Here is a 57,187-nt window from a genome sequence, read left to right as displayed (position 1 = left end):
CCCAGGCCAGCCAGCTTGAGCTCGCCCCCAGGCATGACCTCGGCCACCACCGCCATCACCTTGGCGGTGCCGATGTCCAAACCGACTACCAAATCTTTGTACTCTTTTGCCATATGTGGTCCTGCAATGCCTTGTGCGCTACTTTTTGGGCGCATCCGCTACCAGCGTGCTCACGCCGCGCAGCTTGATGGCATACCCGTTTTCATGGCGCAGGTCTGCCGACTCCACGGCCTGCAGCGGCCGTGCGTAGCGGGAAGTCACCTGCGTCAAGGTTTTCAAAAATCGTTGCACGCGTGTATCCACCTCGGCCACCGTGCCGCGGCCCAGCTCCAGGCTGGCACCGGTGTCCAGGCGCGCGCGCCAACTGCCGCGGCCGGTCAGCTCCAGCTGCTCCAGCGGCATCTCCATCGTGGCGAACTGCGGCTCCAGCGTGCGGTACATGGCCAACACCTCGGCGCTCTGCCCCTCTGGCCCGTGCAGACGCGGCAGGCCCTCCTGCTCGACCTCCCCGACGTTGGCCTCAAACACCTCGCCCTGCTGGTTAATCAAGCGCGATTCAGCCTCCGCCCCCCAGTACGCCACAGCCTGGTGCTCCTGCAGATTCACATGCAGGCGGTTGGGGAACTCGCGGCGCACCACGGCACGGCGCACCCAGGGCACCGACTCAAAAGCCGAGCGCACCCGCGCGAGATCCACCGTGAAGAACGTGCCGCTCAAACTGGGTGCCACATTGGCACGCAGGGTCAGCGGGTTGTTGTGGTTCATGTCACCCGACACACTGATGCCCTGCAGGTCAAACGCCGGCAGGCGCGACACCCAACGCCCTGCGGCCAACAGCGCCAGGCCGGCAAACGCCAGGAACAGCACCGCAGCGGTGGTGTTCATGAGTTTGACGTCCAGCGGTGTAGCCGCAGCAGCGTTCATTTCGATACGCTCCCGTCAGTACTGGTGCTTTGCAGCAGGCGCACACACAGGTCTTCATAACTGATACCGGCGGCCTTGGCCGACATGGGAACCAACGAGTGGCCGGTCATGCCGGGCGAGGTGTTGATCTCCAGCAGGTAGGGCGTGCGTGTCTTGGCGTCGATCATCACGTCAGCCCGCGCCCAGCCGCGGCAGCCCAGCACCTGGTAGGCCTTGCTGACCAAGGCGCGAATCGCCGCCTCCTCGCCGTCGGGCAGACCGGCGGGCACGAGGTACTGCGTCACATCGGTGAAGTACTTGTTCTGGTAGTCGTAGTTGCCCTCGGGCGCCACGATGCGGATCACCGGGAAGGCCTCGGGCTGCTCGTTGGGGCCCAGCACCGGGCAGGTCACCTCATCACCGGCAATGAACTGCTCACACAGCACCATGGGGTCATGCTGCGAGGCCAGTGCGTAGGCGGCGTCGCACTGGTCCGCCGACATCACCTTGGTGAAGCCAATGCTGGAGCCTTCGCGCGCCGGCTTGACGATCATGGGGGCGCCCAGGGCGGCAAAGGCGGCGTGGGTTTGCGCCGCACTGCTGACCTGCTGCCAGGCCGGCGTAGACAGGCCCTCAAAACGCCAGATGCGCTTGGTCATGACCTTGTCCATGGAGATGGCGGACGCCATGACGCCCGAGCCGGTGTAGGGAATGCCCAACAATTCGAGCGCCCCCTGCACCGTGCCGTCCTCCCCAAAACGGCCATGCAACGCGATGAAACAGCGCGCAAAACCTTCGCGCTTCAGATCATCCAGCGGACGCTCAGACGGATCGAACGCATGCGCGTCCACGCCCTTGGACCGCAGGGCCTTGAGCACACCGCTGCCAGACATGAGGGACACCTCACGCTCCGCCGAGGCCCCACCCATCAGCACTGCCACTTTGCCCAAATTTGAATGATTTTGGCCCATAGCCCTTATTCCTTCTGCGCGAGCAGCTCCTGTTTTTGTAGCATGTCAGCAATTTTTCCGGGCACGGCGCCAATCGACCCGGCGCCCATACACACCAGTACATCGCCGTCGCGGGCGTTGTCGATCGCGGCCTGCGGCATCGCGGCAATCTCGTCCACAAAGATCGGCTCCACCTTGCCGCCAATGCGCAGCGCACGCGCCAGCGAACGGCCATCGGCCGCAACGATGGGGGCCTCGCCTGCGGCGTACACCTCGGCCAGCAGCACAGCGTCAGCGCCAGCGCCAATCACCTTCACAAAGTCTTCAAAACAGTCCCGCGTGCGGGTGTAGCGGTGCGGCTGGAAGGCCAGTACCAGGCGGCGCCCCGGGAAGGCCCCGCGTGCAGCAGCCAGCGTGGCCGCCATTTCGACCGGGTGGTGGCCGTAGTCGTCGATGACGGTGACCGCACCGCCTTGCGGCAAGGGCAAATCGCCATAACGCTGGAAGCGGCGGCCCACACCCTTGAACTCGGCCAGCGCTTTGACCACGGCGGCGTCCGCAATGTTGAGCTCCACCGCCACGGCGATGGCTGACAGCGCGTTGAGCACGTTGTGCAGACCCGGCAGGTTCAGCACCACCTCCATATCGGGCAGCACCACGCCATTGCGGCGCTGCACCGTAAAGTGCATCTGGCCACCCACGGCGCGCACGTTCACGGCACGCACTTCGGCGTCTTCATTAAAGCCGTAACTGGTGATGGGGCAGGTAACCTGTGCACTGATCTCACGTACGGCGGCGTCATCGGTGCAGAGAATCGCCGTGCCATAGAAAGGCATGCGGTGCAGAAAATCGACAAAGGCTTTTTTAAGCTTGCCGAAGTCGTGCCCATAGGTTTCCATGTGGTCGGCGTCGATGTTGGTCACCACGGCCATCACGGGCAGCAGGTTCAAAAAGGACGCATCACTTTCGTCGGCCTCCACCACGATGTAGTCACCACTGCCCAGACGGGCGTTGGCGCCAGCACTGTTCAGGCGGCCGCCAATCACAAAGGTGGGGTCCAGCCCGGCCTCGGCCAGCACACTGGCCACCAGGCTGGTGGTGGTGGTTTTGCCGTGGGTGCCGGCAATGGCTATGCCCTGCTTGAGGCGCATCAGCTCCGCTAACATCAGCGCACGCGGCACGATGGGAATCTTCATCTCGCGGGCGCGGATGACTTCGGGGTTGTCCGACTGCACGGCGGTAGACGTGACCACCGCATCGGCCCCCGCCACGTTGTCGGCCGCGTGGCCTACGTACGTTGTGATGCCCAATGCCGCCAGGCGCTGGGTGGTGGCGTTGTCGGCCAGGTCGGAGCCCGAAATGACGTAGCCCAGGTTGCTCAGCACCTCGGCAATGCCGGACATGCCGGAGCCGCCTACGCCCACAAAGTGAATATGTTTGACAGCGTGTTTCATCGTGCGAGCTCCTCGCAGGCAGCCACTACCGCTTCGGTGGCATTCAGTTTTTGCATCTTTTTGGCCTCTAGCCCCCGTTGAATCAGCGCGGGGCGCTCTGTTTTCTGTAGCAATGTGGCCAATGCCTCGGGTGTCATCTCCGCCTGGGGCAGCAGCCAGCCGCCACCCTGGTCGACCAGGAAGCGGGCGTTGAAGGTCTGGTGGTCGTCCACCGCAGCGGGGAAAGGCACAAACACGGCGGCGGCGCCCACGGCGGCAATCTCGGTCACGGTGCTGGCACCGGCGCGGCAGATCACTAGGTCGGCATCGGCAAAGGCCTGGGCCGTGTTGTCGATGAACGGGGTGAGCGTGGCCAACACGCCGGCAGCGGCGTAGTTGGCGCGCAGCTCGTCGATCTGTTTCTCGCCGGCCTGGTGCGTCACCACGGGGCGCTGCGCTTCGGGGATCAGCGCCAGTGCCAGCGGCACCATGGTGTTGAGCGCGCGCGCCCCCAGGCTGCCGCCCACCACCAACACCTTGAGCGGACCACTGCGGCCGGCAAAACGCGCATCGGGTGCGGGCAGGTTCAAAAATTCGGTGCGCAGCGGGTTGCCTACCCACTCAGCTTTTTTCAGCACGTTCGGGAAGGCGGCGAACACGCGGTCGGCCACGCCGGCCAGCACTTTGTTGGCCATGCCGGCCACGGAGTTTTGTTCGTGCAGCACCAGGGGTTTGCCACAGAGCACACCCATCATGCCGCCGGGGAAGGTGATGTAGCCGCCCAAGCCCACCACCACATCGGGCTTCACGCGGCGCACCACCTGCAGGCTCTGCAAGAAGGCGCGCAGCAGCTTGAAGGGCAACAGCGCCAAGGTCTTGAGACCCTTGCCGCGCACGCCACCAAAGTCCACCAGCTCCAGCGGAATGCCGCGGGCCGGGACGATGCGGCTTTCCATGCTGCCGGGTGCGCCCAGCCAGTGCACGCGCCAGCCCTTGTCCAGCAAGGCCTGCGCCACGGCCAGCCCCGGGAAGATGTGGCCACCCGTGCCGCCGGCCATGATGAGAGCGCACTTCTGCGTCATACACGGCCTCCGTGCATCAGCCATGCCGCATTCGCGCCATGCAACGCTGTCGCGTTGTGTCGGTTTTGGTGAAACAGGCAGCTCATACACGGCCTCCGTGCATCAGCCATGCCGCATTCGCGCCATGCAACGCTGTCGCGTTGTGTCGGTTTTGGTGAAACAGGCAGCTCATACACGGCCTCCGTGCATGAGCTGCCTGTTTTCGTAATCCACGCGCAGTACCACCGCAATCGCCACCAGGTTCAGCAAGATGGCCGAACCGCCGTAACTCATGAGCGGCAGGGTCAGGCCTTTGGTGGGCAATGCGCCCAGGTTCACACCCATGTTGATGAAGGCCTGAAAGCCCATCCAGATGCCCACGCCCTGCGCTACCAGGCCGGCAAACACGCGGTCCAGCGCGATGGCCTGGCGGCCAATGTGCATGATGCGGCGTGTGAGCCACAGGAACAGGCCAATCACCATGGCCACACCGATCAAACCAAATTCCTCGCCAATCACGGCCAGCAAAAAGTCGGTGTGGGCTTCGGGCAACCAGTGCAGTTTCTCGACGCTGCCGCCCAGGCCCACGCCAAACACCTCACCACGCCCAATCGCGATCAAAGAGTGCGACAACTGGTAACCCTTGCCCAGCGTCAGCTTTTCGTCCCAGGGATTCAGGTAGGCAAAAATGCGCTCGCGCCGCCATTCGGAGGTGGCAATTACGACGGCAAAAATCATCACCATCAGCGTGGCCATCAGGAAAAACATGCGGGCATTCACGCCGCCCAGGAACAGAATGCCCATGGCGATCACGGCAATCACCATGAAGGCGCCCATGTCCGGCTCGGCCAGCAGCAGCAGGCCAATCACCGCCACCGCAACCGCCATCGGGGCCACTGCGCGGAAGAAACGCTCCTTCACGTCCATCTTGCGCACCATGTAGTCGGCCGCATACAGCAGCACGGCAAACTTGGCCAGCTCGGACGGCTGGAAGTTCATGACGCCCAGCGAGATCCAGCGGCGGGCACCGTTCACGCCCTTGCCAATAAACGGCATCAGCACGGCAATCAACAGCACCAGCGACAGCACAAACAGCCAGGGTGCCAGCTTCTCCCAGGTCTGCATGGGGAACTGGAAGGCGATCAACGCGGCCACAAACGCCACCATGATGGAAAACGAATGCCGCACCACAAAGTGGGTGTGGGCGTAGTTGGAAAACTTGGGGTTGTCAGGCATGGCAATCGATGCCGAATACACCATGACCAAGCCCCACAGCAACAAGGCCACGGTGACCCACACCAACGGCTGGTCGAAACCTTTCACCTGCGTGGGGGTGGTGTTGGCCGCAAACGAGCCACGCCCACCCAGGCGCACCGGCAGGGCGCCCGAGGCCCCATCGGCCTTGGGGCTGAACCAGCCCATCAGGGTTTGGCGCAAGGCGGTCATGCCAGGTGCTCCATGTCCACACCGCTGGACAGGGCCAGCTCTTTCACTGCGGCACAGAAGACCTGGGCGCGGTGTTCGTAGTTCTTGAACATGTCAAAACTGGCGCAGGCCGGCGACATCAACACCGCGTCCCCCGCATGGGCGCGGGCGTTGGCCAGGGTCACAGCGGCTTCCATCGAATCGGCATCGACCAGCGGCACCTCGGCCGACACAATCGCCTCGCGAATCAGCGGCGCATCGCGGCCGATCAGCACCACGGCACGTGCGTAGCGGGCCAGCGGTGCAGCCAGCGGTGTGAAGTCCTGGCCCTTGCCCTCGCCGCCCAAAATCACCACCAGCTTGCGGTCCGCACCCAGGCCCTGCAAGGCGGCCACGGTGGCGCCCACATTGGTGCCCTTGCTGTCGTCAAAAAATTCCACGTCGTTGAGGATGCCAATGGGCTCCACGCGGTGCGGCTCGCCGCGGTACTCGCGCAGGCCAAACAGGATGGGACCCAGTGCGCAACCGGCAGCGGCGCACAGCGCCAGCGCGGCCAGCGCATTGCTGGCGTTGTGGCGGCCGCGGATGCGCAGCGCATCGGCCGGCATCAGGCGCTGGAAGTGCAACTCTTCGGCTTCCTCCTTGCGCTTGCGGCGGGTTTCGTCGGCCTCCAGCGCACGCACCAGCCAGACCATGCCGTTGACTTCTTCCAGTCCAAAGTCGCCGGGGCGCTGGGGCATGTCGCTGCCAAAGGTGACGTGGGCGCGCTCCTGCGGGCGCTGCAGCTTGACGCGCACCGGCTCTGGCAGCATGGCCATCACGGCCGCATCGTCGCGGTTCAGCACCATCAGGCCCTGCTGGCCAAAGATGCGGGACTTGGCCTCGGCATAGGCTGGCATGCTGCCGTGCCAGTCCAGGTGGTCCTGCGTTACGTTCAGCACCACGGCCGCTGTGGGCTCGAAGCCGGTCACGCCGTCGAGCTGGAAGCTGGAGAGTTCCAGCACCCACACCTCGGGCAAGGTGCCGGCGTCCAGATGGCCAGACAGCGTGTCCAGCAGCGTGGGGCCAATGTTGCCGGCCACAGCCACGGTTTTTCCCGCATGGGCCACCAGTTGGCCAGTCAGCGAGGTGACGGTGGTTTTGCCATTGGTGCCGGTGATGGCCAACACCGCGGGGGCATAACCCTGAGCGCTGCGCAGGGCCTGCAAGGCCATGGCATACAAACTCAATTCGCCCCCAACGTAGACCCCTATTGCGCGAGCAGCTCCTAAAACAGGAGCAATCTCGTCCGGACTCAAACCCGGCGAACGGTACACGGCGTGCAGGGTCTGGCCCTCCACCAGGGCTGCGGAGAAGGCACCAGGCACAAAACGCACTTGGGGCAATTCTTGTTGCAGCGTGGCCAGCTGCGGCGGCGCGGTGCGCGTGTCGGCCACGGTGATGCTGGCCGCACCGGTGCGGGCACACCAGCGCGCCATGGCCAAGCCGGAAGCACCCAACCCCAGAATCAGAACGTGCTGGCCGGCCAGCGGCGCAAAAGGGGCCTCGGCCTCCACCGGCAGTACATCCGCGTCGGGCTGCGCCTCATCGGTTTGCACCGCGGTGGCATCGGCCAACAACGTGGGTTCGGCCTTGTCCGCCTGCACATCGGCAAAAATTTGCGCCACAAAGGCTGCGGCGTCGCGTGCGGCCGTCAACGTGGTGGGCAGGCCACGGGCCTCTTTGACAGGTTCTGCCACCAGCGGTACGGCCTGCACCGCAGGCTCCAACACCTCGGGCGCCTCAGACATCTCCGTCGCTGTGAGCGCATCCGCCAGTTCTGGCGCAGTCACCGACGCGGCATCAGACACCGACTCCTGGACCTCTTCGGGCGGCTGTGCCTCGTGCACACGCGGCTCCACCCCGCCGTCCTGGGGGGACGCTGCGGGGTGTTCGCCGGGCAGGTGTGCTTCGTGTTCGTTCATCGCAACTTCAGGGTGGACAGGCCCACCAGGCACAAGAGCATGGTGATGATCCAGAAACGGACCACCACCTGGGTTTCTTTCCACCCCGACTTCTCGAAGTGGTGGTGCAGTGGCGCCATCTTCAGCAAGCGGCGGCCTTCACCAAACTTCTTTTTGGTGTATTTGAAGTAGGTCACTTGCAGCATCACCGACACCGCCTCGGCCACAAAAATGCCACCCATGATGGCCAGCACAATTTCCTGGCGCACGATGATGGCAATGGTGCCCAGCGCACCGCCCAGAGCCAGCGCGCCCACGTCACCCATGAAGACCTGCGCGGGGTGGGTGTTGAACCACAAAAAGGCCAGACCCGCACCGGCCATGGCGGCGCAGAAAATCATCAGCTCACCCGAGCCCGGAATGTGCGGGAAAAACAGGTACTTGGAGTACACGGCGCTGCCGGTCACGTAGGCAAACACGCCCAGCGCCGAGCCCACCATCACCACCGGCATGATGGCCAAGCCATCCAGACCATCGGTCAGGTTCACGGCATTGCTGGAACCCACGATGACCAGGTAGGTCAGCACCACAAAGCCCAGCACCCCCAGCGGGTAACTCACCTCTTTGATAAAGGGCAACAAGAGACCAGCCTTGGGGGGCAGGTTCACGTCAAACCCGGAACGCACCCAGTTGAAAAACAGCTCCAACACGCGCAGATTGGAACTCTCGGAGATGCTGAACACCAGGTACAGCGCGGCCAGCAGGCCAATCACCGACTGCCAAAAATACTTCTCGCGCGAGCGCATGCCTTCGGGGTCTTTGTGCACCACCTTGCGCCAGTCGTCGGCCCAGCCAATGGCGCCAAAACCCAGCGTCACCAGCAGCACGATCCAGACAAAACGGTTGGACAGGTCCGCCCACAGGAGCGTGGAGATGGCGATCGACAAAAGAATCAGCACGCCGCCCATGGTGGGCGTGCCACTTTTGCTCAGGTGGGTTTCCATGCCGTAGCCGCGGATGGGTTGGCCAATCTTGAGTTCACGCAGGCGGCGAATCACAAACGGCCCCGCCGCCAAACCAATCAGCAAGGCCGTCAAGGCGGCCAGCACCGCACGGAAGGTGAGGTACTGGAAGACGCGGAAAAACCCGAACTCGGGCGACAGGGTTTGCAGCCATTGGGCCAGGCTCAGCAGCATGAAAACGCTCCAAAAATATCAAACAGCATGGGTGCCCCCTGCAGGGGCGGGCGCGGCTTGGGCCAAGGCCTCCACCACACGCTCCATGCGCATAAAACGCGATCCCTTGACCAGCACACTGGCCACACTCGGCAACAGGGTGCGGGCACGCACCAGCAGCGCCTCCACGTCGGCAAAGTGCTCCGCCCCCGGGCAAACCTGCACGGCGTGCACCGCCATGGCACCCAAGGCCAACACATGGGTGATGCCCTGCGCGTGCGCAAAACGGCCGGCTTCGGCATGGAATTCGGGGCCTTGCTCACCCACTTCACCCATGTCGCCCAACACCAGCAAACGCGGGCCTGGCAAGTCGGCCAGCACCTGGATGGCGGCACGCATGGAGTCGGGGTTGGCGTTGTAGGTGTCGTCCACCAGCGTGGCGTGCAGCCCGCTGTGGCTGATCAACAAGGCACGGCAGCGGCCCTTGACCGGCACAAAGGCCTGCAGGCCCTGCGCCACCGCCTGGGTGCTGACACCCGCGGCCAAGGCGCAGGCGGCCGCAGCCAGCGAGTTCTTCACGTTGTGGCGCCCAGCAATCGCCAGGCGGTAACTCAGGGCTCCCCAGGGTGTGCTGGCCTGGACTTGCCAAGCGCCATCGACCCACTCGGCGTCCGTGCACAGCACTTCTTGCGCGGCCCCGGCAGACTGCCAACCAAACTGCACAGTCTTGCGGCTCGCGGCCAGGCCTTGCCACACCGCGGTGTAGTCATCGTCCAGCGGGAAAACCGCCACACCATCAGCAGGCAATGCGGCAATCACGGTGCCGTTTTCCTGGGCCACGGCCTCCACGGTGTGCATAAATTCCAGATGCTCTCGCTGCGCGTTGTTGACCAGGGCGACCGTCGGCTGTGTCATGGCGGCCAAACCAGCGATCTCGCCCGGGTGGTTCATGCCCAGCTCCACCACTGCCAGGCGGTGCTGGCGGCGCAGGCGGAACAGGGTCAAGGGCACGCCAATATCGTTGTTGAAATTGCCACGCGTGGCCAGCGCCGCACCACCGGGGGCCTGCGCCTCCAGAATGGCCGCCACCATTTGTGTGACCGTGGTTTTGCCATTGCTGCCAGTGACCGCCACCAGAGGCAAGGTGAACTGGGCGCGCCATGCGGTGGCCAACTGGGCCAGGGCCCGTTTGGTGTCGGCCACTTCGATGCGCGGCAGGCCTGCGGGGTAGGCCGAAGATTCCAGCCCGGCATGGCACAACACGGCCGCAGCGCCTTGGGCCTGGGCATCGTGCAAAAAGGCATTGGCATCAAAACGCTCGCCCTGCAGGGCCACAAACAGATCACCTGCCTCAATCGTGCGGGTATCGGTGTGCACCCGTTGCACCGACAGGTCCGCCGGGCCCACCAGGTGCGCACCGTCCAGCCAAGCGGCCACCTGGGCCAAAGTCATCATGGCGCTCACGCAGCACCCCCGGGTGTGGTTTGGCGGGCCTGCAAGGCCGCCAGGGCATGCGCACGGTCCGAGAAAGGATGCTTCACACCCGCCAGCTCCTGGGTTTCTTCATGGCCTTTGCCGGCCAGCAAAATCACATCGTTTTCCTCGGCCTGGCCCACGGTGCTGCGGATGGCCAATGCGCGGTCCACTTCCACGTCCACCCCTTTGTTGTCCACCAAGCCCAACAGGATTTGCGCCACGATGGCCTCGGGGCGTTCGCTGCGCGGGTTGTCGCTGGTCACCACCACGCGGTCGGCATGCTGGGCGGCGATTGCCCCCATCAGCGGGCGTTTGGAGGCATCACGGTCACCGCCACAGCCAAACACGGCCCAGAGCTGGCCGGCACGCGCTTGCGCCATGGGGCGCAGGGCTTGCAGGGCCTGGGCCAGCGCATCAGGCGTGTGGGCATAGTCAATGGCCACCAAGGGCTCGCCCTGCCCGCCCACACACTCCATGCGACCCGGTACGGGCAACAGGGTGCTGCAGGCGGCCACAGCGGCGGCCAGCGGCACACCCAGGCAACGCATGGCGGCAATCACCCCCAGCAGGTTGGAGACGTTGTAGTGGCCAATGACCTGGGACTGCAGGGTGCAGGACACATCGCCCTCCACCACTTCAAAGGCCATGCCACTGGCAGTGTGGCGCAGCTGCTGCGCGCGCAGGCGTGCCGGCTGCTGGCTCGATACCGTCCACAGGTCCAGCGTGCCCGCCAGTTCGTCGGCCAGGGCCGCACCGTATCCGTCGTCGATGTTCACCACCGCATGGGCCAGGCCCGGCCAGGCAAACAGCTTGCGCTTGGCGACCCAGTAGGCCTCCATGCTGCCGTGGTAGTCCAGGTGGTCCTGGGTAAAGTTGGTAAACACCGCCACCCGGAGTTGTGTGCCGGCCAGGCGTTGCTCTTCAATCCCGATAGACGACGCCTCCATGGCGCAGGCGCGTAAGCCCTGGTCTACAAACTGGCGCAATGTCTGTTGCACGCGCACCGGGTCGGGCGTGGTCAGCCCGGTGGACACCACATGGGGCGGCAGCCCTACGCCCAGCGTGCCAATCACCCCACACGGCAGCGCTTGCCCTGCAGGCAAAACACCCAGTGCCTGGGCCAACCACCAAGCGGTGCTGGTTTTGCCATTGGTGCCGGTCACCGCCACCACGGGCAGGGTCTGCGAGGGCTGGCTATAAAACTGGGCGGCAATCAGGCCCGCATCGGCCTTGAGGCCGGCGTAACTGGCCACATGGTGGGCATCCAGCGTAAAGGCAGACGCACCGTCTTGCTCCACTAGGCAGGCCACCGCGCCACGCGTCAAGGCCTGGGGCACAAAACTGCGGCCATCCACCGCGGCACCCGGCCAGGCAATAAAAGCATCGCCCGCCACAAGCTGCCGGCTGTCGGTGCGCAGAGCACCCGCCCCGCGCTCGCGCAGCCATTGCACCGCCTCTTGGGATGACGTGAGGTGGCGCATCAGAAACTCTCCTCCACCGCGTCCGTCACGATCTGTGGGCGCACCGCCATGTCGGGCTGCACGCCCAACATGCGCAGGGTTTGCTGCACGGTTTCGCTGAACACGGGTGCCGCCACATCACCACCAAAGTATTTGCCATTGCTGGGCTCGTCAATCATCACGGCCACCACAATGCGCGGGTTGTCGATAGGTGCCACGCCGACAAAAAAGCCGCGGTACTTTTTGTCCGCATACCCCTTGCCCTCCTGCTTGTGGGCGGTGCCGGTCTTGCCACCCACGGAGTAGCCCATGGTCTGGGCTTTGGGCGCGGTGCCACCAGGGCCTGCGGCCATGTGCAACATGTTGAGCACGGACTTGGCATGGCGCGCCTCAAACACCCGCACACCGGCCACCTGCTCCGAAGTTTTGAGCAGGGTCACGGGCACCAGCTCGCCATCCCGCGCAAACACGCTGTAGGCGCGCGCCAGCTGAAACAGGCTGGCAGAGAGGCCATAGCCATAACTCATGGTGGCCTGCTCAATCGGGCGCCAGGTCTTGTAGGCACGCAAACGACCACTCACCACACCAGGGAAAGGCACCTGGGGCTTTTGCCCCAACCCAACCTGGCTGAACATGTCCCACATCTCGTGGGGCTCCATTTGCATGGCCAACTTGACGGTGCCCACGTTGCTGGACTTCTGGATCACCTCACTCACAGACAACACGCCGTGGGGGTGCGAATCGGTGATGGTGGAACCCGTGATCGTGATGCGGCCCGGTGCGGTCTGGATCGGTGTCTCGGGCCGAACCATACCTTGCTCCAGCGCCAAGGCCACCACAAACGGCTTCATGGTGGAGCCGGGCTCAAAGGTGTCGGTGAGCGCCCGGTTGCGCAACTGTGCCCCGGTCAGGTTGGCGCGTTTCGCAGGCGAGTAGCTGGGGTAGTTGGCCAGCGCCAGTACTTCCCCTGTCAACACATCGAGTACCACCACGCTGCCCGCCTTGGCCTTGTTCTCCACCACGGCATCACGCAGCTTCTGGTAGGCAAAAAACTGCACTTTGCTGTCGATGCTAAGTTGCAGGTCCTTGCCTTCGAGTGGCGGAATCTGGTCTCCTACGTCCTCCACCACCCGGCCCAAGCGGTCCTTGATCACGCGGCGTGAACCGCTACGGCCGGCCAGCTCTTTGTTGAAGGTGAGCTCCACACCCTCCTGACCCTTGTCTTCCACATTGGTAAAGCCCACCACATGGACAGCGGACTCCCCCTCAGGGTACTCGCGCTTGTACTCCTTGCGCTGGTAGATGCCCTTGATGTTGAGCTCGGCAATTTGTTTGGCCACGGCAGCGTCTACCTGGCGCTTGATCCAGACAAAGGTCTTGTCCTCATTCGCCAGCTTGCGCGAAATGTCGGCCGCCGGCATCTCCAACAACTTGGCCAAACGCTGCAATTGCGCCTTGTCCATTTCCACGTCTTCGGGAATCGCCCAGATGCTGGGCGCGGGTACGCTGGAGGCTAGGATCAGCCCATTGCGGTCCAGAATGCGGCCGCGGTTGGCCGGCAAATCCAGTGTGCGCGCAAACCGTACCTCGCCCTGGCGCTGGAAAAAATCGTTCGCCACCACCTGGATATAGGCCGCACGCGCGGCCAGCCCCATAAAGCCCAGCGCAATCACGCCCACCACAAACTTGCTGCGCCACACCGGGGTGCGGCTGGCCAGCAGAGGACTGGAGGTGTACAACACGCTACGGCTCACGGCGTGGCCCCTGGCGCGGTGTAAGTCACGTAGGTGGTGATACCCGGTGTGGCCTGGCGCATTTGCAGCTGATCTTTGGCCAGGCGCTCCACGCGCGCAGGCGTTGCCTGGCCGCGTTTTTCCACCTGCAGGCGCTCAAACTCCGTCTCCAGCCGGCGCGCTTCGGCGCGCGCGCGCTCCAGCTCCACGAAGACACGGCGCGATTCGTACTGCATGCCCACCAAATACAAGGCGCTGGCCACCACAGCAAGGAGCAACACGAGATTCAACCGAATCACGCCGCCATCCTTTGCGCCACGCGCAAGATGGCACTGCGGGAGCGCGGGTTGCCCGCCACTTCAGCAGCACTGGGCTTGATGCGGTCCAACGCTTTGAGCTTCATGACCTTCGGTGCCGCAAACGGCGCGCGGCGGTCGTACTCGTCTTTGGAGTGTTTGGCAATGAACTGCTTGACGATGCGATCTTCCAGCGAATGGAAGCTGATCACCGCCAGACGTCCACCCACTTCAAGCACATCCAGGCTGGCGTCTAGCGCTTGTTGCAACTCCTCAAGCTCGGCGTTGATGAAAATCCGAAGAGCCTGAAATGTGCGCGTTGCAGGGTTCTGGCCCTGCTCGCGGGTTTTGACCGTGTCAGCCACGAGTTGGGCCAACTCGGAGGTGGTTGAAATTGGCCCCCGTTCCTGTCGGCGAGCAGCAATCGCCTTTGCAATTGGCCCAGCAAACCGTTCTTCACCATATTCACGTATCACCTCCGCGATTTGATTGATCTCGGCCGTTGCCAGCCACTGGGCCACACTCTCACCGCGCGTGGTGTCCATGCGCATATCCAGAGGACCTTCAAAGCGAAAGCTGAAGCCCCGCTGTGGGTTGTCAATTTGGGGAGAGCTCACGCCCAGGTCCATCAGCACGCCAGCCAGACTGGCCGCAGGCAGTTCGCCCAAGTGGGAGAAGCCTTCGTGGCGGATGGAGAAACGGGGGTCGGTGATGCTCGCGGATTGCGCCACGGCGTCAGGGTCGCGGTCAAAGGCGACCAGGCGACCGGCGGGGCTCAGCTGCTCCAGAATGCGGCGCGAATGGCCACCGCGGCCGAAGGTGGCGTCCACATAAGTGCCGTCAGCAGCACCCGCGTAGGGCTGACCGTCGTTGCTGAACAATGCGTCTACTGCTTCGTTCAACAAGACGGTGGTGTGGGTCCAAGGAGCTTCCACCGTCACACCTTAGAAAGAAAAGTCTTTGAAGACATCGGGCATTTCGCCCTGCATGGCCTTGGCCTCTTGGGCGTCGTAGGTGGCCTTGTCCCACAGCTCAAAATGGTTGCCCATGCCCAGCAACATGGTGTCTTTGGCAATGCCAGCAGCTTCGCGCAGCTCAGGCGACACCAGCACACGCCCGGTGGCATCCATCTCCACATCCATGGCATTGCCCAAGAAGATGCGCTTCCACCACTGGGCCGACATCGGCAGGGCTGCAATACGTTCGCGGAATTTTTCCCACTCGGGGCGGGGAAACACCATCAGGCACCCGTGGGGGTGTTTGGTGATCGTGAGTTGGCCAGCCGCTGTCGCGCTCAAGACGTCACGATGCCGGGTCGGTACTGATAACCGACCCTTTGCATCCAGACTGAGAGACGAGGCCCCTTGGAACACCGTGAAATACCTACTTTTGTTGCGACAGCGTGGAAATAGCAATTGCGCGGCACTTTTCACCACTAAATTGCACTTTTTTGCACTGTATCAGCAAAAGCCGCGCTGGCAAGAGGGCTTGCGCGAAAATTTTCCAATGAAATCAAGGACTTAGAAGCGTTTTTGCAGGCGAACGGCAGGCAAAAATCGTTCTAAATTAAGCACTTAGCGCGCCTTATGAAAGTGATGCATGAAACACCCACCTCCCCTACCGTTTGTCCGAACGGCTTACAGGATGTAACGGGAAAGATCCTCGTTCTGGCTGAGTTCACCCAGGCGCGCATCCACATACGCCGCATCAATCGACACGGTTTGCCCGGCCAAAGACGTAGCACCAAAGCTGACTTCGTCCAGCAGACGCTCCATGACGGTGGACAAGCGGCGCGCGCCGATGTTCTCCGTGCGTTCGTTCACCTCAAAAGCAATCTGCGCCAGGCGCGTAATGCCCTCGGGGGTAAAGGCCAGCGTCACCTGCTCGGTGGCCAGCAGCGCCTGGTATTGCTTGACCAACGAGGCATGGGTCTGCGTGAGGATGGCTTCAAAGTCCTGCACGGACAGCGACTGCAGCTCCACCCGAATCGGAAAGCGCCCCTGCAGCTCCGGAATCAGGTCACTGGGTTTGCTCAGATGGAAAGCGCCGGACGCCACAAACAGAATGTGGTCGGTCTTGACCATGCCGTATTTGGTAGACACCGTGGTGCCTTCTACCAGCGGTAACAAATCTCGCTGCACACCTTGGCGCGACACCTCGGCCCCGCTGCCCTCACTGCGCGACGTGACCTTGTCGATTTCATCGATGAAAACAATGCCGTTCTGTTCCAGCAGGTGCAAGGCCTGGCTTTTGATATCTTCTTCGTTGACGAGTTTGGCGGCCTCTTCGTCCACCAGCAGCTTGTGGGCTTCGCTGATCTTGAGCTTGCGCGTCTGGCGTTTGTTCTGGCCCAGTTGGCCAAACATGCCACGCAGCTGCTCGGTCATTTCCTCCATGCCGGCAGGCCCCATGACTTCGAGCTGGGGTGTGGACGCTGCCACGTCGATGTCTATCTCGCGATCGGCCAACAGGCCTTCGCGCAGTTTTTTGCGGAAGGTCTGGCGTGCCGTGTTTTCAGGCGTATCCGTGGCTGCCGCAAAACCAAATTCACTACGGGGCGGTGGCACCAGAATGTCCAGAATCCGCTCTTCCGCCGCATCTTCGGCGCGGGCGCGCACCTTGGTTTTTTCGGCCTCACGGGTTTGTTTGACGGCAATGTCGGCCAGGTCGCGGATGATGGCATCCACATCCTTGCCCACGTAACCAACCTCGGTGAATTTGGTGGCCTCGACCTTGATGAAGGGGGCGTCGGCCAGACGCGCCAGGCGGCGGGCGATCTCCGTCTTGCCCACCCCGGTGGGGCCAATCATCAGAATGTTTTTGGGCGTGATTTCACTGCGCAGCGCAGCGTCCACCATTTGCCGACGCCAGCGGTTGCGCAGGGCAATGGCCACGGCGCGCTTGGCCTGTGCCTGCCCAACGATATGTTTGTCCAGCTCGGCAACGATGTCCTGGGGTGTCATGGCGTGCATATCGGTCACAGGGTCTCAATGGTGTGGTGCATATTGGTGTAGATGCACAGTTCGCCCGCAATCTCCAGCGAACGTTTCACGATGTCTGCCGCGGGCAGTTCGGTGTGGTTGAGCAGCGCTACGGCCGCCGCCTGTGCGTAGGCACCGCCAGAACCAATGGTCACGATGCCGTTTTCCGGCTCCAGCACATCCCCGTTGCCCGTGATGATGAGGGAGGCGTCTTTGTCGGCCACCGCCAGCATGGCTTCCAGCCGGCGCAACACGCGATCAGTGCGCCAGTCTTTCGTCAGTTCGATGGCGGCACGCACCAGATGCCCCTGGTGTTTGTCGAGTTTGGCCTCGAAGCGCTCAAACAGGGTGAAGGCGTCGGCCGTGGCACCGGCAAAACCCGCCAGCACCTTGCCGTGGTGCAGCTTGCGCACCTTGCGGGCCGAGCCCTTGACCACGATGTTGCCCAAAGTGACCTGGCCATCGCCGCCGATGGCGACCTGGTCGCCCTGCGGCGTCTTGCGCCGGACACTGATGATGGTGGTGCCGTGAAATTGTTCCATGGTGTGAAGGTGTGGTGGGTCGCACCAAAATCAAGCCCATGCGCACAAGGTGCGCACAATCAATCACATGGCGCGGGGGACGACCCTGGCATGCTCATTGATGCCAATAACGTTGAAAAATGCAGCCACCAAGCGGTGAACGTCCTGGAACTGCACCAAGCTCCCCTCGGATTGGCGCAGGGCCACCCAGTTGAGGATGCTGCCCGCGGCGGAAAAATCCACTCGAATCAGACTGCGACAGGACACCACAATGCGCCCGCCTTCGTCGCGCGCGGCATCCAGCCCAGCCAAGGCCTGCGTGGCATCACCCAGAACATCACCACGCAGCTCCAGGCCAGAAACTGACACGCTGTCCATCAGCCCCATGGGCACGGTGGCCGCGGACTCAAAACTGGATGGCGACATGCCGGCGCCTGGTGTGGCAATTTCTGCCGGCTCGTAATGGCAACGGGCAGACTCCCACGCCGGGGGCGAGACCTCGTAGGTCACGCAATAGTCCAGCGCGGCCAACTCAAACTCGTCCAACATCTGCATGGTGCGCAGCGCATTCAGGCGCACCGCCCACCAGGCCGGATCCACCGCACGATCGCCGGAGGGCGTTGTGGCACGCAAGGCCAGCACCAAGCTATCGGCACCACCAAACTGCAAGGCCACGGCCTCGTCACACAGACTACTGAACAGGCCACCCAGCAAAGGCATGGCCTCCGCATCCAGAGCCGCCACAGCCGACCAGTCGATCACCCAGGGCATGGGCTGGGTGGACATGGCTTCGCGTAAATCTTCCATTGCCAGTGCGGTCAGCCGGGGCGGGCAGTGCCAGATCGCGTGGGTAACCCCGAGCACGCTGCGACCTGAACCCGAGGCAGAAAAAGGGGCTGCCGCGGTGGTGTCCATGCCTTGCGATGGCTCGGCGAGGGTGGCCCAGACGGGCACAGCATGGCCCCACACATGGGCCAGCTCCACCACCGCCCAATCAAAGCGCGCACGGTTGTTGGTGGCGCGGTACAAGTCCATCAGCGCCGCAGCCCAGGAGGTGGAAGCCTCCGGGGTGGCCGTGATGCTTTGCAAGGCGTTCAGCAACCCCGTTTCAGCCCCGGCATCGTCTCCATTGGCAAAACGGATGGCGGCCTCCTCCAACTCGGGGTCGGTGGCCATATCGTCCACCTCCATGGCAAACAACTTGGAGGTCGAAAAAGTCAGGTCAGCACCACCATCCCCACCGCGGGTCGATGCGCTTGGCGCGGCACGTCCGGGCAAGGGCACATGGCTGGACATGGGCGGAGGCATGCCCATACCCATCTGCGTGGGGGCGTATTCAGAAGGGGCTGGCACAGCACCCGACACACTGGAGTGCAGCTCAGACGACTCCGTCGCCTCAAACCGCGATGACAAGGTGGCTGCTACCGTGGGCGCCGAAGCATGGATGGACACGGGCTCGGCGGGGGCCGCAGCATTACCTGCCACCGGGAAACCACCCTGGGCCGCGGCGGCATCCTGCTTGCCTTTCCACCACTGCTTGGACATCTGCGCTTCGATTTCGTCGATTTTCTTCAGCGTCACCGCACGGCCATCGGGGTCCGTGGGAATACTGGTCTGAAAAAACGAAGGGCGGGCCAACGCTGCGGTGGCGGAGGGGTCGCGGTTGCGCAGCTTGCGCAACTGGTCAAATTCACGCTTGCGGACAAAATCGTTTTGCCGCTTGCGCTCAATCATGGCCTTCAGAGCCTGTTTGTCATACCCGCTGTCCTGTTCGGGCTCTGCGCGGTCCAACTCCGACCAATCCTTGGTCGGGTTGCGCACAAACATCGCCACCTTGGACAATAAACCGGGTCGATCGTCTTTGGTCGCCATAAATCAGGGGGCTTGCTCCGTAGGCTCAGGACTGGCGATTAATCGCCAAACATCTTCTGCTTGAGCTCGCGGCGCTGCTGCGCTTCGAGCGACAAGGTGGCCGTAGGACGGGCCAGCAGACGCCCGACGCCGATAGGCTCGCCGGTTTCATCGCAGTAGCCATAGTCACCTGCGTCGATGCGGGAGATCGACTGCTCAATTTTCTTGAGCAGCTTGCGTTCGCGGTCCCGGGTGCGCAGTTCCAGCGCGTGTTCTTCTTCAATCGTGGCGCGGTCTGCCGGGTCCGGCACCACCGAGGTGTCTTCCCGCAGGTGCTCGGTCGTTTCACCCGCACTGTTGAGGATGTCGCGCTTGAGGATGGAGAGCTTGAGGCGGAAGGCCGCCAGCTGCACATCGTTCATGTACTCGGAGTCGGGCATGGCCAGCAACTCGGCATCGGTCAACTCGGCCACCGGTTTGGACTTCCAGTTGTTGACAAGCTTGGCGTCTTTTTTGACGGCGGCGGGAATCACGGGGGCAATCACGGGGGAAGTCATGGTAAGGGTATAGCTGGCTTTGGCGGCTGTGGAGGCCACAGATTGCGCCATGGAAGGCACGGTAAGTTGGGCCAACCGGGAGGATGGGCGTCCTGACTTGGCAGGCACCGCAGCCGCAGGAGCGGGTACAGGAGCCACTGCGGGAGCTTTGGCCACCACAGCAGCCACGGCCGCTTTGGCGGATGTGGTTTTGGCAGGGGTTGACACTTTGGCAGTGGGTTTGGCCGCCGGTTTCGCGGCAGCGGGTTTGATTTTAACTGCAGGCGCCTTGGCGGCTACTTTGGCCACCGGCTTGGCTGCCGCTTTGACCACGGGTTTCACCGCCGCCTTGGCGATCACCTTGGGGGCCGCTTTCGCAGCGGGCTTGGTAGGCGCCTTGGCCGCCGGTTTGGCACTCACTTTGGCCTTGGGGGCCGCCGCTTTGACCACGGGTTTGCCCACAGTTTTGGGCGCCGCCTTTTTGGCGGCAGTTGGGGCTTGCACCTTCACTACCGGTTTGGCAGCCGCTTTGGCTGCAGGTTTGGCCTTGACGTCTTTGGATTTCACGTCTTTGGCTTTGGTGTCTTTCCCGGATGTCGCTTTCACTTCTTGTCTCCTGGCAGTACTCGCCTGCGCACGGTCCCTGGTGGCTGCTTCCGTTTTAGCCGCCTTGGAGGGCGGTGAAACGGGGGTTTCTTCGGCGCGCGAGTGTACAGGTTTCCCCATCGGGAAACCCATCAGTTGCAAAAGCGAGACAATCATTTGGCTCCCAGCCGGTATTTGGTGTGGTCTTGTGCGGGCGTCTTAGACCAGAGACTGCTCCATGCCCTGCAGGAAGATGTCCTTGGGCAAATCAATGCCGATAAAGACCATTTTGCTGCACTTCTGCTCACCTTCGGCCCAGGCTGGCCCCAGATCACTGCCCATGAGCTGGTGCACGCCCTGGAAGATGACCTTGCGCTCGGTGCCCTGCATATAAAGAACACCCTTGTAACGCAGCATGCGCGGGCCGTAGATGTTGACGATGGCGCCCAGAAAGTCTTCCAGCTTGGCCGGATCAAAGGCGCGGTCGGACTTGAACACAAAACTTTTCACATCGTCATCGTGACGGTGATGGTGGCCATGGCCGCCGTGGTCGCCATGCGCGTGGTCGTGCTGGTGCGAGGGGTGGTCGCAATGTTCACCGTGGGCATGGTCGTGATCGTGGTGGTCGTCTTCCTTGAGGAAGTCGGGGTCGATGTCCAGCTTGGCATTCAGGTTGAAGCCGCGCAGGTCAAACACCTCTTTCAGCGACACGTCGCCAAAATGCACCGCCTTTTGCGGCGCGCGCGGGTTCATGTGTTTGATGCGGTGCGTCAGCGCATCCAGTTCGTCCTTGGACACCAGATCCGACTTGCTGATGAAGATCTGGTCGGCAAACCCGATCTGGCGGCGCGCTTCCTGGCGGTCATTGAGCTGTTGCTCGGCGTGTTTGGCATCCACCAGCGTCAGGATGGAGTCCAGCAGGTAGGTCTCGGCGATCTCGTCGTCCATGAAGAAGGTCTGCGCCACGGGGCCGGGGTCGGCCACGCCGGTGGTCTCAATCACCACGCGCTCAAAGTCCAGTTCACCCTTGCGTTTCTTCTCGGCCAGGTCTTTCAAGGTGGTGCGCAAGTCTTCACGGATGGTGCAGCAGACGCAGCCGTTGCTCATCTGGATGATTTGTTCATTGGTGTCGCTCACCAGAATGTCGCTGTCGATGTTTTCCTCACCGAACTCGTTCTCAATAACGGCGATCTTCTGGCCATGGGCCTCGGCCAACACGCGCTTCAACAGCGTGGTTTTGCCGGAACCCAGAAAGCCGGTCAGGATGGTGGCGGGAATCAAGCTCATCGTGGTATCCAAAAATGGTGCACTGCAAAAAGAGGACAACTGCGAAGTGTAGTCAGCAATTCAAGGTTTTGCTGAAGTGGCCTTAACGCCGCATCACCACCAAGCCCTTGAGGTACTCGCCCTCGGGGAAGGCAATCGTCATGGGATGGTCGGGCGCGCCGCCCATGCGCTCGGTGATATAGCCGTCCACACCGGCATCCGAACCGGCGCCAGCAATGATTTTGTGGAACAGGTCGGCACTGATGCCGCCCGAACAGCTGTAGGTGAACAACACGCCGCCGGGCTCCAGCAGCTTGAAGGCCAGGCGGTTGATGTCCTTGTAAGCCCGCGCTGCGCGTTCGGCATGGGCCACCGTCGGCGCGAACTTGGGCGGGTCCAGGATGATGGCGTCAAAGGTGCGGCCCTCGGCGCCAAAGGCGCGCAGGCTGGCGTTCACATCGGCGTCCATGAAGGTGGCGCGGCTGGCGTCAAAGCCGTTCAGCGCCACATTCGCTGCGGCTTTTTCAATCGCCGGGCCGCTGGAGTCGATGGAGGTGACATGACCTGCACCGCCCGACAGGGCTGCCACGGAGAAACCACCGGTATAGCAATAACAGTTGAGCACGCGCTGGAAGCCCAGGCGACGCGTGGCCTCGGCAAAACGTTTGCGGCTGTCGCGTTGGTCCAGGTAAAAGCCGGTCTTGTGGCCTTCGGCGATGGACAGGGCCAGCTTCCACTCGTGCTCTTGCAGCACCAGGTCGGTAGGGCCGCCGCCACGCAGCCATCCCGTCACTTCGGGCAGGCCCTCCAGGGCACGGCTGCTGGCGTCCGAGCGCTCATACAGCTTGGTGAGGCCGGTGGCCGCCAACAGCGCATCGGCAATCACGTCTTTCCACTTATCTACGCCGGCCGAGGTGAACTGCGCCACCAGGGTGTCGCCATAGCGGTCCACGATCAGGCCGGGTAGGCCATCGGATTCGCCATGGACCAGGCGCACACCGTCACTTTTTATATCAAATCGGCCTCTAGCCTTTATGGATACTGCGCAAGCCGCTATAAAAAAGCTAGCGTCGATGCGCTGCGTTTCGTCAAAACTCCAGACCCGGGCGCGGATTTTGGATTGTGGACTGAAGGCCGCCCAGCCCAGAAACTGCCCCTCGGCCGACTCCACCCGCACGGTCTCGCCGCTGTCGCCCCCGCCCTTGGCGATGGCGGACTCAAAAATCCAGGGGTGGCGGCGCAACAGGGAGCGCTCTTTTCCGGCGCGCAGACGAATGGTTTTCATAGGCCAGTATTGTCGCTTGCGAGCGCGCCGCCTGTGGAATGGGCCTGCGGGCGGCCTCATACTGCCAAACGCACAGAAATCGGCCGCCCGCAGGCCCACTCCACAGGCTCGGAGCCTCGGCAGGCGTAGGGGAGTTAGGACCCTTTTTTCAACTTCGCCCGCGGGTGCGCCGCGTCATAGGCCTTGGCCAGGTGCTGAAAGTCCAGCCGCGTGTAGACCTGCGTGGTCGTGATGTTGGCGTGGCCCAGCAGCTCCTGCACGGCGCGCAGGTCGCCACTGCTTTGCAGCACATGGCTGGCAAACGAGTGGCGCAGCATGTGCGGGTGCACCGGGGTGTTGAGGCCGGCCAGCTGGCTGCGGCGCTTGAGGCGCTGCCAAATGCTTTGCGCCGTCAGGCGCGTGCCATTACGCCCGGTGAACAGGGCCGCGCTGGCATTGGCCAGCATGGCAGGCACCGGCGCGGCGCTGGCCGTGCCACTGGGGCCGCGCAGGTCCAGCCAGCGTTGCAGCGCGGCTAGTGCCGAGGCGCCGACCGGCACGGTGCGGCGCTTGCTGCCCTTGCCCAGCACATGGGCCTCGGCGGCCTGCAGGTCCACCCAGCCTTTCGCGTCTTTACCAGCCACCACGTCCAGCCCCACAAGCTCGCCCACGCGCAGGCCGCTGCCGTACAGCAGCTCCACCATGGCCGCGTCGCGCGCTTCCAGCCAGGCGTTGTCGTCACTTTCAAAGTCGGCAAATTGCACCGCGTCGTCCACACCCAGGGCCTTGGGCAAGGGCTTGGGGGCTTTGGGGGAACGCACGTCCTGCACCGGGTTGCTGGCCACCAGGCCTTGCCGACCCAGCCAAGTGTAGAAGCCGCGCCAGCCGGAGAGGATGAGTGCAATGCCGCGGCCGCTGCGACCACCGCTGTGCATCTGCGCCACCCAGCGGCGGATGTGGTGGTTCTTCACCTCGCGCAGTGCCACTTGGGCCTGGGTGGCGTTGGCCGCCAGCTTGCCCAGGTCCAGCGCGTACAGCTCGACCGTGCGCGTGGCCAGGCGTTTTTCGACGCGGACGTACTCCAGGTATTTTTCAACCAGGGCGGTGTCGTCCGCAGTCACGGCAATCGGGCGTTAACGCAGGCGTGAGAGCGCAGCGCTGGCCAATTCACCAATGCGCGCCAGAAACTCGGTGCCCATGCCGCTGTTGAAGCGCTGCGCGTCGCTGGAGGCCAGCACCAGCATGCCAAAGGCCGGGGCGCTGCTGCCCGCCACGCCACTGCGCAGCGGAATCAGGGCCAGCGAGCTCACGTTGTGGGCATCTTCCAGCCAGCTCACGGCCTCAAAGCCGGTGTTCAGGCCACAAAAGGGTTCGGTCAGAGAGCTGGCAAACACCTTGGCGTCATCGCTCACACCTTGTACAAAACCCAGATCGGCAAACTCGTCAGCCACGCCCCACAGGCGCAGCCCCACCTGCGGCACGGCGAACTGGTCCTTGATCTCCTGCACGATTTCCAGGGGCAGGTCGGCCAGGTTGGTGGTGAGGAACAACGAGCGCGCCCAGCGCAGGATCTTGTCGGACAGCATCACGTTCTCGTTGCCGTTGCGGATCATCTCCATGATGCGCTGCTCCAGCAGCTTGATCTTCTCGCGCAGCATCTCGGCCTGGCGCTCTTGCAGGCTCACCGCGCGGTGGCTGTGCGGGCTGGTGAACTGCACGGTGGCCAGCAGCTCGGCGTGGCGCTGGAAGAAGTCGGGCGTGTTGGCCAGGTAGTTGGCGATGTCGTCTTCGGTGATGGGGTTGGCCAGGGCCTGGTTCACGGGGTGGGTCATGGTGTGGTTTTGTCAGGTCGGGTCGGGTTATTCGGGAAGGTCAATTTCGCCATGGAACACGGTGGTGGCAGGGCCGGTCATGAACACCGAGGCGTCGCCCCCCGCCCATTCAATGGTGAGCACGCCGCCGTGGGTCTGTACCGCCACACTGGCGTCCAGCAGGCCCAGGCGGATGCCGGAAACCACGGCCGCGCAGGCGCCGGTGCCGCAGGCCAGGGTCTCGCCCACGCCACGCTCATACACACGCAGACGCACATGGCTGCGGTCCACGACCTGCAGAAAACCCACGTTCACGCCCTGCGGAAAACGCGGGCTGGCCTGCACGGCCGGGCCCAGCGTGGCGACCGCGGCGGTGTCCACGTGGTCCACCAGGGTCACCGCGTGGGGGTTGCCCATGGACACGGTTGCTACCAAAAGAGGAGCTGCTTGCGCAGTATCCATAAGGTCTAGAGGCCAATTTCCCCATGAACCCATGGGCTGCAGCGTGAGCCCACTGGCGTCAAATGGAATGTCGGCGGGCGCGAACACCGGGGCGCCCATGTCCACGGTGACGCGGCCATCGGCGTTCAGGCGCGGCTCGATCACGCCTTTCATGGTCTGCACGCGGATGCGGTCTTTGGTGGTCAGGCCCTTGTCGTGCACAAAGCGGGCAAAACAGCGCGAGCCGTTGCCGCACTGCTCCACCTCGTTGCCGTCGGCGTTGTGGATCACGTATTCGAAATCGATGCCATCGGCCGGCGAGGGGCGCACGGTGAGGATTTGGTCAGCGCCCACGCCAAAGTGGCGGTCGCCCAGAAAGCGGTAGTGCGCAGGGGTGAGGCCCAGGCGGCCGCGCGTTTCGTCGAGCACGACAAAGTCGTTGCCCGCGCCCTGCATTTTGGTGAACGGAATTCGCATGGCCGAATTATCCGCGTTTGGCCGTACCATCCCCCGCATGGTTAGACCCACCCACATCCTGCCTGCGGATACTTCACCCGCAGCCGCCTCGCTGATCGACGCTTGGCAAACCGACCGCCCCACCCCGCTGCTGCGCAATGTGCTGCGCCTGACCGCCCCCAATCCGGGCGTAATGACCGGCCCCGGCACCAACAGCTACCTGGTGGGCGAACCCGCCACCGGCTACACCGTCATCGACCCCGGCCCGGCCGACGCCGACCACCTGCAACGCCTGTGGCGGGCCGCGGCGTTTGAAGACGGCAGCGGCGGCAACATCCTGCGCATCGTCTGCACCCACTCGCACCCCGACCATTCGCCGGGCGCCGCGCCCCTGCAGGCGCTGTGCCAAGGCGGGCCGCCCATTCTGGGCCTGCCCTCCGCCCCCACGGCGCGCGCCGCCAGCGACTTCACCCCCGATCGTCCGCTATTAAATCAGGAGCTACTCGCGCATATGCTGCCTGGGCTGGACGTGCAAAGTGCTTTGAAACCTGTGCACACGCTGCAGGTGATTTACACGCCCGGCCACGCGGCCAACCATGTCTGCCTGCTGCTGGAGGAAGACGGCCTGCTGTTCAGCGGCGACCACATCCTCAACGGCAGCACCACGGTGATCGACCCGCCTGATGGCAACATGGCCGACTACCTGGAGTCGCTGGATGCGCTGACCGCGGCCTGCACCGAACTGGGTGTGCAATACATCCTGCCGGCCCACGGCCATGTGATCGATGGCGCACTCGACGCCATTGCCAAACTCAAGGCCCACCGCCTGGCGCGCGAGGCCAAGATTGCCGCCGTGATGCGCGCCAACCCCCATGGCAGCCTGGACGACTGGCTACCCCTGGCCTACGACGATGTGGACGCACGCATCTGGCCCGTGGCCAAGCGTTCGCTGATGGCACACGTGGAGCGCATTTACGCCTTGGACAACCCAGGCAACCCCCAAAACCAAGAAGGCCAGCCATGAGCACCTCGGACTCCAAACCCCCACGCCCCACGTTACGCAAGCCGGAGAAACCGGTGCGCCCCGTCCCAGCTCCCGTAGCGCGGCCACCCGCGCCCGCAACACCCGCCGCAGCCAGTCGGCCTGCGGCAGCCCCGCCGCCCAGCAACAAGAAACCCCGCCTGCGCAAACCGCGCAAAGATGCGCCGGAATACCAGGCACCCGCCTTCCAGCCCGCGGCCAAAGAGGAGACCGGAGAGCGCCTGTCCAAGCGCGTCATGCAGCTCAAGGGCTGCTCGCGCAAGGAAGCCGAGCAGTACATCGAAGCGGGCTTTGTGACCGTGAACGGCGTGGTAGCGGAAGAGCCCGCGCTGCGCATAGACCGGCAGACTGTGGCGCTGGACCCGCAGGCCAGCCTGCTGGACATGGCCTCGGTCACGCTCATTCTGAACAAGCCGCCCGGCACCACCGACGGGCTGGAAGATGACGACGATGACGACACGCCACCGCGCCCCAGCGCACGGGGTGCCGGCAACCGCAAAGCCCCGCCGCCCAGCGCGCGTAGCCTGCTCTCGCCCCAGACCCACTGGGCCCACGACCCGAGTGAGACCCGGGTGCTCAAGCGCCACTTCAAAAACCTGGAAGCCGACATCGAACTGGAGACCGGCGCCAGCGGACTGGTGGTGTTCACCGAGGACTGGCGCACCACGCGCAAGCTGACCGAAGACATGGCCACCATGGAACACGAGTTTCTGGTCGAGGTGAAGGGCGAGGTGGCCCCAGAGGCGCTCAAGCCGATTGGCTACGCGCTCAAAGATGACCGGCTGGACCTGCCCCAAGTGAAGGTGAGCGTGAGCAGCAGCACGCCCGAGATGAGCCGCCTGCGCTTCGCCATCAAGGGCTCCCACCCCGGACTGGTGGCCTACCTGTGCGGCCTGGCCAACCTAGACATCCTGGCCATGCGCCGCGTGCGGCTGGGTCGGGTCAGCCTGGCCGACCTGCCCGTGGGGCAGTGGCGCTTTTTGGCGGACTACGAGAAGTTCTAGAACGCCTGAGCCTGACGGCTCAGGACGCGATGTAGTTCTGCAGCTGGGTGATGGTGAGTTCGCGGTCCTGGATGATGTTGTCCATCAGGTCGCGGATGGACACCATGCCCACCACCTTGCTGCCGTCTACCACCGGCAAGTGGCGAATCTTGTTCTGGCTCATGAGGGCCATGCAATCGTCGGTAGAGGTTTTCGGGGTCACGGTGAGCACCTGGGCGGTCATGATGTCTTTGACCTGGGTGTCTTTGGAGGAGCGCCCCGCCAGCGCGATCTTGCGGGTGTAGTCACGCTCCGAGAACACGCCCACCAGCTTGTCACCGTCCATCACCATGAGCGCACCGACGTTGCAGTCGGCCAGCATTTCCAGTGCGTTGTAGACGCTGTCCCCGGGGCTCAGGCTCCAGATGGCGCCACCTTGTTTTTCCAACAGTTCAAGAATCGGTCGCATGGCTCCATCTCCCAATGACTGTGAAGACCTAACCATACAACAAAAAAAGTGTGAAGCCCACCGATAAGCCGGATTCTGTGCATGGGGGTTTCCCCCCACGTGACCACCATTACTCTGGGCCGCTGGTCACCCAAACGGCTCGATGCTACCTACCCGCCAACTCCGGGGGCCCCGTCAACGTTGGCCTACTTGGTATTGCTGCGCGTAGAGATTGCCCGTTTCACCCGATGGGAGCTTTCGCCCACACCGACTCGTCTCTGTTGCTCTAATCCTCACCTTAGGGCCATGCACTTGCGTGCACAGCTTGTCAGTGGACAGTCGTTAACTGCTACGCTGCCCTATGCAGTCCGGACGTTCCTCCAGTGCCTGGTTTCCCAGATTGCACCAGCGGTGGTCTGGCGGGCTTCACCCCTCGATTATCGCGCCTCGCCGCCAGCCCCGCGCGCGGCGGCATATGGATATGCCCAAAGTGTCGCAAGGAATTCAAACATTGGGTCCAAAATGGCGGCCTGATTCCCCCACTCGGAGACACTTCATGGCATTCGACAACGTCCTGCAAACCATTGGCAACACGCCGGTCATTCGCATCAACAAACTGTTTGGCACAACGCACCAGGTGTACGTGAAGAGTGAGCGCAGCAACCCCGGTGGCTCCATCAAGGACCGCATCGCCCTGGCCATGGTGGAAGATGCCGAGAAAAGCGGGGCCCTGAAACCCGGCGCGACCATCATCGAGCCCACCTCGGGCAACACCGGCGTGGGCCTGGCCCTGGTGGCCGCGGTCAAGGGCTACAAGCTGATTCTGGTCATGCCCGACAGCATGTCGATCGAGCGCCGCCGCCTGATGCTCGCCTATGGCGCCAGCTTTGACCTGACCCCACGCGAAAAAGGCATGAAGGGCGCCATTGCCCGCGCCCAAGAGCTGGCCGAGCAAACCCCGGGGGCGTGGATTCCCCAGCAGTTTGAAAACCCCGCCAACATCGACGTGCATGTACGCACCACCGCGCAAGAGATCCTCAAGGACTTCCCCAAGGGCGTGGACGTGCTCATCACCGGCGTGGGCACGGGTGGCCACATCAGCGGCGTGGCCCAGGTACTCAAGGCCCAATGGCCCCAGCTCAAGGTCTATGCCGTGGAGCCCACAGCCTCTCCCGTGATCAGCGGCGGCGCCCCTGCGCCCCACCCCATCCAGGGCATTGGCGCCGGTTTCATTCCCAAGAACCTGAAGACCGAGCTGCTGGACGGTGTGATCCAGGTGGATGCCGAGCCGGCCCGCGAATACGGCCGCCGCAGCGCGCGCGAAGAAGGCCTGCTGGTGGGGATTTCCAGCGGTGCCACGCTGGCCGCCATTGCCCAAAAACTGCCTGAAATTCCCGCAGGCAGCACCGTGCTGGGCTTTAACTACGACACCGGTGAGCGCTATTTGTCGGTGGACGGCTACCTGCCCGCCTGAGGCAAAAACCCGGGCTAGGCCAGCAGAAAGTTGGCCCGGCCTGAAGCCGTCAGCGCCTGCTCGCCCGTATCGTCTTTCAGGTCCACCCCCGAAAGCTGGCGCTGGCGCGCCTGGGTCAGCAGGTAGTGCAACTTGAACGCCGCCGCCTCGTAGCCCAGCCCCGCTGGGCGTACGTTGGAAATGCAGTTGCGGCTGGCGTCGGTCAGGCCCATGCGCGGCATCCAGGTCAGGTACAGACCCATGCTGTCGGGCGAGCTCAGACCGGGGCGTTCACCAATCAACACCACAACCGCTTTGGCGCCCAGGCGCTCACCTACCTCGTCGCCTAGGGCGACACGCGCTTGTTGGGCAATGCACAACGGGGCCACGCGCCAACCGTCCGCCTGCAGGCGGCTGTGCAAGGCGGCCAAAAAAGGCACGGCATTCTGTGCAATGGCCAGGGCCGACAGGCCATCGGCCACCACTAAGGCCAGATCGTAGGGACGCTCAGCCTCGCCCGCGCTATCCCCCAAACTGCCCGCAGGCCGGTACAACCCCTCCAGCAAGGCCACCGAGGCCGCATCCAGGCGGCGGCCCAGGTCGGGGCGCTGCAGGTAGTGGTTGCGGTCCAGCGCCGCACTGTGCAGCAGCAGGCAGGGGGGCGGCGCCTCGGGCCAGGCGGCGTGCAGGGCTTCGGCCAGGGCCGGGGCGTCCAGTGCAATGTGCACGGCATCGCGGGCCTGGGCGTGCGCCAGTTGGAAGGCCAGCTGTGCCGCCGTGGGCAGGCTCACGCCGGAGCGGCCCAAGGCAATCCGCGCATCGGTGAACTGGCGCAGGCTGGCCCAGGGGTTGGGGGTGACGGGGGCGTGCGGGTCGCTCATGGGTGTCATGCCAGCTGCAGCAGGGCTTTTTGGAAGGCCGGGGGCACGTCCGCGTGCAGGGCAAAGTCCGCGCCGGCCTCGCTGAAGATTTGCATGCGCTGCAGCCAGGCCTCGAACTCGGGCGCAGGCCGCAGGCCCAACACGCGGCGCACGTAGAGCGCGTCGTGGAAGGAGGTGGTCTGGTAGTTCAGCATGATGTCGTCCGAACCCGGAATTCCCATCACAAAGTTGCAGCCTGCCGTGCCCAGCAGGGTCAGCAACACGTCCATGTCGTTCTGATCCGCCTCGGCGTGGTTGGTGTAGCAAACATCGCAGCCCATGGGCAGGCCCAGCAGCTTGGCGCAAAAGTGGTCTTCCAGCCCGGCGCGGATGATCTGCTTGCCGTCAAACAGGTACTCCGGGCCGATGAAGCCCACCACGGTGTTGACCAGCAACGGCTTGTAGTGGCGTGCCACCGCGTAGGCGCGGGCTTCGCAGGTCTGCTGGTCCATGCCATGGTGCGCGTTGGCCGACAAGGCACTGCCCTGCCCGGTTTCGAAATACATCACGTTGTCGCCCACGGTGCCACGGTTCAAGGACAGGGCGGCACTGCGCGCCTCGGCCAGGAGCGCCAGGTTCAGGCCAAAGCTGCGGTTGGTAGCCTCGGTGCCGCCGATGGACTGGAACACCAGGTCCACCGGCGCGCCACGTTCGATGGCCTGCAGGGAGTTGGTCACATGGGTGAGCACGCAGGACTGGGTGGGAATGGCGTAGTGGCGAATGATGTCGTCCATCATGTGCACCAGCTTGACCACCTGGGCCACGTTGTCGGTGGCGGGGTTGATACCAATCACCGCATCGCCGCTGCCGTAGAGCAGGCCATCCAGCAGGCTGGCGGCAATGCCCGTGGTGTCGTCGGTCGGGTGGTTGGGCTGCAGGCGCGTGGCCATGCGGCCTGCCAGGCCGATGGTGCTGCGAAAGGCGGTGACTACGCGGCACTTCTTGGCCACCAGGATCAGGTCCTGGTTGCGCATGATCTTGCTCACCGCAGCCGCCATTTCCGGCGTGATGCCGGGGGCAATGGCGGCCAGCGTGACGCTGTCCACCGCGTCCCCCAACAGCCAGTCGCGAAAGTCGCCCACCGTCAGATGGCGGATGGGGGCAAACGCGGCGGCGTCGTGGCTGTCGAGGATGAGGCGGGTGATCTCGTCCTCCTCGTAGGGCACCAGCGCCTCGTTCAAAAAGGTGCGCAGTGGCAGTGCAGCCAGCACCATTTGCGCCACCACCCGCTCCTGGGCGCTGTGGGCGGCCACCCCGGCCAGCACATCGCCCGAGCGCAGCGGCGTGGCCTTGGCCATAAGGTCTTTGAGATCGCGAAACCCGTAGGTACGAGAACCCAGGGTGTGGGAATAGGGGTGGCTGGGCACGTGGGGCATGGTGGTGGATGGCGGCGCAACACACCAAGCAATCAACGTGCCTGCGCGCACTGCGGCGCGCTCCCCTTTAAAATCCCGGCCTTGCTTGATAACCACGAGCCCCAGCATGATCCGCCTCACCGAACTCAAACTACCCCTCTCCGCCCTGCCCGTGGAGGCGCGCCGCGCCGCCGACGCCCCCACCGAGACCGAGGCCGACCGCGCGCCCGTGGCGCACCCGATGGACGCGCTGAAACGCCTGTGCGCCCAAGCGCTGGGCATGGACGTGGCGGCCATCGCCGGCCTGCACGTCTTCAAACGCAGCTTTGATGCGCGCAAGGCGGATTTGCTGGCGGTCTACATCGTGGACATCACGCTGGTTGACCCGGCCCTCGTGGCCCCGGTGTTGGCCAAGTTCCCCAACCATCCGCACATCGGCGCCACGCCCGACATGGCGTACCGCTTTGTCGCCCAGGCGCCGGCCGAGCTGCCCGAGCGCCCCGTGGTGGTCGGCTTTGGGCCCTGCGGCATGTTTGCGGCGCTGGTGCTGGCGCAGATGGGGTTCAAACCCATCGTGCTGGAGCGCGGCAAGCCGGTGCGTGAACGCACCAAGGACACCTGGGGCCTGTGGCGCAAGAAGACGCTGAACCCCGAGAGCAACGTGCAGTTTGGTGAGGGCGGGGCCGGCACGTTTTCGGACGGCAAGCTCTACAGCCAAATCAAGGATCCGCGCTTTCTGGGCCGCAAGGTGATGCACGAATTTGTGCAACACGGCGCCCCGGCCGAGATCCTGTACGAAGCGCACCCCCACATCGGCACCTTTAAGCTGGTGAAGGTGGTGGAAGGCATCCGCGAGCAGATCATCGCGCTAGGCGGCGAAATTCGCTTTGAGCAACGCGTGAGCGATGTGCTATTAAATCAGGAGCTGTCTGCGCAATCTCTACGGGGGCTAGAGGTCGAAAACCTTCAAAATGGCAGCCGCTACGAGCTGCCTGCCAGCCACGTGGTCATGGCGCTGGGCCACAGTTCGCGCGACACCTTTGCCATGCTCTACGAGCGCGGCGTGGCCATGCATGCCAAGCCCTTCTCGGTGGGCTTTCGCATCGAGCACCCGCAGGGCGTGATTGACCGCGCACGCTGGGGCCGCCACGCGGGCCACCCGCTGCTGGGCGCGGCCGACTACAAGCTGGTGCACCACGCGGCCAATGGGCGTGCGGTCTACAGCTTCTGCATGTGCCCTGGTGGCACCGTGGTGGCCGCCACCAGCGAGCCGGGCCGTGTGGTCACCAACGGCATGAGCCAGTACTCGCGCAACGAGCGCAATGCCAATGCCGGCATGGTGGTGGGCATCGACCCGCCCGACTACCCGGATGACGTGGCCGCTTTTGTGCACGCCTTTGGTGACGACAAAGGCCAGCGCTACGCGGCCGAAGCCGCCGCGATGAAGGCCCAGGACCCCAAGGCCGCACACCCCATGTCAGGCATTGCGTTTCAGCGCCAGCTGGAGAGTGGCGCTTACACGCTGGGCGGTGGCACCTACGAAGCACCGGGCCAGTTGGTGGGCGACTTCATTGCGGCCAAACCGTCGACAGAATTTGGCAGCGTGACGCCGTCGTACAAACCCGGCGTGAAGCTGGGCGACCTGGCGCCCAGCCTGCCTGGCTACGCGATTGCCGCGCTGCGGGAGGCGCTGCCCGCCTTTGGCAAGAAGATCAAGGGCTTTGACATGGCCGACGCGGTGCTGACCGGCGTGGAAACCCGCACCTCCAGCCCTATCAAGATGCCGCGCGGGGACGACCTACAAAGCACCAATGTGCGCGGCCTCTACCCGGCCGGTGAAGGCGCCAGCTACGCGGGCGGCATCCTGTCCGCCGGGGTGGACGGCATCAAGGTGGCGGAAGCCTTGGCGCTGGACTGGCTCCAGCACGCCTAAACACACCGCCCCAAAAACAAAACCCCTTTGCACGCGGGGCGCAAAGGGGTTGTGGGCGCAGCACCAGCCGCCCCCAACTATCCAGACTCAGTTGCCAGAGGCTTGCAGCGCGGCAATACGCTCTTCAATCGGCGGGTGGGTGGAAAACAGCTGGCCAATGCCACCGGCAATGCCCATGGCCGCCACGCTCTTGGGCAGCTCGCCGGGGGTCATGCCGCCCAGGCGGGCCAGCGCGTTCATCATGGGTTGCTTGCGGCCCATCAACTGTGCGGCACCCGCGTCGGCGCGGAACTCGCGCTGGCGGCTGAACCAGGCCACCACGATGGCAGCGGCAAAACCGAGCACGATGTCCAGCACGATGGTGGTGATGTAGTAGCCAATGCCGGGGCCGGAGCTGCGGTCGTCACCCTTGCGCAGGAAGCTGTCCACCGCGTAACCGATCACGCGGCTCAGGAACACGACAAAGGTGTTCATCACGCCCTGGATCAGCGTCATGGTGACCATATCGCCGTTGGCGATGTGGGCCACCTCGTGGCCAATCACGGCCTCGATTTCTTCGCGGGTCATGCCTTGCAGCAGGCCGGTGCTCACGGCCACCAGGGCCGAGTTTTTGAAGGCGCCGGTGGCGAAGGCGTTGGGTGCGCCGTCAAAAATGCCGACTTCGGGCATGCCAATGCCAGCCTTGTCGGCGAACTTGCGCACGGTGTCCACAATCCAGGCTTCGTCCATGTTCTGGGGCTGTTCGATCACACGCACACCCGAGGTCCACTTGGCCATGGGTTTGCTGATCAACAGCGAGATGATGGCGCCGCCAAAACCCATGACCAGGGCGAAGCCCAGCAAGGCGCCCAGGTTCAGGCCATTGGCGGTCAAAAAGCGGTTGACCCCCAACAGGCTGGCCACCACGCCCAACACCAGCACCACGGCCAGGTTGGTCATTACAAACAAGACAATACGTTTCATGGTTCTTCTTTCGGAAAGCGACGGTGTTCCCGTCGTTGACACGGATGGTAGGGGCGCCCGCGCTGAATTCAAGCTTTTGTGGGGCCTTGGGCCCACGAAGTTTATGGACTTTTGGCGCCCCCAACGTCGACGCGCGGGTGAAGCGTCACCAAACGCCCCTAAGATGTGCCCCTTCCCTTGCTTCCAAGCGCACCCATACCGCGCCACACCATGACCCAATTCCAACGCCGTCGCATCATCACCGGACTGACTGCCGCTGCCCTCTCTGGAGCGGTGCTGCCCAGCTGGAGCCAAACCGCCAAACCGGCCGCACCTGGCAAACCCAAGGCGGCCAACAAGCTGGCGGCCAAACTGCGCATCGTCATCCCCGCCAACCCGGGCGGCGGCTGGGACCAGACTGGCCGCGCCCTGGGCACCGCCATGATCTCTGCTGGCGTGATTGACGAAGTGGAATACGAAAACAAGGGCGGCAAAGGCGGCACGCTGGGCCTGGCCCACTACGCAGAAAAATACAACGCCGATGCCAACACGCTGCTGATGGGCGGCACCGTCATGGTGGGCGCCGTGGCCTTGCAGAAGCCGGCGGTGGACCTGACGGCTATCCACCCCGTGGCACGCCTGACCAGCGACTACCTGGTCATGGTGGTGGCAGCCAACTCGCCCATCAAAAGCGTGGCCGACCTCACGGCCAGCATGAAAGCCAACCTCAAGGGCGTGCCGGTAGCCGGTGGCTCGGCCGGTGGCGTGGACCATATTTTTGCCGGCGTGTTTGCGCGGGCAGCCGGGGCCAACCCGGAAGACCTGAACTACCAGCCCTTCGCCAGCGGGGTGGACGTGGTGTCTGCCGTGCTGTCGGGCAAAGCGGCTGTGGGAATCTCGGGTTACAGCGAATTCAGCGCCCAACTGGCAGGCGGCCAGCTGCGCGCCATTGGTGTGTCTTCGCGCAAACCCTCGTTTGGTATTCCTGCCATCCGCGAGCAGGGGGTGCAGGCCGAAATGTCCAACTGGCGGGCCGTGTTCACCGGCAAAAACGTGTCCGCAGGCCGCCAGGCCGAGATGCTGGAGGCGGTGCGCCTGGCCACCCAACACGACACCTGGAAAGCCACCCTCAAGCAAAACCACTGGGATGCCTCGTGGATGGCAGGCAAAGACCTGATTAACCTGATCGACCTGGACTTGACCACCGCCCGCGTCATGGTCCACTTGCTCAAGCTCAAGGCCTGAAAGCTTAGCCCCCACGCTCCGCCGCTCTGCGGGTCGCTGCCCCCCAAGGGGGCGCATTGGCCTTGGGGCGGCCCGGCGGCAAATTTAGCCCCCAGGCTCAGGAGCGGGTGGGCGTGGCGCCCGGAATACGCTGGGGTCGGCATAAAACTCGGGCACGGCGTTGTCGGGCCACCAGCCCGGCACGCCCAGCACCGGCAAATGTGCAAACGGCTTGCTGGCCAAGAGCGGGGCCGACAGGGTTTGGGCCAGCCAGGCATCCAGATCCGCTATGGATTCGATAGCTGCTTGCGCAATGAATACGTGTGCTGTGATCGGTTTTCTTGGGTAAACCAGCTTTTCCAGCAGCGCGTGGCCAAACAACACCAGCGAGGCCTGGGCCCAGAGCGGGCGCAAGCGGCCAAACAGTGCGTCCCAGTCCTTGGCCTGCAGGGCCAGCCACAGCGGCTCGGGGGCCACCAGCAAGGCGGCGTTTTCGTCAAACACCGTGAGTGCATCACGCGCCGGGCCGCGCACCGGCTGGATGCCAGTCTGCGCGATCTGCTCGGCCTGCAACTGGTTCAGCTTGCGCTTGGCCAGCGGAAAGTGCAGCCAGCACAGGCCATTGAAAAAGTCGTGCAGGCCGTCGCGCGTGGGTACGCGGCCAGTGTCAAAGATGTACTGCTCGTAGGCCAAGCCCTCGGGCAACTCGGCCTGCGGCACAAACTGCACCGGGGCACGCTGGGTCGCATTGAGGACCTGCGCCACTGACAGGCCGCCATTCACCTGGGCCGCCAGCCCCTCGCCCACCGCGCGCCAGGGTGCCAGCCACGGCGCAGACCAGTCAATGGCCTCTAAACCATGCGCCACTGCAATGCTTCGCCCGCGGCCAGGGGTTTGAGGGAGGTTTCGCCGAAGGCAAAACTCTCGGGAGGTGTCCAGCTTTCGCGCTTGAGCGTGAGGGTGCCGGTGTTGCGCGGCAGGTCGTAAAAGTCCGCGCCATGGAAGCTGGCAAAACCTTCGAGCTTGTCCAAGGCACCAACCGCGTCAAACGCCTGGGCGTACAGCTCCATGGCGGCGTGGGCGGTGTAGCAGCCGGCGCAACCCGAGGCGTGTTCTTTCAGATGCGCAGGGTGCGGTGCACTGTCGGTGCCCAGGAAGAATTTATTGCTGCCACCAGTCGCAGCCTGCACCAGCGCCTGGCGGTGGGTTTCGCGCTTGAGCACCGGCAGGCAGTAGTAGTGCGGGCGAATGCCGCCGGTGAAGATGGCGTTGCGGTTGTAGAGCAGGTGGTGGGCGGTGATACTGGCCGCGGTGAAGCGGTCACTGTCGGCCACGTACTGCGCGGCTTCTTGGGTGGTGATGTGCTCGAACACGATCTTCAGCTCAGGAAAGTCGCGGCGCAGTGGAATGAGCTGCGTGTCGATGAACACGGCTTCGCGGTCAAACAGGTCGATGTCGCTGCTGGTCACTTCGCCGTGCACCAGCAGCAGCAGGCCGGCCTTTTGCATGGCCTCCAAGGTCTTGTAGGTCTTGCGCAGGTCGGTCACGCCAGCATCACTATTAGTGGTAGCACCTGCAGGGTAGAGCTTGGCAGCCACCACACCGGCGTCCTTGGCCCGCGCAATCTCGTCGGCGGGCAGGTTGTCGGTCAGGTACAGCGTCATCAGTGGCTCAAAGGCCATGCCTGCGGGCACCGCGGCCTGGATGCGCGCCTTGTAGGCCAGCGCCTGCTCCGCGGTGGTCACCGGCGGCTTCAGGTTGGGCATGATGATGGCGCGGCCGAACTGGGCGGCGGTGTGCGGCACCACGGTGTGCAGGGCGGCACCGTCGCGCACATGCAGGTGCCAGTCGTCGGGGCGGGTGATGGTGAGGGTGTTGGGGGCGTGCGTCATGGGCGCTATTGTCCCAAAACCCGCCAGCACCTCCGGCGCATCAGAACGGCACAAAGTCGCTGGGGTACTTCCAGAAGTCCTTGAGCAGGTAACTCACGGGCAGGTTCAGCGCTTTGTCGTTGGGCGGAATGGGTTTCAAAAACCACTTGTCGTAAATCGGCTGAATCTCTTTGCTCACGATCAGGCGGCGCATTTCCTCGTCGATGAGTTTTTTGAACTCGGGGTCGTTTTTGGGCAGCATGATGGCCAGCGGCTCGGTGGTGAGGAACTTGCCCACCACTTTCAGGGCCTCGGGCTTGGCGCGGTTGGCGGCCAGGCCGTACAGCAGCACGTCGTCCATCACAAAGGCGTCGGCCTCACCCGTCTCCACCATCTCCACCGCCTTGGCGTGGTCAGGGGCTTCGAGAATGGTGATGTGCAGCAGGCGCTCGCGGTTGGCCTGCTCGGCCGCCTTCAGCGGCGTGGTGCCCTTGGTGGACACCAGCCTTTTGCCATACAGGTCTTCAATGCGATCGACCCGGCTCTCGGCACGCACCAGCATGCGCGCGCCGGTGATGAAGTGGGGAATGGTGAAGGCGACCTTTTGGCGCCGTTCGGCGTTGTTGGTGGTGGAGCCGCACTCCAGGTCGGCCTTGCCGGTTTCGACCATGGCAATGCGGTTGGCCGGCGTCACCTGCAAAAACTCCACCGGCATATTTTTGGCGCCGGTTTTCTTGCGCACCGCCTCGGCCAGCTTGAGGCACAGGTCTACCGCGTAACCCACGGCCTCTTTTTTGCCGTCCAGGTAGGAAAAGGGAATGGACGACTCGCGGTGCGCCACTACCAGAGCCCCACCCGCAGCGACACGCTCCAGCACACCCGCGCGGCCTGCGCCAGAGGCCAGGACGGCCAGCCCCACCACGCCCAGCAGGCGCCACACATTTTTTTGCATACAGACTCCAACGACCAAGGTTGCCCGAAGCTGGCGACTCTAGCCAGCCCCTAGTCCCGCTGCCAATGCCGATTGCTTGGCGCGGTATGCAAAAACGGAATGCAACTTCTATGCCGCGGTGCCTTGGGTCAGCAAATAGTCCCACAGCGCCTGGGCCGAGCCCTTGGGCGTGCGGGTCTGGGCGCGCTGGGCCGCGCTCAGGCCGCGGGCGGCCTCGCGGCTGGAGATGCGCTCACGGTAGGCGCGCACCTCCATGGTGATTTGCAGCCCCTTCATATGGGCAGGCAAGGCGCTCACCAGCTTCTTGGCACGCAAGTCTTTCTTGACCGCGCTATGGGGCAGGAATGCCACGCCGTGGCCCTCCAGCGCCATCGCCTTCAGGCCCTCGGCCATGTCGGTCTCGTACACCCGGTCGAAGTGGATGGCCACGTCGGCTTGTTTGAGGATCAGCTCCACCATCTGCCCCAGGTAGGCGCCGGGCGCGTAGCCCAGGTAAGGCAGCGGCTGCCCCACCTTGCCAGGCAGGGTGAACAGCGGGCTGCCATCGGCGTCGGGTTTGGAATACGGCGCCAGCACCTCTTCGCCCAGACTCACCATCTCGTAGCGGTCGGCATCCAGCTGGTAGGGCTGCGAGGGGTGGTGGTAGGCGATGAGCAGGTCGCAGCTGCCTTCCACCAGGCGCATCACGGCGTCGTGCACATTGAGGGCGATGAGCCGGCTCTTGAGCGGGCCAAACTTCTCGCGCAGCTCGGACACCCAGGCCGGGAAGAAAGTGAAGGCCAGCGTGTGCGGCACAGCAAACTCCACCACGTCCTGCGCGGCAGTGGTGTGGCCACGCAGCATGGCGCGTGTGCTTTGCAGGGCCTGCAGCACTTCCAGCGACTGGTCGTAAAGGGTTTCACCCGCCGGGGTCAGGCGCGTGGGGTAGCTGCTGCGGTCCACCAGATCGGTGCCCGCCCAAGCCTCCAGCGACTGGATGCGCCGCGAGAACGCGGGCTGGGTAACGTGGCGCAATTGCGCGGAGCGGCTGAAACTGCGGGTCTCAGCCAGAGACACAAAGTCTTCAAGCCATTTGGTTTCCATGGGGCGCGATTATGCGCGGAATGCATGGATTACGCAGGCGGCAGCGTTGGCCGCACGCCGCGGCGCACCATCATGTCCTCGGCCATAGCCCGCACGGCGGCGCCCGACAGGGCTGCCTGCGCTGCCGGGTAGGCCAGCCCTTCTTCATGCAGGATGTGTTGCCCATACAGGGCGGAGAACTGGTCCAGCTGGGCGATTTCGGTGGCATCCAGGCTGCGTGTGCCCGTGGTGTCGTCGGCAACGGCCTGCAGCACGGCGCGGGCCTGCACCCAGCCGGTTTCCATGGCGCGGTGGTCTTGCATGAGCTGGCGCACCAGGCTGCGCAGAGTGGCATCGGCCCCCAGCAACAGGGGCGGGAACACATGCAGCTCCTCGTCCTGGTGGTGCAGCGGCGCGGCCACGTCAAAGTAACGCAGCACATCGCGGGCGGCCTGGCGGGCGTTGTCGTCGCAGCCCACTTCCTGCAGGTGCTGCTGCAGGCGGGCCATCAGCGCCAGGCTGCGCTGCACACGTTCGTGGCAGGCCTGCAGCATCTCAAACGGTGCTTCAAAACCGGCTTGGGGGGCGGGGTGGGCTAGCAGTGCCATGGTGGGGAGTGTAGCCGCCAGGCCAGCCCCCCAAAGCATTCAAACACTCCTGTTTTCATAGCTGCTTGCGCAGCATCCGCAAGGGCTAGGGGCCTAAAACGCTCTTAAACTGGTGGTTTAAACCTCTGCACCGCCAGCGCACCTTGGCTGGCATGGTCTGGTTGCCAACCCGGGTCAAAACGCCCAGAGCAGCTTGGTCGACAAGGTCTGGTTGAGGAACTGCTCACGCTGCTCCGCGTCGTAGCGGCCCGTGACTTCAAAACCACGGCCGTCCTTGTAGACCACGCCCGCGCCCACCTGTGCGAGCCACGGGTTTTGCGCCATGCCGTTGGTCGTAAACGCGGCGCCCGGTGCGCCGGCAAAGGCGGCGGTGATGCTGCTGCGCTTGTTGATGGTGTCGTAACCCAACCCTGCGCTGGCCACCAGGCTCGTGCGTGTGCTGAGCTTGTGGTCAACGGCCACATCGGCCCCCAACACCAGCGCATCGGTAGAGCGGCCGTCTACCGCCAGATTCAGCAGCCCGGCACCGGTCTCGGTGTAGCTGCTGTCCTTGATCCAGGTGTAATCCGCACGGATGGACGGCACGACTGTGGTTTGTGGATTCATCGCATACGCACGGCTGCCGCGCACACCCGCATGCACCGTCTGGCTGGTGTAGCTGGCCTGTGCCACGCGGGATGCCAGCGGAATGTCGCGGCTGGCGGTATTGTTGTTTTGGCCGATGTCCATCTGCACGCTGACCGCGGTGCGTTCGTCCAGGCTGTAGGTGCCGTAGCCAATGAACTGGTAAGCGTCTACGTTCAGGGTCTGGGGGGCTGCGGCGGAGTTGCCGTCCACCTTGCTGTGCGCCGTGGCAAAGGCACCGCCTACGCGCCACTGGGGCGAAATGCTGCCGTCCACGCCCAAGGCCACACCGCCAGTCGTGGCCTTAAAGCCGGAGACACCGCCCAGATCACCCTGCTTGGCGTAGGAGCCAAACGGTTTGATCCAGAAGTTTTGGTTGCTGAAATCATCACCCGAAGACAGGCCGCTGGTGGCGGCGATGCGCGACTGCACGGTCTGGTTCATGCCAAACAACATGGACTGCGCAGCCGCCGTGGAGCCACCGGTCAGCAAGGGCAAGCTCTGCGAGGCGGCATCGGAATACTGCTGTGTGGTGCTGATGCCGGTGAACAGCGCATTGATGTTGGTATTGGCGTCCAGTACCGCGGCTGCGGCGCCAGCGGGGGTGTTGCTGAGTGCGGTGGTGGCGCTGGCGTAGGTCACCGTGGGGGCGACAACTCCATTTCCGACCGCCAGGTCCCATGCTGCGCCGTCATAGTGCAGCGTCCAGCTATAGGTAAGCCCACCGGATACGAAGGTTCCCGTTTTGTCCATCGTGTTGTTAAACGTCGAGCCACCGGACTTGATGATGACATCCTGGTAAGTGGTACTAGCAGTCACAGCAGACCCGGTGGCGATACCGTAATTGATCGTACTGAAATCCCATGCGGTGTTGTTGACCAATTCGAGCGTTCCGAAAGTGGTCGTATTGACGATGTAGATGTTGTAAGTAACGGGCGCACTGCCCTCGTATTTCAAACCGACTTGCCTGTTGTTCAGCGTGGTAATGGTGCCGACATTCCAGATGCCGGAACCCCCAGATATAGCCCCCATATTGGTGAGCGTCGTGATCGTTCCGTAGTTGTGAATGCCTCTCCTGGTTCCGCTAATCGAACCGGCATTGGTGAGTGTCGTGATCGCGCCTTCATTGGAGATGCCATAACTAGTCCCACCACTCCCCTCAATCATCGCGCCCGCCTGGTTGTTGAGGCTGGAAACACTGGCCACATTGGTCAAAGCGATCCCGCCCCTAAAACCAGCCGTCGACTTAAGGGTGCCTGCGTTTGTAATGGTGACGCCAGTTGCCGTGACGTTGACTCCATTGGAGCCAACGACAGTTGACGTAATGTTCCCGGTCGAAGTAGTCGTGACACTATCACCGTTAGTTTCGAGTGAGCAGTTATCCGTACCCACCTGCGTCGCGCTGATGGTGGTCGACGCTGTCGTGCAGACATCTGCCGCCATAACAGCAGGCGCAACACCCGACATAAGCAAAGCCGCCGCCCAGGCGACGGGGGTGGGGTTGCGACGCCAATTGGGAGATGTGTGTTTTGTCATGTGCTGCATCCAACGCTAGTTAACTGGAGCAGACACAGTACAAAACACCGACAAAGGAAACTGACGAATCCTGACGCGCCCCAAATGCTATGTTTTTAATAGCTTCCAACGCACAACAGACGGTAGCTAGAGGGCTAAATGACCACCAACCGCACGCAGAGCTGGTAGCCCTGGCTGCGAATGGCCTTGACGGGATGCTCCCCCGCCCCGGCCTGCACCAGCTTTTTGCGCAGGCGGGTGATCTGCGCTTCCAGGGTGTTTTTCTTCAGGTCTTCGGACATGGCCATCAGTTGCCAATGGTCCAGCCGCTGCTCGGGCGCGCGGGTAAAGGCGGCCAGCAGGCCCGCCTCCAGCGCCGACAGGCCCACCACTTGCTGCGCGCCCCGCAGCGTCAGCGCGGCCTGGTCCAGCAGCAAGTCTGCCGGGCCGGGTTCCGCGTGTTTGATGCGCCGGGCCAGGGCCAATACGGCGGCGCCCAGCTCTTCCACCGACGTGGGTTTGGTGAGGTAGATGTCGGCTCCGCTGTCATAACCGGCCAGTTTGTCGGCGATCTGGTTGCGTGCGGTGAGCATGATGATGCCCACGTGGGGCTGCGCCGCACGAAAGCGCCGCGCCAGGCTGATGCCGTTTTCGCCGGGCAGGTTCAGGTCCAGCACCAAGAGGTCAATGGGGCGCACGCCAATCTCGTCTACCAGGGCTTCGGCGCTGTCGGCACCGCGTACGTCGTGGCCCATGCCGCGCAGCGACTTGACGGTGATCTCGCGCAGGGCATCGTGGTCTTCCACCACGACGATGTTCAAACGGGTATCCATACTTCGAAACGAACCTCATCGTTAACGGGCGCATAACGCACCCAGCCGCCCAGCAGTTGCAGCATGCCGAACACCAGGTACAGCCCCAGGCCGGAGCCGGTCTGGCTGTAGGCACCTGCACTGCGGTAGTACTTGGCGAACACACGGGTGGCATCGGGCATGCCGGCCGCGCCCGGCGCGTTGGCCACACACACACCCACACCGGCCCGCCCCCCATGCGTCTGCGGCTGCGCGGTGACCTGCACCGTGCTGTGCGGCGCGGCGTATTTAAGCGCGTTGTCCAGCAAATTGCCCAGCGCCATGCGCAGCAGCGGGTAGTCGGTCTGCACCAGGGGCAGGGCCTGGCAAGTGATGCGCAAGCGCTGCGGCGCCTGGCTGGCCAGTTGCAGCTCGTCCAGCAAGGCATCCACCTGGCAAGGCTGGCGTTGGGGTGTGAGCTGGCCCTGCTCCAGGCGGTCGGCCTGCAGGCTGCGCTCCACAATCGCGTCGATGTCCATCACCGAGCGCTGCGCGCCCTGCCGATCGGCTGGGCTGATGTCGGGCAGGCCCAGCGTCATGCGTATGACGGACAGCGGTGTCTTGAGCTCGTGGTTGAGCATGGCCATGAAACGGTTTTGCTGCTCACGCAGGCCCTGCTCGGTGCGCAGGGTCTGCTCCACCCGCACCAGATCCAGCTTGGCAAGCGCGCCCTCGCGCTGCAACTGGCGCGAGCGCAACTGCAACAGCACAAACATCAGGCACACCGCCACCAAGCCATGCAACAGCGTGGCCTGCAGATTCCACTCAATCGCCTGCACCCAGCCCAGCAGCGCCAGCGTGGACAACAACAACGACAGCGCGTAGAGCAGGTACATGGCGCGCAACACACGTCGCCCGGGTGGGGCATCGTGGCGCGCCAGCAGCGCCACCACCACCAGCAAGGGCGCGGCGGCCAGCACACCCAGTGCGTTGATCTGCAGCCCGGCACGCACCTGGCCACTGGCCATGACCGCCAGCGCCAGCGGAAACACCAGCGCCAGCAGGTCGAGCGCACGCAGGGCCAGGCGCGGCGGATCAAACAGCGCCAGCACGGCCCGGTTGACCCGCAGGCTGATGAGCGACATGCAGCACAGCAGCCCGGAGGTGATGCCGTCCAGCGCGCCCGGAGGTGCCGTGGGCCACAGGACCGCCGCATAACCCAGCAAGGTCAGGTTGTAGGGCACGTACGCCGCCAGATACAGCATGAACCACAGCAACACCGGGTCGCGCTGCGCCCGGTAGTTGAAAAGTACGACCACCAGCAGCCCGACCAACAGACCCACGTAGGAAAACTGGAACAGGTTAAGCCGCAGTTCGCGGGCCTCTGCCTCTTGCGGCCGCAGCGCTTCCACGTTGAGCAGCGTGGCGCTGGTAGTTTGCAGGCGCAGGTAGTAGGTGGTTTGCGGCGTGGTGGAGTGCACGGTAAACCCCAACGTCACGGCCGCGCGCTCCCGCGCCGGGAACGGCACACGGTCACCCGTGGTGCGCACCTTCCAGCCGCCGCCTGGGGCGGGCTCAAACAGCGTCACCGTGTCAAGAAAGGTGGGGCGGATGCGCAGCACCAGCTCGTCACCCTGCGTGGGCGCACGCACCACCAGGCGCAGCCAGTGCACCGAGTCGGTATACCCTTTGGTGAGAATCGGCCCCACGGGCTGGAAATTCGCATCGACCATGTCGTCCACAGTGAACGTGCCCGCCGGGTCTTCCAGCACGGCGCGGGACAGCATGAAGTCTTCGCATCGTGCCGCAGGAGAAAATGCCAGACTGGCTACACACACCATGAACACGAAGAATGAACGCATGGGGCGCATCCTAATGGACCCGCCCCGCACGCACTGGCAACAAGGCTTGCGGGCGGGCCTGATGTGCGCCGTGCTGGCGCTCACGGGATGGATCACAGGCTGCGCCCCGCTGTCGGGCGAGAGCCGCTGGCAACGGGCAGATGCGCTGGCTACCCAGGCGCGCTGGCACCCGCAGCGTATCGTGACTGCGCCTTTTGTACTGCGCGCCTATGTGCCGCAACCGCGCGTACGCGCCGATACCCTGACGGTCTACATCGAAGGTGATGGTCTGGCCTGGCTCAGCCCGACCGAGATCTCTGCCGACCCGACGCCGCGCACACCCGTAGCACTACAAATGGCGTTGCGCCACCCGGATGCTGCCGTAGCCTACCTGGCGCGCCCCTGCCAGTACGTGGCCGCGGCCGACACGCAGCACTGCGACCCACGTTTTTGGACCAGCGCCCGTTTTGCCCCCGAGGTGGTACAGGCCACCGACCAGGCGCTGACCACGCTGATGCAGGACGTGGGCGCGCGCCAGTTGGTGCTGGTGGGTTACTCGGGCGGAGGTGCGGTGGCCGCGCTGGTGGCGGCACGGCGCAAGGACGTGTTGCGCCTGGTCACCGTAGCCGGCAACCTGGACCACGCCGCATGGACGCAGTGGCACAAGGTGACGCCCTTGTCCGGTTCACTGAATCCGGCAGACGAATGGGAAGGGCTGCGTGAGGTGCCACAAATCCACCTGGCGGGCGCGCGGGACACCGTGGTGCCGCCGCCGTTGGCGCAAGCCTATGTAGACCGCTACCCCGCAGGCCAACAGCCGCAACTGCGCGTGTTACCCGAGCAAGACCACAGTTGTTGCTGGGCCAATGCCTGGCCAGTGCTGGCAGCGCAGGTGTTGCCCCCGCCCGATTAACAGCGGCCCCTAGCCCAGATTTCCACGCAGCAGGGCTTCGTACCGTGTGCGGGTCGCGGGTGCCACCGACTCCAGCACCTGGGCATACGGCGTCTTGTGCCGCGCCAGTAGCCGGGCCGAGGCCACCGCCTTGGAACGGCAATACCAGTGGCAGGTGTGTTGCATCAAAAACAGTTCGGCCGACAAGGTAAACGCCTTGGCCTTCTGGCTGCGCTGGTCGCGGTTTTCCACCGCGTCGGCAATCGCCTGGGCGTGGATCACAAAGGCCTGGCGAAGGTCAAACGTGGCGGCGGGCAGGAGCGTGGTGGCAAACGGCAGGGCCACGGGCAGCTTGCTGACCCGGGTGAGTGCCGCGTCCTCGCCCGCAAACTCGGCCGCAAAGGCCTGGAACTGGTCGCGCAGCTTGACCTCCTGCGCGTCCAGAAAACTCCACACCTGCGCCTGGCGCTCGGCATCGGCCTCGCCCAACGCGCGCAGGTAACCCTCGGTCAGGCCTTCCATGAGTTTTTCGATGTCGTACCGCGACAGATGGCTGCCCAGCAACACGATGCGCTGGCGCTGGTCGCGGGTTTTGAGCACCAACACGCCAATCACCAGCGCAGCAAAAATCAGAAGGTCCATGGGGAGAAAAAATCAAACAACCAGGCGGCGAAATAGCCGGCGCAGAGTGTACGCGGCCCGCCAAAGCCCCTGATTCTGAATGCAAAAACGCTATCAAATCAGGAGCTGCTTGCGCAATACCTACGGGCGCTAGAGGCCTAAAACACCCTCAACTCACTCCGCACTTTGCTGCAGTGCCCACATCGCCGCATACCGGCCGTTGGCGGCCAGCAGCTGGGCGTGCGTGCCGCGCTCGATGATGTGGCCGGCGTCCATGACCAGGATCTCGTGGGCATCGACCACGGTGGAGAGGCGGTGGGCGATGACCAGGGTGGTCTTGTTTTGCGACACGCCGGCCAGCTCGGCCTGGATGGCGCGCTCGTTGGCGCTGTCCAGCGCGCTGGTGGCTTCGTCAAAAATCATCACCGGCGGGTTCTTCAGCAGCGTGCGGGCAATCGCCACGCGCTGCTTTTCGCCGCCACTGAGCTTGAGGCCGCGCTCGCCGACCATGGTGTCGTAGGCCTTGGGCGCTGCGGCGATGAAGGCGTGGATGTGCGCCGCCTTGGCGGCCGCCTCCACCTCGGTGCGCGTGGCGCCGGGGCGGCCGTAGGCGATGTTGTATTCCACCGTGTCGTTGAACAGCACCGTGTCTTGCGGCACGATGCCAATGGCTTGGCGCACGCTGCTTTGCGTGACCTGTTTGATGTCTTGCCCGGCGATGGTGATGCGGCCCTGCTGCACGTCGTAAAAACGGAACAGCAGGCGCGCCAGCGTGGACTTGCCCGAGCCGCTGGGGCCGACCACGGCCACCGTCTTACCGGCCGGAATCTCGAAGCTGATGCCGTGCAGGATGGTGCGCGCCGCGGTGCCCGCCGCAGCAGCGCTGCCGGCCGGGTCGTAGCTGAAGGTGACGTTGTCAAACCGCACGGCAGCATCGGCGCCGCTGGCGGCCAGCTGCAAGGGCTGGGCGCCCGGCACATCGGCAATCTCGCGTTCACGCTCCATCAGCGTGAACATTTTTTCCAGATCGGTCAGGCTCTGTTTGATCTCGCGGTAGATCACGCCCAGAAAGTTCAGCGGGATATAGAGCTGGATCATGAAGGCGTTGACCATGACCAGATCGCCCAGCGTCATGCGGCCGTCCACCACGCCCTGGGTGGCGCGCCACAGCATGGTCACCAGTGCGCTGGCGATGATGAGCTGCTGGCCGGTGTTGAGCAGGGACAGCGTGGTCTGGCTCTTGACCGCCGCGCGGCGGTACTTCTCCAGGTTTTCGTCGTAGCGCTGGGCTTCAAATTCTTCGTTGTTGAAGTACTTCACCGTTTCGTAGTTCAGCAAGGAATCGATGGCGCGGCTGTGAGCCGTGCTGTCCATGTCGTTCATCTTCTTGCGGAACTGGGTGCGCCACTCGGTCACGGTGATGGTGAAGGCGATGTAGACCACCAGCGCCACGATGGTGATCCAGGCAAACCAGACATCGAACTTGACCGCCAGCAGCGTGAGCACCAGCGTTACCTCGATCAGTGTGGGGATGATGCTGTAGAGCGAATAGCTGATGAGCGAATGCACGCCACGCGTGCCGCGCTCGATGTCACGCGTCATGCCACCGGTCTGGCGCTCCAGGTGGAAGCGCAGGCTCATGGCGTGCAGGTGGCGGAACACTTGCAGGCTGATGCTGCGCGCCGCCCCCTCGGTGGCCTTGGCAAACACCAGTTCGCGCAACTCGGTGAACAGCGAGGTGGACAGGCGCAGCGCGCCGTAGCCCAGCAGCAATGCCGCAGGCACCACCAGCAACGCGGCAGGGTCGCCGGCCTTCAGCGTCATGGCATCCACCAAATTCTTGAGCAGCAGCGGCACGCCCACGTTGGCCATCTTGGCGCCGACCATGAAGGCCAGCGCGGCCATCACGCGCCATTTGTAGATCCACAGGTAGGGGAACAGGCGGCGCAGCGTGTCCCAGTCGGACTTGGGGGGGACCGCGGCTGCGGCCCCGGTGGCAGAAGCGTGGGCCAATGGGGCGGCGGCGGGGAGACCTGAGGGGCGCATGGGGGACAATCCGGGATAAGTTTCAAGTCAGGATTGTGCCCATGTCTACCAATGCAAGCCCGTTGCTCGTTCAATTACCCACAGACCAGGAGCTGGTGCTCAAAGTTATTCCCATGCCCGGCGACTGCAATGCCAACGGCGACATCTTTGGCGGCTGGGTCATGGCCCAGGTGGACCTGGCCGGCTCGGTGCTGCCGGCGCGCTACACCCAGGGCCGCATGGCCACGGTGGCGGTGAACGAATTTGTCTTCAAGCAGCCGGTGCGCGTGGGCGACATCCTGAGTTTTTTCAGCAAGGTCAGCCGGATTGGCCGCACCTCCATCACCGTGAAGGTGGAGGTCTATGCCGAGCGTTTTCGCACCCAGGGGCAGTACATCAAAGTCACCGAAGCGTCACTCACCTATGTGGCCATTGACGACAACGGACAGCCCCGCGAGATCCCGGTTCGTACCCTGTAACGCTATATTTTTAGTAGCTGCTTGCGCAACACCCACGCTGGCCACGGGCCAATTTCACTTAAATCTCGCGTGAACCCCTCCGCACAGCCGATAGCCCCGCGCTAAGGGTCTACGAGATCAGTGAGAACCCTATCGGTAAAACAGGGGGCTCCCGCTATAACCGAACTGCACAACACGAGGAGGCAAGGTGCAGTTCCTTCAATTGCTGATCAGCGGCGTCGCACAGGGGTGCATTTACGGCCTGATCGCACTGGGCTTCGTGCTCATTTACAAAGCGACCGAAACCGTCAGCTTCGCCCAGGGTGAGCTGATGATGCTGGGCGCCTTTGGCGGCCTGGTGGGCATGACCATGCTGGGCTTTCCCTACTGGGTGGCGGTGCCCAGCGCCATCGTGGCCATGGCGGTGTTCGGCATCCTGCTGGAGCGCGTGGTCATCCGCCCCATCCTGGGGCAACCGGCTTTCTCCATCGTCATGCTGACCATCGGCATTGGGTATGTGGCGCGCGGCCTGATCACCATGATCCCCGGCATTGGCACCGACACCAACGCCCTGCCCGTGCCCTACAAGGACGAAATTCTCAAATTTGGCGGCAACGAGATGGGCATTGGGGCGCTGGTGCTGAACGTGGAGCACCTGGTCATCATCGGCGCCACCGGCATTTTGTGTGTGTTGTTGTTTGCGCTGTTTCGCTACAGCAAGGTGGGGCTAGCCATGCAGGCCGCCTCGCAAAACCAGTTGGCCGCCTACTACATGGGCATTCCGGTGCAGCGGCTCAATGGCCTGGCCTGGGGCCTGGCCGCGGCTGTGGCGGCCATTGCCGGCATCTTGCTGGCCCCCATCACCTTTGTGCACGCCAACATGGGCTTTATTGGGCTCAAAGCCTTTCCGGCCGCGGTGGTGGGCGGTTTTGGCAGCTTACCGGGCGCGATTGTGGGCGGGCTGGTGATTGGCCTGGTGGAGTCGTTTTCCGGCTTCTACCTGCCCGACGGCTTCAAGGACACCGCGGCCTATGTGGTGGTGCTGGTCATGCTGATGGTCAAACCCAACGGCCTGTTTGGCGAAAAACTGCGGAAGAAAGTATGACCCCCACGTTTGTCACTGCGTGTACTGCACTGCCCCCCAAGGGGGCCTATTCCCCTAGGGGCGGCCCGTCGGGGAATTAAATATGCGTTTCATATTCAAGACTGACTATGCGCAGGACATCAAGCTTGCCAAACATGGCGGGCATGTGTTCTGGTACAGCGTGCTGGCGGCTTTTTTGCTGGCCGCGCCCTGGTTGCTCACCGAGTACAGCCTGGCCCAGCTCAACCTGGTGCTGATCTACGCGGTGGCCGGCCTGGGGCTGATGCTGCTGGCCGGGTTTACCGGACAGTTTTCGCTAGGGCATGCGGCCTTTCTGGGCGTGGGGGCGTATACCCAGGCCTACCTCACCGGGGTCGGCCTGCCCTTCTTTTTGTCGCTGGGCGTCTCGGGCTTTTTGTCGGCGCTGATCGGCATTGTGGTGGGCTTGCCCGCGCTGCGGCTCAAGGGCATTTACCTGGGCATGGCCACGTTGTCCTTTGGTTTCATCATCGAAGAGGTGTTTGCGCGCTGGGAATCGGTCACGGGTGGCAACGCGGGCAAGTCGGTCGCGGCCATCAAGCTGCTGGGTTACGACCTGGGCAGCGGTGCCGGGTTTTACTTTGTCTGCCTGCTGGTCACTGTGGTCTGCACCCTGGGCATTCTGAACCTGCTGCGTGCCCCCACCGGCCGGGCCTTTGTGGCGATCCGTGACTCCGAAATCTCAGCGCAAAGCATGGGCATCCACCTGGCCTATTACAAGACGCTGTCCTTCTCCATCTCCGCGGCCCTGGCTGGCATGGCAGGGGCGCTGTACGCGCACAACCTGCGCTTTATCTCGCCCGACCAGTTCAACCTGATGCAGTCCATCGACCTGCTGCTGATGATCGTGATCGGCGGCCTGGGCTCCATCCACGGCGTGTTTCTGGGCGCCATCTTCCTGATCATCCTGCCGCAGGGCATCTCGGCGGTGAAAGAGTTTCTGCCCGATTTCATTGGCCAGGCGCCAGGGCTCAAGAGTGTGATTTACGGCAGCATGCTGATCGCTTTTGTGCTGTTCGAGCCCATGGGCCTGTATGGCCGCTGGCTCAAGGTTCGCACCTATTTGCAGATGTTCCCGTTCTACCGCAAGGGCATGTTCAAGCGGCAGAAGTCGTTCCAGAAATCGGACAGACTGAAATGACTGATTCCTTACTCTCCGCCAACAACCTCAGCGTGCGCTTTGGCGGCGTGCTGGCCGTGAACCAGGTTAGCTTTGAAGTCAAGCAGGGCGAGGTGTTCACCCTCATCGGCCCGAATGGCGCAGGCAAGACCACGGTGTTCAACCTGATCAGCCGCATCTACACGCCCACCACAGGCGACATCGACTACCTGGGCCCACAAGGCCTGCTCAAACTCACGGCACAGCCGCCACAAGACGTGGCCTCGCTGGGCATTGCGCGCACCTTCCAGAACATTGAGCTGTTTGAGCACGCCAGCGTGCTGCACAACCTGCTGATTGGCCGCCACACCCACCGCCGCACCGGGCTGTGGCAAGACCTGTTTTTCACCTCGGCCGTGCGCGAGGCTGAGCTCAAGGCCCGCGAAAAAGCGGAAGAAGTGATCGAGTTTCTGGACCTGCAGCACCACCGCGATGCACTGGTGGCCGGCCTGCCCTATGGCGTGCGCAAGGTGGTGGAAATGGCGCGGGCCCTGTGCACCGAACCCAAACTGCTGCTGCTGGACGAGCCGTCCAGCGGTTTGAACGTGGAAGAGACCGATGACATGGCCTTCTGGATCCAGGACATCAAGAACGAGCTGGGCATCACCGTGCTGATGGTGGAACACGACATGAGCCTGGTGTCCAAGGTGAGCGACCGCGTGTTGGCCATGAACCAGGGCGAGGTGCTGGCCATGGGCACACCGCGCGAAGTGCAGGCCGACGCCGGCGTAGTGGAGGCCTACCTGGGCTCCATCGACGATGTGTCGTCGCTGCGCCGCCAGAACACCACGGAGGCCACATGAGTACCCAGCCGCCGCCCATCAGCGACCAACCGGTGCTCAAGCTGCTGAATGTGGAGAGCGCCTACGGCCCCATCAAGGCGATCCGCGGCGTGAGCCTGCAGGTGCGCCGTGGCGAGATTGCCACCGTGCTGGGCAGCAACGGTGCGGGCAAAACCACCATCCTCAAGACCATCTCCGGCATCATCGACCCGCGCAAGGGCTCGGTGGAGTTCAAGGGTGAAGACATCACCGCCAAAGATCCGTCCTACATCGTGGAGGAAGGCCTGAGCCATGTGCCCGAGGGGCGCGAGGTATTCCCCCTGCTCAGCGTGCGCGACAACCTGCTCATGGGCGCCTACACGCGTGCGGACCGCGACGGTGTGGCCAAGGACATCGAAACGGTGTACGGCTACTTCCCCATCCTCAAAGAGCGTGCCACCCAGGACGCGGGCCTGCTCTCGGGCGGGCAGCAGCAAATGCTGGCCATCAGCCGCGCGCTGATGGCCAACCCCGACCTGATCCTGCTGGACGAGCCCAGCCTGGGCCTGAGCCCGAAACTCACCAAAGAGATCTTCGAGATTGTGGTGCGCATCAACCGCGAACGCGGCACCACCATCCTGCTGGTGGAGCAAAACGCCAACATGGCGCTCAACGCCTCGGACTACGGCTATGTGCTGGAGAACGGCCGCATCGTCATGGAAGACACCTGTGCCCACCTGCGCGAGAAGGACGACATCAAGGAGTTCTATCTGGGCATGAAAGAAGACGGCGTGCGCGGCGAGCGGCGCTGGAAAAAGAAAAAGACCTGGAGATGACGATGACCCCCACGCTCCACCGCTACGCGGGTCGCTGCCCCCCAAGGGGGCTAATTTGCCTTGGGGCGGCCCGGCGGCAAATTGCCGTTTCCGCCGAGTTGCTTCGTGGGCAAACGTTGAGGACAGCAGCATGAGCGGACTTTGGGACACCTCACATATTCAACCGCGCAGTGACATCGTCATGGCGGGCGACACCATTCCTGCCATGTTCTGGAACGCGGTGGCGCAGCGCGGCCCGAATATCTGGATGCGCCAGAAGCACCTGGGTCTGTGGCGCAGCTGGACCTGGAACCAGACCGCCGACGCCGTGCGCGAGATTGCCGGCGGCCTGATGAGTTTGGGGTTTCAGAAAGGCGACACGGCTTCGGTGCTGGCCAACACCGTGGTGGAGTGGGTCTGGGCAGACCTGGGCGTGTTGTCCGCCGGTGGCGTGTCCAACGGCATCTACCCCACCGACGCGGCCAGCCAGGTGCACTACCTGTGCGAAGACTCGTCCACCAGCGTCCTGTTTGTGGAGGACGACGAGCAACTCGACAAGGCACTGGAAGTGCGCGACCAGTGCCCCCAACTGCGCACCATCGTCGTGTTTGACATGGAAGGCCTGCGCGGGCTGGCTGACCCCGGCGTGATCAGCCTGGACGCGCTGCGTGCCTTGGGCCGCGCCTACAACGCCACCCATCCGCAGGCGGTGCAGCAGCGTGTGGACGCCTGCAAACCGCAAGACCTGGCGATTCTGGTCTACACCTCGGGCACCACGGGCAAACCCAAAGGCGCCATGCACTTGCACCAGGGCCTGGTCTACACGGTGCGCGGCTTTAACACCCTGATTGCACAAAGTGACCAGGACGAACGTATGTGTTTTCTGCCGCTGTGCCACATTGCAGAGCGCATGGGCGGTGAATACTTCGCGCTCTACACCGGGGCCAAACTCAACTTTGTGGAGAACCCCGAGACCATCCCCGAGAACGTGCGTGAGATTGCGCCCACGGTCTTCACCGCGGTGCCGCGTGTATGGGAAAAGTTTTACTCGGGTGTGATGATCGGGCTTAAGGAGGCCGGCTTCATCCAGCAGGCGGCCTACGGCTGGGCCATTGGGGTGGGCACGCGTATTGCGGACCGGGTGCTGGCGGGCCAGCCCGTGGGTGGCTGGCTGAAGCTGCAGTTTCGCGTGGCGCAAGTGCTGGCGCTCAACAATGTGCGCAAACTCATTGGCATCCACCGCGCGCGTTACCTGGTCACCGGGGCGGCTCCCATCTCGCCCGACCTGGTGCGCTGGTACCTCGCTTTGGGCGTGCCCATGCTGGAGGTCTGGGGCATGACCGAGACCTGCGGCGCCTCCACCGGTGTGCCGGCCAACAAGATCAAACCCGGCTCGATTGGCCCTGCGGCAGGCTTTAACGAAGTAAAACTGGACCCGGCCACCGGTGAAATTTTGGTGCGTGGCCACAACGTGTTTGCCGGCTACCTGAACTTGCCAGAGAAGACTGCCGAAACCCTCACGGCGGATGGCTGGCTGCACACGGGTGACGTGGGGGTGGAGGACGAAGACGGCTACTTCCGCATCACCGACCGCATGAAGGACATCATCATCACCGCGGGTGGCAAAAACATCACGCCCAGCGAGCTGGAGAACGACCTGAAGTTCTCGCCCTACATCACCGATGCGGTGGTGATTGGCGACAAACGCGCCTACCTCACGGTGATTGTGATGATCGACCAGGAAAACGTGGAGAAGTTTGCCCAGGACGCCGATGTGCCGTTCAGCAACTACACGTCGCTGACCCGCGCGCCCGAGGTGCAGGCGCTGATCCAGACCGAGCTGGACCGGGTGAACAAGAAGTTTGCGCGCGTGGAGCAGATCAAGAAGTTCTTCCTGCTGGAAAACCAGCTCACGGCAGAAGACGAGGAACTCACCCCCACCATGAAGCTCAAACGCAAGCTGGTGGAGAAAAAATACGAAGCCCAGATCGAGGCCATGTACCGTTGATTGCGTGTGTAACTAATTAATCCAGGAGACAAACCATGAAACTGAGAACCGCCCTATCCCTCGCCACCCTGGCCCTCGCGGCCACCGGAGCCAGCGCCCAACAAGGCGTCAGCAAGGACGAAATCCTGCTCGGCTCCATCCAGGACTTGTCCGGCCCCATCGCCGGTTTTGGCAAGCAGGCCCGCTTAGGGATGCTGCTGGCCGTGGACGAGATCAATGAACAAGGCGGCATCAATGGGCGCAAGGTCAAGATCCTGGTCGAAGACTCGGCCTACGACCCCAAGAAAGCGGTGCTGGCAGCCCAGAAACTGGTCAACCAAGACAAGATTTTCATGATGGTGGGCCACATTGGCACGGCGCAAAACATGGCCGCCATGCCGGTGCAGTTTGAGAAAAACGTGGCCAACTTCTTCCCCATCACGGCCGCACGCGAGATGTACGAGCCCTTCCACAAGCTCAAGTACTCGTATGCCGCCCCCTACTACGACCAGATGCGCCTGGCCGTGCCCAAACTGGTGAAGGAAAAGGCGGCCAAGAAGGTCTGCACCCTGTACCAGGACGACGACTTTGGCCTGGAAGTGCTCAAGGGCGGTGAGGATGGCCTGAAGACCATCGGCATGGAGTTTGCCGAGAAAACCTCGTACAAACGGGGCGCCACCGACTTCTCGTCCCAGGTCTCCAAGATGCAGGCCAGTGGCTGTGACTTCATCGTGCTGGGCACCATCATCCGCGAGACCATTGGCGCCGTGGCCACGGCCCGCAAGCTGGGCTACAACCCCACCTTTATCGGGACCAGTGCGGCCTACACCGACCTGATCCACAAGCTGGGTGGCCCTGCCATGAACGGTGTATACGCCACCATGACCGTGCAAAACCCCTACACCGATGAGCAGTCCCCGGCCATCCGTTTCTGGGCCAACAAGTACAAGACCAAGTTCAACGAAGACCCCACCGTCTTCTCGGTCTACGGCTACAGCATCGTCAACATTTTTGCCAGCGTGGCCAACAAGGCGGGCAAGAACCTGAGCACCGACGGCTTCATCAAGGTGATGGACACCCTGACCATCCAGCCCGACATGTTTGGCTCACCGTTGCAGACCTTCACGGCCACCAAACGTCTGGGCAGTGCGGCATCCCGCCTGTCCCAGATCACCGATGGCAAATGGAAAGTGATGTCGGAGTACGTGGGCGATATGCCTGCCAAGAAATAAGGGGCCCGCGCCTTGCAACACAAAGCCACCGCAAGGTGGCTTTTTTTTCGTCTCAGGCGCTCCAGGTGCTGCCGTTGCGGGCCTGCGCAAAACTCGCGTACTGTTGGGCCGCCTTGAGCAGGGCGTTTTGTTGCATCTGCAAAACGGTGGCCTTGCTCGACAAGGTGTTGACCGATTGGCCAATACCCCCGCCGCTACCCAGCTCTTTGGTGGCCACCTTGTCCACCAGACCACCCAGCTTGGACAAGGTACCCAACACAGCCGTTGGCGATGCCTTGAACGCAGCCTCCAGCTTGCTGTTGTCCAGCTTCAGACTGCCGTCGCTGGCCTTGGTAAATCCCATCTGGCGCAGCGCGTCTACCCGGGAGAAGTCGGCGGTCATGGCGCGCGTCATGCCGCGGCTGATGCGCTCGACCCCACTGCTGGCCGCAGCGGCCGACTGGGTGGAGGCCACCATGGTGTTGAAGGTGCTGACGAAGCTGGCCAGGGCCTTTTTCACCTCGTCGCTGCTGGCCGTGTCTTTGAGGGTGCCCAGGGCCTTGGCAGCGGTTTGGCTGGCAGCCACCGAGGCCTTGAATTTACCCAGCGTGGAGAGGCTGGCGGTGGCTGTGTCCAGCATGCTCTGAAGCTTGGTGCTGGACTTTTGCAAACCGGCCGTGATGGGGTCGGCCTTCTCCGCAGCCTGTGCGGCGGTTTGGCTGTTGGTGGTGGCGGTGCTGGTGAGCGCGCTGCTCAGTGGGCTGATGGTCATGCGGGGTCCCTGTGCAAGCCGGAATCTTGTCCACTCCTGCGCGCCCCAAACGGCCGATGTGGCAGGGGAAGGCCGTTTATTTCATCAAAATTGAATGAAATCAGCCCCTAGCCCCGGCCCGCTCAAAAGTGAAGTGCAACACACCGATTGAAACTTCAATAAGGTGTGTTCATGAAACTGAAGCAAGAATACAAACAGCTGGACTACCAAGAGCGCCAGACCATCGCTGTAT

50 protein-coding genes, 1 other RNA gene and 1 pseudogene (1 of these 52 cut by a window edge) are annotated in these 57,187 nt (G+C 63.5%); 13 read left to right on the top strand and 39 right to left on the bottom strand.

Going from position 1 to position 57,187, the window contains the following annotated elements; all coding sequences use genetic code 11:
• The 23 genes from ftsA to dapF all read right to left on the bottom strand — a co-directional run.
• Nucleotides 1–113: the start of a cell division protein FtsA gene (gene ftsA, locus AC097A_RS13990; protein WP_105262096.1), read on the bottom strand. It extends 1,117 nt beyond the left edge of the window; only the first 113 of its 1,230 coding nucleotides appear in the window; the start codon lies at nt 111–113; the stop codon falls past the left edge of the window.
• Nucleotides 114–138: 25 nt separating this feature from the next.
• Complete coding sequence (locus tag AC097A_RS13985) at nt 139–924, bottom strand: cell division protein FtsQ/DivIB (protein ID WP_105262095.1); 786 nt, start codon at nt 922–924, stop codon at nt 139–141.
• Entirely contained in the window at nt 921–1,874 is a 954-nt protein-coding gene (locus tag AC097A_RS13980) for a D-alanine--D-alanine ligase (protein WP_479621320.1), read from the bottom strand. The genes AC097A_RS13985 and AC097A_RS13980 overlap by 4 nt, the downstream gene beginning before the upstream one ends.
• 5 nt (nt 1,875–1,879) lie before the next feature.
• Nucleotides 1,880–3,307, bottom strand: a complete 1,428-nt coding sequence (gene murC / locus AC097A_RS13975; protein ID WP_479621319.1) for a UDP-N-acetylmuramate--L-alanine ligase — start codon at nt 3,305–3,307, stop codon at nt 1,880–1,882.
• Entirely contained in the window at nt 3,304–4,368 is a 1,065-nt protein-coding gene (murG, locus tag AC097A_RS13970; RefSeq protein ID WP_479621318.1) for an undecaprenyldiphospho-muramoylpentapeptide beta-N-acetylglucosaminyltransferase, read from the bottom strand. Before murG ends, murC begins: the two co-directional genes overlap by 4 nt.
• 168 nt (nt 4,369–4,536) lie before the next feature.
• Complete coding sequence (ftsW, locus tag AC097A_RS13965; RefSeq protein WP_479621317.1) at nt 4,537–5,793, bottom strand: putative lipid II flippase FtsW; 1,257 nt, start codon at nt 5,791–5,793, stop codon at nt 4,537–4,539.
• Nucleotides 5,790–7,736: a UDP-N-acetylmuramoyl-L-alanine--D-glutamate ligase gene (gene murD, locus AC097A_RS13960; protein WP_479621316.1), complete on the bottom strand. Its 1,947-nt coding sequence runs from the start codon at nt 7,734–7,736 to the stop codon at nt 5,790–5,792. The genes ftsW and murD overlap by 4 nt, the downstream gene beginning before the upstream one ends.
• Nucleotides 7,733–8,911, bottom strand: coding sequence for a phospho-N-acetylmuramoyl-pentapeptide-transferase (gene mraY, locus AC097A_RS13955; RefSeq protein ID WP_315473919.1), 1,179 nt, complete (start codon nt 8,909–8,911; stop codon nt 7,733–7,735). Before mraY ends, murD begins: the two co-directional genes overlap by 4 nt.
• Nucleotides 8,912–8,929: 18 nt before the next feature.
• Nucleotides 8,930–10,345, bottom strand: a complete 1,416-nt coding sequence (locus AC097A_RS13950; protein ID WP_479621315.1) for a UDP-N-acetylmuramoyl-tripeptide--D-alanyl-D-alanine ligase — start codon at nt 10,343–10,345, stop codon at nt 8,930–8,932.
• A gap of 5 nt (nt 10,346–10,350) precedes the next feature.
• On the bottom strand, nt 10,351–11,847 hold the full coding sequence (locus AC097A_RS13945; RefSeq protein WP_479621314.1) for a UDP-N-acetylmuramoyl-L-alanyl-D-glutamate--2,6-diaminopimelate ligase: 1,497 nt from the start codon (nt 11,845–11,847) through the stop codon (nt 10,351–10,353).
• Nucleotides 11,847–13,580 (bottom strand): peptidoglycan D,D-transpeptidase FtsI family protein, encoded by a 1,734-nt coding sequence (locus tag AC097A_RS13940; protein ID WP_479621313.1) that lies wholly within the window; start codon nt 13,578–13,580, stop codon nt 11,847–11,849. The genes AC097A_RS13945 and AC097A_RS13940 overlap by 1 nt, the downstream gene beginning before the upstream one ends.
• Entirely contained in the window at nt 13,577–13,858 is a 282-nt protein-coding gene (gene ftsL / locus AC097A_RS13935) for a cell division protein FtsL (protein ID WP_105262085.1), read from the bottom strand. Before ftsL ends, AC097A_RS13940 begins: the two co-directional genes overlap by 4 nt.
• Nucleotides 13,855–14,790 carry a 16S rRNA (cytosine(1402)-N(4))-methyltransferase RsmH gene (rsmH, locus tag AC097A_RS13930; protein WP_479621312.1) on the bottom strand — a complete coding sequence of 312 codons (936 nt, stop codon included), beginning with the start codon at nt 14,788–14,790 and terminating at the stop codon, nt 13,855–13,857. The genes ftsL and rsmH overlap by 4 nt, the downstream gene beginning before the upstream one ends.
• A 9-nt stretch (nt 14,791–14,799) precedes the next feature.
• Nucleotides 14,800–15,228: a division/cell wall cluster transcriptional repressor MraZ gene (gene mraZ / locus AC097A_RS13925; protein ID WP_094482051.1), complete on the bottom strand. Its 429-nt coding sequence runs from the start codon at nt 15,226–15,228 to the stop codon at nt 14,800–14,802.
• A 264-nt stretch (nt 15,229–15,492) separates the two neighbouring features.
• The gene (hslU, locus tag AC097A_RS13920) at nt 15,493–16,827 is read right to left on the bottom strand and encodes an ATP-dependent protease ATPase subunit HslU (RefSeq protein WP_479621598.1); all 1,335 of its coding nucleotides are present in this window, start codon (nt 16,825–16,827) and stop codon (nt 15,493–15,495) included.
• A gap of 5 nt (nt 16,828–16,832) precedes the next feature.
• Nucleotides 16,833–17,378: an ATP-dependent protease subunit HslV gene (gene hslV, locus AC097A_RS13915; RefSeq protein ID WP_105262083.1), complete on the bottom strand. Its 546-nt coding sequence runs from the start codon at nt 17,376–17,378 to the stop codon at nt 16,833–16,835.
• Between the two features lie 63 nt (nt 17,379–17,441).
• Nucleotides 17,442–19,229: an STAS domain-containing protein gene (locus AC097A_RS13910; protein WP_479621311.1), complete on the bottom strand. Its 1,788-nt coding sequence runs from the start codon at nt 19,227–19,229 to the stop codon at nt 17,442–17,444.
• Between the two features lie 38 nt (nt 19,230–19,267).
• Nucleotides 19,268–20,053, bottom strand: a complete 786-nt coding sequence (dksA, locus tag AC097A_RS13905; protein WP_479621597.1) for an RNA polymerase-binding protein DksA — start codon at nt 20,051–20,053, stop codon at nt 19,268–19,270.
• A 495-nt stretch (nt 20,054–20,548) separates the two neighbouring features.
• Nucleotides 20,549–21,616, bottom strand: a complete 1,068-nt coding sequence (locus AC097A_RS13900; protein WP_315494971.1) for a GTP-binding protein — start codon at nt 21,614–21,616, stop codon at nt 20,549–20,551.
• Nucleotides 21,617–21,698: 82 nt separating this feature from the next.
• Nucleotides 21,699–22,880, bottom strand: a complete 1,182-nt coding sequence (locus AC097A_RS13895) for a class I SAM-dependent rRNA methyltransferase (protein WP_479621310.1) — start codon at nt 22,878–22,880, stop codon at nt 21,699–21,701.
• 134 nt (nt 22,881–23,014) lie between these two features.
• The gene (locus AC097A_RS13890; protein ID WP_479621309.1) at nt 23,015–23,980 is read right to left on the bottom strand and encodes a tyrosine recombinase XerC; all 966 of its coding nucleotides are present in this window, start codon (nt 23,978–23,980) and stop codon (nt 23,015–23,017) included.
• Between the two features lie 12 nt (nt 23,981–23,992).
• Nucleotides 23,993–24,691, bottom strand: a complete 699-nt coding sequence (locus tag AC097A_RS13885) for a DUF484 family protein (protein WP_479621308.1) — start codon at nt 24,689–24,691, stop codon at nt 23,993–23,995.
• 27 nt (nt 24,692–24,718) lie between these two features.
• Complete coding sequence (dapF, locus tag AC097A_RS13880; protein WP_479621307.1) at nt 24,719–25,588, bottom strand: diaminopimelate epimerase; 870 nt, start codon at nt 25,586–25,588, stop codon at nt 24,719–24,721.
• Nucleotides 25,589–25,691: 103 nt separating this feature from the next.
• Here dapF and AC097A_RS13875 point away from each other — a divergent pair.
• Both AC097A_RS13875 and AC097A_RS13870 read left to right on the top strand, forming a co-directional pair.
• A pseudogene (locus AC097A_RS13875) lies at nt 25,692–26,591 on the top strand (MBL fold metallo-hydrolase); the annotation flags it as partial.
• Nucleotides 26,588–27,613, top strand: a complete 1,026-nt coding sequence (locus tag AC097A_RS13870) for an RNA pseudouridine synthase (protein WP_479621306.1) — start codon at nt 26,588–26,590, stop codon at nt 27,611–27,613. The pseudogene AC097A_RS13875 and the gene AC097A_RS13870, both read left to right, overlap by 4 nt.
• Nucleotides 27,614–27,632: 19 nt before the next feature.
• On the opposite strand, the gene AC097A_RS13865 is transcribed toward AC097A_RS13870, so the two are convergent.
• Complete coding sequence (locus tag AC097A_RS13865) at nt 27,633–28,061, bottom strand: CBS domain-containing protein (protein ID WP_105262074.1); 429 nt, start codon at nt 28,059–28,061, stop codon at nt 27,633–27,635.
• Between the two features lie 48 nt (nt 28,062–28,109).
• Nucleotides 28,110–28,468: RNase P RNA component class A (gene rnpB, locus AC097A_RS13860), an RNA gene on the bottom strand.
• A gap of 128 nt (nt 28,469–28,596) precedes the next feature.
• Between rnpB and cysK the strand changes: the two genes are divergently transcribed.
• Nucleotides 28,597–29,514, top strand: a complete 918-nt coding sequence (gene cysK / locus AC097A_RS13855) for a cysteine synthase A (RefSeq protein ID WP_315473931.1) — start codon at nt 28,597–28,599, stop codon at nt 29,512–29,514.
• A 14-nt stretch (nt 29,515–29,528) separates the two neighbouring features.
• On the opposite strand, the gene eutC is transcribed toward cysK, so the two are convergent.
• Both eutC and AC097A_RS13845 read right to left on the bottom strand, forming a co-directional pair.
• On the bottom strand, nt 29,529–30,374 hold the full coding sequence (gene eutC / locus AC097A_RS13850) for an ethanolamine ammonia-lyase subunit EutC (RefSeq protein ID WP_479621305.1): 846 nt from the start codon (nt 30,372–30,374) through the stop codon (nt 29,529–29,531).
• A gap of 5 nt (nt 30,375–30,379) precedes the next feature.
• Nucleotides 30,380–31,789, bottom strand: coding sequence for an ethanolamine ammonia-lyase subunit EutB (locus tag AC097A_RS13845; RefSeq protein ID WP_479621304.1), 1,410 nt, complete (start codon nt 31,787–31,789; stop codon nt 30,380–30,382).
• A 106-nt stretch (nt 31,790–31,895) separates the two neighbouring features.
• Here AC097A_RS13845 and AC097A_RS13840 point away from each other — a divergent pair, with 106 nt between their 5' ends.
• Nucleotides 31,896–33,701 carry an NAD(P)/FAD-dependent oxidoreductase gene (locus tag AC097A_RS13840; RefSeq protein WP_479621303.1) on the top strand — a complete coding sequence of 602 codons (1,806 nt, stop codon included), beginning with the start codon at nt 31,896–31,898 and terminating at the stop codon, nt 33,699–33,701.
• Between the two features lie 87 nt (nt 33,702–33,788).
• Here AC097A_RS13840 and htpX read toward each other — a convergent pair whose 3' ends face one another.
• Nucleotides 33,789–34,664 carry a protease HtpX gene (gene htpX / locus AC097A_RS13835; RefSeq protein ID WP_479621302.1) on the bottom strand — a complete coding sequence of 292 codons (876 nt, stop codon included), beginning with the start codon at nt 34,662–34,664 and terminating at the stop codon, nt 33,789–33,791.
• Between the two features lie 210 nt (nt 34,665–34,874).
• Here htpX and AC097A_RS13830 point away from each other — a divergent pair, with 210 nt between their 5' ends.
• Entirely contained in the window at nt 34,875–35,888 is a 1,014-nt protein-coding gene (locus tag AC097A_RS13830) for a Bug family tripartite tricarboxylate transporter substrate binding protein (RefSeq protein WP_315494980.1), read from the top strand.
• A gap of 84 nt (nt 35,889–35,972) precedes the next feature.
• Here the strand turns inward: AC097A_RS13830 and AC097A_RS13825 are convergent, their stop codons facing one another.
• The 8 genes from AC097A_RS13825 to AC097A_RS13790 all read right to left on the bottom strand — a co-directional run bounded on the left by AC097A_RS13825 (nt 35,973) and on the right by AC097A_RS13790 (nt 45,152).
• Nucleotides 35,973–36,734, bottom strand: a complete 762-nt coding sequence (locus AC097A_RS13825) for a DUF3025 domain-containing protein (protein ID WP_479621301.1) — start codon at nt 36,732–36,734, stop codon at nt 35,973–35,975.
• Nucleotides 36,719–37,759 carry a dihydroorotase gene (gene pyrC / locus AC097A_RS13820; protein WP_479621300.1) on the bottom strand — a complete coding sequence of 347 codons (1,041 nt, stop codon included), beginning with the start codon at nt 37,757–37,759 and terminating at the stop codon, nt 36,719–36,721. Before pyrC ends, AC097A_RS13825 begins: the two co-directional genes overlap by 16 nt.
• Nucleotides 37,760–37,799: 40 nt before the next feature.
• A complete protein-coding gene (locus tag AC097A_RS13815) occupies nt 37,800–38,690 on the bottom strand; it encodes an amino acid ABC transporter substrate-binding protein (protein WP_479621299.1) in 891 nt (296 codons plus the stop codon).
• Between the two features lie 108 nt (nt 38,691–38,798).
• Nucleotides 38,799–39,773, bottom strand: coding sequence for a LysR substrate-binding domain-containing protein (locus AC097A_RS13810; RefSeq protein WP_105262066.1), 975 nt, complete (start codon nt 39,771–39,773; stop codon nt 38,799–38,801).
• A 29-nt stretch (nt 39,774–39,802) separates the two neighbouring features.
• Nucleotides 39,803–40,360, bottom strand: coding sequence for a hemerythrin domain-containing protein (locus AC097A_RS13805; protein ID WP_479621298.1), 558 nt, complete (start codon nt 40,358–40,360; stop codon nt 39,803–39,805).
• Nucleotides 40,361–40,534: 174 nt separating this feature from the next.
• Complete coding sequence (locus AC097A_RS13800; protein ID WP_479621297.1) at nt 40,535–41,803, bottom strand: autotransporter outer membrane beta-barrel domain-containing protein; 1,269 nt, start codon at nt 41,801–41,803, stop codon at nt 40,535–40,537.
• Between the two features lie 851 nt (nt 41,804–42,654).
• Nucleotides 42,655–43,332: a response regulator transcription factor gene (locus tag AC097A_RS13795; protein WP_479621296.1), complete on the bottom strand. Its 678-nt coding sequence runs from the start codon at nt 43,330–43,332 to the stop codon at nt 42,655–42,657.
• Nucleotides 43,317–45,152, bottom strand: coding sequence for a sensor histidine kinase (locus AC097A_RS13790; protein WP_479621295.1), 1,836 nt, complete (start codon nt 45,150–45,152; stop codon nt 43,317–43,319). The genes AC097A_RS13795 and AC097A_RS13790 overlap by 16 nt, the downstream gene beginning before the upstream one ends.
• On the opposite strand from AC097A_RS13790, the gene AC097A_RS13785 reads away from it, so the two are divergent.
• Complete coding sequence (locus tag AC097A_RS13785; protein WP_479621294.1) at nt 45,130–46,044, top strand: alpha/beta hydrolase; 915 nt, start codon at nt 45,130–45,132, stop codon at nt 46,042–46,044. The genes AC097A_RS13790 and AC097A_RS13785 overlap by 23 nt on opposite strands.
• Nucleotides 46,045–46,053: 9 nt before the next feature.
• Here AC097A_RS13785 and AC097A_RS13780 read toward each other — a convergent pair whose 3' ends face one another.
• Nucleotides 46,054–46,665 (bottom strand): hypothetical protein, encoded by a 612-nt coding sequence (locus AC097A_RS13780; RefSeq protein WP_479621293.1) that lies wholly within the window; start codon nt 46,663–46,665, stop codon nt 46,054–46,056.
• Nucleotides 46,666–46,818: 153 nt separating this feature from the next.
• Nucleotides 46,819–48,690 (bottom strand): ABCB family ABC transporter ATP-binding protein/permease, encoded by a 1,872-nt coding sequence (locus AC097A_RS13775; RefSeq protein ID WP_479621292.1) that lies wholly within the window; start codon nt 48,688–48,690, stop codon nt 46,819–46,821.
• Nucleotides 48,691–48,731: 41 nt separating this feature from the next.
• Between AC097A_RS13775 and AC097A_RS13770 the strand changes: the two genes are divergently transcribed.
• The 7 genes from AC097A_RS13770 to AC097A_RS13740 all read left to right on the top strand — a co-directional run bounded on the left by AC097A_RS13770 (nt 48,732) and on the right by AC097A_RS13740 (nt 56,204).
• Entirely contained in the window at nt 48,732–49,148 is a 417-nt protein-coding gene (locus AC097A_RS13770) for an acyl-CoA thioesterase (protein ID WP_479621291.1), read from the top strand.
• A gap of 187 nt (nt 49,149–49,335) precedes the next feature.
• Entirely contained in the window at nt 49,336–50,232 is an 897-nt protein-coding gene (locus tag AC097A_RS13765; protein ID WP_479621290.1) for a branched-chain amino acid ABC transporter permease, read from the top strand.
• An 82-nt stretch (nt 50,233–50,314) separates the two neighbouring features.
• Nucleotides 50,315–51,391, top strand: coding sequence for a branched-chain amino acid ABC transporter permease (locus AC097A_RS13760; protein WP_105262055.1), 1,077 nt, complete (start codon nt 50,315–50,317; stop codon nt 51,389–51,391).
• Nucleotides 51,388–52,212 carry an ABC transporter ATP-binding protein gene (locus tag AC097A_RS13755; protein WP_479621289.1) on the top strand — a complete coding sequence of 275 codons (825 nt, stop codon included), beginning with the start codon at nt 51,388–51,390 and terminating at the stop codon, nt 52,210–52,212. The genes AC097A_RS13760 and AC097A_RS13755 overlap by 4 nt, the downstream gene beginning before the upstream one ends.
• The gene (locus tag AC097A_RS13750) at nt 52,209–53,006 is read left to right on the top strand and encodes an ABC transporter ATP-binding protein (protein ID WP_105262053.1); all 798 of its coding nucleotides are present in this window, start codon (nt 52,209–52,211) and stop codon (nt 53,004–53,006) included. Before AC097A_RS13755 ends, AC097A_RS13750 begins: the two co-directional genes overlap by 4 nt.
• A gap of 130 nt (nt 53,007–53,136) precedes the next feature.
• Nucleotides 53,137–54,993 carry an AMP-dependent synthetase/ligase gene (locus AC097A_RS13745; protein ID WP_479621288.1) on the top strand — a complete coding sequence of 619 codons (1,857 nt, stop codon included), beginning with the start codon at nt 53,137–53,139 and terminating at the stop codon, nt 54,991–54,993.
• Between the two features lie 35 nt (nt 54,994–55,028).
• Nucleotides 55,029–56,204 carry an ABC transporter substrate-binding protein gene (locus AC097A_RS13740; RefSeq protein WP_315473945.1) on the top strand — a complete coding sequence of 392 codons (1,176 nt, stop codon included), beginning with the start codon at nt 55,029–55,031 and terminating at the stop codon, nt 56,202–56,204.
• A gap of 52 nt (nt 56,205–56,256) precedes the next feature.
• Here the strand turns inward: AC097A_RS13740 and AC097A_RS13735 are convergent, their stop codons facing one another.
• Nucleotides 56,257–56,955: a flagellar filament capping protein FliD gene (locus AC097A_RS13735; protein ID WP_315494996.1), complete on the bottom strand. Its 699-nt coding sequence runs from the start codon at nt 56,953–56,955 to the stop codon at nt 56,257–56,259.
• Nucleotides 56,956–57,187 lie beyond the last annotated feature (232 nt).

It is taken from the genome of Rhodoferax sp. XS2R6 (genome assembly GCF_056521365.1).
Note: the sequence above shows the minus strand (reverse complement) of the source record. Positions and strands in the feature narration are given on the sequence as shown.

Excerpts from the sequence above, each read along its gene's own strand:
- AC097A_RS13985 (WP_105262095.1), bottom strand. The coding sequence starts at position 924 with ATGAACGCTGCTGCGGCTACACCGCTGGACGTCAAACTCATGAACACC.
- AC097A_RS13980 (WP_479621320.1), bottom strand. The coding sequence starts at position 1,874 with ATGGGCCAAAATCATTCAAATTTGGGCAAAGTGGCAGTGCTGATGGGT.
- murC (WP_479621319.1), bottom strand. The coding sequence starts at position 3,307 with ATGAAACACGCTGTCAAACATATTCACTTTGTGGGCGTAGGCGGCTCC.
- murG (WP_479621318.1), bottom strand. The coding sequence starts at position 4,368 with ATGACGCAGAAGTGCGCTCTCATCATGGCCGGCGGCACGGGTGGCCAC.
- ftsW (WP_479621317.1), bottom strand. The coding sequence starts at position 5,793 with ATGACCGCCTTGCGCCAAACCCTGATGGGCTGGTTCAGCCCCAAGGCC.
- murD (WP_479621316.1), bottom strand. The coding sequence starts at position 7,736 with ATGAACGAACACGAAGCACACCTGCCCGGCGAACACCCCGCAGCGTCC.
- mraY (WP_315473919.1), bottom strand. The coding sequence starts at position 8,911 with ATGCTGCTGAGCCTGGCCCAATGGCTGCAAACCCTGTCGCCCGAGTTC.
- AC097A_RS13950 (WP_479621315.1), bottom strand. The coding sequence starts at position 10,345 with ATGATGACTTTGGCCCAGGTGGCCGCTTGGCTGGACGGTGCGCACCTG.
- AC097A_RS13945 (WP_479621314.1), bottom strand. The coding sequence starts at position 11,847 with ATGCGCCACCTCACGTCATCCCAAGAGGCGGTGCAATGGCTGCGCGAG.
- hslU (WP_479621598.1), bottom strand. The coding sequence starts at position 16,827 with ATGCACGCCATGACACCCCAGGACATCGTTGCCGAGCTGGACAAACAT.
- hslV (WP_105262083.1), bottom strand. The coding sequence starts at position 17,378 with ATGGAACAATTTCACGGCACCACCATCATCAGTGTCCGGCGCAAGACG.
- AC097A_RS13910 (WP_479621311.1), bottom strand. The coding sequence starts at position 19,229 with ATGGCGACCAAAGACGATCGACCCGGTTTATTGTCCAAGGTGGCGATG.
- AC097A_RS13900 (WP_315494971.1), bottom strand. The coding sequence starts at position 21,616 with ATGAGCTTGATTCCCGCCACCATCCTGACCGGCTTTCTGGGTTCCGGC.
- AC097A_RS13895 (WP_479621310.1), bottom strand. The coding sequence starts at position 22,880 with ATGAAAACCATTCGTCTGCGCGCCGGAAAAGAGCGCTCCCTGTTGCGC.
- AC097A_RS13885 (WP_479621308.1), bottom strand. The coding sequence starts at position 24,691 with ATGACCCACCCCGTGAACCAGGCCCTGGCCAACCCCATCACCGAAGAC.
- dapF (WP_479621307.1), bottom strand. The coding sequence starts at position 25,588 with ATGCGAATTCCGTTCACCAAAATGCAGGGCGCGGGCAACGACTTTGTC.
- AC097A_RS13870 (WP_479621306.1), top strand. The coding sequence starts at position 26,588 with ATGAGCACCTCGGACTCCAAACCCCCACGCCCCACGTTACGCAAGCCG.
- AC097A_RS13865 (WP_105262074.1), bottom strand. The coding sequence starts at position 28,061 with ATGCGACCGATTCTTGAACTGTTGGAAAAACAAGGTGGCGCCATCTGG.
- cysK (WP_315473931.1), top strand. The coding sequence starts at position 28,597 with ATGGCATTCGACAACGTCCTGCAAACCATTGGCAACACGCCGGTCATT.
- eutC (WP_479621305.1), bottom strand. The coding sequence starts at position 30,374 with ATGAGCGACCCGCACGCCCCCGTCACCCCCAACCCCTGGGCCAGCCTG.
- AC097A_RS13845 (WP_479621304.1), bottom strand. The coding sequence starts at position 31,789 with ATGCCCCACGTGCCCAGCCACCCCTATTCCCACACCCTGGGTTCTCGT.
- AC097A_RS13840 (WP_479621303.1), top strand. The coding sequence starts at position 31,896 with ATGATCCGCCTCACCGAACTCAAACTACCCCTCTCCGCCCTGCCCGTG.
- htpX (WP_479621302.1), bottom strand. The coding sequence starts at position 34,664 with ATGAAACGTATTGTCTTGTTTGTAATGACCAACCTGGCCGTGGTGCTG.
- AC097A_RS13830 (WP_315494980.1), top strand. The coding sequence starts at position 34,875 with ATGACCCAATTCCAACGCCGTCGCATCATCACCGGACTGACTGCCGCT.
- pyrC (WP_479621300.1), bottom strand. The coding sequence starts at position 37,759 with ATGACGCACGCCCCCAACACCCTCACCATCACCCGCCCCGACGACTGG.
- AC097A_RS13815 (WP_479621299.1), bottom strand. The coding sequence starts at position 38,690 with ATGCAAAAAAATGTGTGGCGCCTGCTGGGCGTGGTGGGGCTGGCCGTC.
- AC097A_RS13810 (WP_105262066.1), bottom strand. The coding sequence starts at position 39,773 with ATGGAAACCAAATGGCTTGAAGACTTTGTGTCTCTGGCTGAGACCCGC.
- AC097A_RS13805 (WP_479621298.1), bottom strand. The coding sequence starts at position 40,360 with ATGGCACTGCTAGCCCACCCCGCCCCCCAAGCCGGTTTTGAAGCACCG.
- AC097A_RS13795 (WP_479621296.1), bottom strand. The coding sequence starts at position 43,332 with ATGGATACCCGTTTGAACATCGTCGTGGTGGAAGACCACGATGCCCTG.
- AC097A_RS13785 (WP_479621294.1), top strand. The coding sequence starts at position 45,130 with ATGAACACGAAGAATGAACGCATGGGGCGCATCCTAATGGACCCGCCC.
- AC097A_RS13790 (WP_479621295.1), bottom strand. The coding sequence starts at position 45,152 with ATGCGTTCATTCTTCGTGTTCATGGTGTGTGTAGCCAGTCTGGCATTT.
- AC097A_RS13780 (WP_479621293.1), bottom strand. The coding sequence starts at position 46,665 with ATGGACCTTCTGATTTTTGCTGCGCTGGTGATTGGCGTGTTGGTGCTC.
- AC097A_RS13775 (WP_479621292.1), bottom strand. The coding sequence starts at position 48,690 with ATGCGCCCCTCAGGTCTCCCCGCCGCCGCCCCATTGGCCCACGCTTCT.
- AC097A_RS13770 (WP_479621291.1), top strand. The coding sequence starts at position 48,732 with ATGTCTACCAATGCAAGCCCGTTGCTCGTTCAATTACCCACAGACCAG.
- AC097A_RS13760 (WP_105262055.1), top strand. The coding sequence starts at position 50,315 with ATGCGTTTCATATTCAAGACTGACTATGCGCAGGACATCAAGCTTGCC.
- AC097A_RS13755 (WP_479621289.1), top strand. The coding sequence starts at position 51,388 with ATGACTGATTCCTTACTCTCCGCCAACAACCTCAGCGTGCGCTTTGGC.
- AC097A_RS13750 (WP_105262053.1), top strand. The coding sequence starts at position 52,209 with ATGAGTACCCAGCCGCCGCCCATCAGCGACCAACCGGTGCTCAAGCTG.
- AC097A_RS13745 (WP_479621288.1), top strand. The coding sequence starts at position 53,137 with ATGAGCGGACTTTGGGACACCTCACATATTCAACCGCGCAGTGACATC.
- AC097A_RS13740 (WP_315473945.1), top strand. The coding sequence starts at position 55,029 with ATGAAACTGAGAACCGCCCTATCCCTCGCCACCCTGGCCCTCGCGGCC.
- AC097A_RS13735 (WP_315494996.1), bottom strand. The coding sequence starts at position 56,955 with ATGACCATCAGCCCACTGAGCAGCGCGCTCACCAGCACCGCCACCACC.